48 protein-coding genes, 5 tRNA genes, 1 other RNA gene and 1 pseudogene (2 of these 55 running past the window's edge) are annotated in these 57216 nt (G+C 72.2%); 34 read left to right on the forward strand and 21 right to left on the reverse strand.

Annotated elements, in window-relative coordinates; translation table 11 throughout:
- The 7 genes and pseudogenes from ACFV6E_RS20720 to ACFV6E_RS20750 all read left to right on the forward strand — a co-directional run.
- A tRNA-Gly gene (locus ACFV6E_RS20720) sits at positions 1 to 8 on the forward strand; it begins 64 nt to the left of the window's first position.
- Between the two features lie 115 nt (positions 9 to 123).
- A tRNA-Gly gene (locus ACFV6E_RS20725) sits at positions 124 to 199 on the forward strand.
- A 202-nt stretch (positions 200 to 401) separates the two neighbouring features.
- Positions 402 to 1403, forward strand: a complete 1002-nt coding sequence (locus ACFV6E_RS20730) for an ABC transporter ATP-binding protein (RefSeq protein ID WP_385161248.1) — start codon at positions 402 to 404, stop codon at positions 1401 to 1403.
- Complete coding sequence (locus tag ACFV6E_RS20735; protein ID WP_385161250.1) at positions 1400 to 2212, forward strand: ABC transporter permease; 813 nt, start codon at positions 1400 to 1402, stop codon at positions 2210 to 2212. Before ACFV6E_RS20730 ends, ACFV6E_RS20735 begins: the two co-directional genes overlap by 4 nt.
- A 32-nt stretch (positions 2213 to 2244) precedes the next feature.
- Positions 2245 to 3537: pseudogene (locus ACFV6E_RS20740) on the forward strand (sensor histidine kinase); the annotation flags it as partial.
- Positions 3538 to 4028: 491 nt separating this feature from the next.
- Positions 4029 to 4631 (forward strand): response regulator, encoded by a 603-nt coding sequence (locus tag ACFV6E_RS20745; protein ID WP_385161252.1) that lies wholly within the window; start codon positions 4029 to 4031, stop codon positions 4629 to 4631.
- 23 nt (positions 4632 to 4654) lie between these two features.
- Positions 4655 to 4730, forward strand: a tRNA-Gly gene (locus ACFV6E_RS20750).
- Positions 4731 to 4848: 118 nt separating this feature from the next.
- On the opposite strand, the gene ACFV6E_RS20755 is transcribed toward ACFV6E_RS20750, so the two are convergent.
- The 6 genes from ACFV6E_RS20755 to ffs all read right to left on the reverse strand — a co-directional run bounded on the left by ACFV6E_RS20755 (position 4849) and on the right by ffs (position 14785).
- Positions 4849 to 5751 (reverse strand): phosphoribosylaminoimidazolesuccinocarboxamide synthase, encoded by a 903-nt coding sequence (locus ACFV6E_RS20755; protein WP_385463385.1) that lies wholly within the window; start codon positions 5749 to 5751, stop codon positions 4849 to 4851.
- A gap of 123 nt (positions 5752 to 5874) precedes the next feature.
- Positions 5875 to 7701, reverse strand: a complete 1827-nt coding sequence (locus tag ACFV6E_RS20760; RefSeq protein ID WP_385161256.1) for a N,N-dimethylformamidase beta subunit family domain-containing protein — start codon at positions 7699 to 7701, stop codon at positions 5875 to 5877.
- Positions 7702 to 7876: 175 nt separating this feature from the next.
- Positions 7877 to 10024 carry a hypothetical protein gene (locus ACFV6E_RS20765; protein ID WP_385463458.1) on the reverse strand — a complete coding sequence of 716 codons (2148 nt, stop codon included), beginning with the start codon at positions 10022 to 10024 and terminating at the stop codon, positions 7877 to 7879.
- A gap of 393 nt (positions 10025 to 10417) precedes the next feature.
- Positions 10418 to 11671, reverse strand: a complete 1254-nt coding sequence (purD, locus tag ACFV6E_RS20770) for a phosphoribosylamine--glycine ligase (protein WP_385161258.1) — start codon at positions 11669 to 11671, stop codon at positions 10418 to 10420.
- A gap of 155 nt (positions 11672 to 11826) precedes the next feature.
- On the reverse strand, positions 11827 to 14358 hold the full coding sequence (locus ACFV6E_RS20775; protein WP_385463388.1) for a DNA polymerase III subunit gamma and tau: 2532 nt from the start codon (positions 14356 to 14358) through the stop codon (positions 11827 to 11829).
- A 328-nt stretch (positions 14359 to 14686) separates the two neighbouring features.
- Positions 14687 to 14785, reverse strand: an RNA gene (gene ffs, locus ACFV6E_RS20780) — signal recognition particle sRNA small type.
- A 71-nt stretch (positions 14786 to 14856) separates the two neighbouring features.
- Between ffs and ACFV6E_RS20785 the strand changes: the two genes are divergently transcribed.
- The 5 genes from ACFV6E_RS20785 (at position 14857) to ACFV6E_RS20805 (ending at position 19374) form a co-directional block, all read left to right on the forward strand.
- A tRNA-Ser gene (locus ACFV6E_RS20785) sits at positions 14857 to 14941 on the forward strand.
- A 541-nt stretch (positions 14942 to 15482) separates the two neighbouring features.
- Complete coding sequence (locus ACFV6E_RS20790; RefSeq protein ID WP_385463391.1) at positions 15483 to 17444, forward strand: helicase-associated domain-containing protein; 1962 nt, start codon at positions 15483 to 15485, stop codon at positions 17442 to 17444.
- Positions 17445 to 17712: 268 nt separating this feature from the next.
- Positions 17713 to 18606: a phosphorothioated DNA-binding restriction endonuclease gene (locus ACFV6E_RS20795; RefSeq protein ID WP_385161264.1), complete on the forward strand. Its 894-nt coding sequence runs from the start codon at positions 17713 to 17715 to the stop codon at positions 18604 to 18606.
- 67 nt (positions 18607 to 18673) lie between these two features.
- Positions 18674 to 18952 carry a CopG family transcriptional regulator gene (locus ACFV6E_RS20800; RefSeq protein WP_385161266.1) on the forward strand — a complete coding sequence of 93 codons (279 nt, stop codon included), beginning with the start codon at positions 18674 to 18676 and terminating at the stop codon, positions 18950 to 18952.
- Positions 18949 to 19374 (forward strand): PIN domain-containing protein, encoded by a 426-nt coding sequence (locus ACFV6E_RS20805; RefSeq protein ID WP_385161268.1) that lies wholly within the window; start codon positions 18949 to 18951, stop codon positions 19372 to 19374. The genes ACFV6E_RS20800 and ACFV6E_RS20805 overlap by 4 nt, the downstream gene beginning before the upstream one ends.
- 231 nt (positions 19375 to 19605) lie before the next feature.
- Here the strand turns inward: ACFV6E_RS20805 and ACFV6E_RS20810 are convergent, their stop codons facing one another.
- Positions 19606 to 20085, reverse strand: a complete 480-nt coding sequence (locus tag ACFV6E_RS20810; RefSeq protein ID WP_385463394.1) for a hypothetical protein — start codon at positions 20083 to 20085, stop codon at positions 19606 to 19608.
- 291 nt (positions 20086 to 20376) lie between these two features.
- Here ACFV6E_RS20810 and ACFV6E_RS20815 point away from each other — a divergent pair, with 291 nt between their 5' ends.
- From ACFV6E_RS20815 to ACFV6E_RS20830, 4 genes are all read left to right on the forward strand, one after another.
- Positions 20377 to 21453, forward strand: a complete 1077-nt coding sequence (locus ACFV6E_RS20815) for a sensor histidine kinase (RefSeq protein WP_385463461.1) — start codon at positions 20377 to 20379, stop codon at positions 21451 to 21453.
- Complete coding sequence (locus ACFV6E_RS20820) at positions 21450 to 22178, forward strand: response regulator (RefSeq protein ID WP_385463397.1); 729 nt, start codon at positions 21450 to 21452, stop codon at positions 22176 to 22178. Before ACFV6E_RS20815 ends, ACFV6E_RS20820 begins: the two co-directional genes overlap by 4 nt.
- A 226-nt stretch (positions 22179 to 22404) precedes the next feature.
- Positions 22405 to 23598, forward strand: coding sequence for a serine hydrolase domain-containing protein (locus ACFV6E_RS20825; protein ID WP_385463464.1), 1194 nt, complete (start codon positions 22405 to 22407; stop codon positions 23596 to 23598).
- 117 nt (positions 23599 to 23715) lie between these two features.
- Positions 23716 to 24591: a DUF72 domain-containing protein gene (locus tag ACFV6E_RS20830; protein WP_385463400.1), complete on the forward strand. Its 876-nt coding sequence runs from the start codon at positions 23716 to 23718 to the stop codon at positions 24589 to 24591.
- Between the two features lie 444 nt (positions 24592 to 25035).
- Here the strand turns inward: ACFV6E_RS20830 and ACFV6E_RS20835 are convergent, their stop codons facing one another.
- From ACFV6E_RS20835 to ACFV6E_RS20845, 3 genes are all read right to left on the reverse strand, one after another.
- The gene (locus tag ACFV6E_RS20835; protein ID WP_385463467.1) at positions 25036 to 26904 is read right to left on the reverse strand and encodes a copper resistance CopC/CopD family protein; all 1869 of its coding nucleotides are present in this window, start codon (positions 26902 to 26904) and stop codon (positions 25036 to 25038) included.
- A gap of 461 nt (positions 26905 to 27365) precedes the next feature.
- Positions 27366 to 28262, reverse strand: coding sequence for an SDR family NAD(P)-dependent oxidoreductase (locus ACFV6E_RS20840; protein WP_385463403.1), 897 nt, complete (start codon positions 28260 to 28262; stop codon positions 27366 to 27368).
- Positions 28263 to 28327: 65 nt separating this feature from the next.
- Entirely contained in the window at positions 28328 to 28831 is a 504-nt protein-coding gene (locus ACFV6E_RS20845) for a cupin domain-containing protein (protein WP_385463406.1), read from the reverse strand.
- Between the two features lie 136 nt (positions 28832 to 28967).
- Here ACFV6E_RS20845 and ACFV6E_RS20850 point away from each other — a divergent pair, with 136 nt between their 5' ends.
- The 5 genes from ACFV6E_RS20850 (at position 28968) to ACFV6E_RS20870 (ending at position 32610) form a co-directional block, all read left to right on the forward strand.
- The gene (locus ACFV6E_RS20850; RefSeq protein WP_385463409.1) at positions 28968 to 29762 is read left to right on the forward strand and encodes a siderophore-interacting protein; all 795 of its coding nucleotides are present in this window, start codon (positions 28968 to 28970) and stop codon (positions 29760 to 29762) included.
- A 153-nt stretch (positions 29763 to 29915) separates the two neighbouring features.
- A complete protein-coding gene (locus ACFV6E_RS20855; RefSeq protein WP_385161282.1) occupies positions 29916 to 30611 on the forward strand; it encodes an HdeD family acid-resistance protein in 696 nt (231 codons plus the stop codon).
- A 658-nt stretch (positions 30612 to 31269) separates the two neighbouring features.
- On the forward strand, positions 31270 to 31413 hold the full coding sequence (locus tag ACFV6E_RS20860; protein WP_385463412.1) for a hypothetical protein: 144 nt from the start codon (positions 31270 to 31272) through the stop codon (positions 31411 to 31413).
- A gap of 149 nt (positions 31414 to 31562) precedes the next feature.
- Entirely contained in the window at positions 31563 to 31859 is a 297-nt protein-coding gene (locus ACFV6E_RS20865; protein WP_003999914.1) for a type II toxin-antitoxin system VapB family antitoxin, read from the forward strand.
- 100 nt (positions 31860 to 31959) lie between these two features.
- A complete protein-coding gene (locus tag ACFV6E_RS20870) occupies positions 31960 to 32610 on the forward strand; it encodes a LytR C-terminal domain-containing protein (protein ID WP_385463415.1) in 651 nt (216 codons plus the stop codon).
- Between the two features lie 6 nt (positions 32611 to 32616).
- On the opposite strand, the gene upp is transcribed toward ACFV6E_RS20870, so the two are convergent.
- Positions 32617 to 33252 carry a uracil phosphoribosyltransferase gene (gene upp / locus ACFV6E_RS20875; RefSeq protein ID WP_385161288.1) on the reverse strand — a complete coding sequence of 212 codons (636 nt, stop codon included), beginning with the start codon at positions 33250 to 33252 and terminating at the stop codon, positions 32617 to 32619.
- A gap of 432 nt (positions 33253 to 33684) precedes the next feature.
- On the opposite strand from upp, the gene ACFV6E_RS20880 reads away from it, so the two are divergent.
- The 8 genes from ACFV6E_RS20880 to ACFV6E_RS20915 all read left to right on the forward strand — a co-directional run bounded on the left by ACFV6E_RS20880 (position 33685) and on the right by ACFV6E_RS20915 (position 39308).
- Positions 33685 to 33858, forward strand: a complete 174-nt coding sequence (locus ACFV6E_RS20880; protein WP_385463418.1) for a hypothetical protein — start codon at positions 33685 to 33687, stop codon at positions 33856 to 33858.
- 250 nt (positions 33859 to 34108) lie between these two features.
- Positions 34109 to 34645 carry a hypothetical protein gene (locus ACFV6E_RS20885; protein WP_385174875.1) on the forward strand — a complete coding sequence of 179 codons (537 nt, stop codon included), beginning with the start codon at positions 34109 to 34111 and terminating at the stop codon, positions 34643 to 34645.
- Between the two features lie 84 nt (positions 34646 to 34729).
- Positions 34730 to 35257 (forward strand): nucleoside deaminase, encoded by a 528-nt coding sequence (locus ACFV6E_RS20890; protein ID WP_385463470.1) that lies wholly within the window; start codon positions 34730 to 34732, stop codon positions 35255 to 35257.
- Between the two features lie 128 nt (positions 35258 to 35385).
- Positions 35386 to 35470, forward strand: a tRNA-Ser gene (locus tag ACFV6E_RS20895).
- Positions 35471 to 35644: 174 nt separating this feature from the next.
- Positions 35645 to 35821: a hypothetical protein gene (locus tag ACFV6E_RS20900; RefSeq protein ID WP_385174837.1), complete on the forward strand. Its 177-nt coding sequence runs from the start codon at positions 35645 to 35647 to the stop codon at positions 35819 to 35821.
- Between the two features lie 223 nt (positions 35822 to 36044).
- Positions 36045 to 37094, forward strand: coding sequence for a SigB/SigF/SigG family RNA polymerase sigma factor (locus tag ACFV6E_RS20905; protein WP_385463421.1), 1050 nt, complete (start codon positions 36045 to 36047; stop codon positions 37092 to 37094).
- 244 nt (positions 37095 to 37338) lie between these two features.
- The gene (locus ACFV6E_RS20910; protein ID WP_385174843.1) at positions 37339 to 38253 is read left to right on the forward strand and encodes an RNA polymerase sigma factor SigF; all 915 of its coding nucleotides are present in this window, start codon (positions 37339 to 37341) and stop codon (positions 38251 to 38253) included.
- A 221-nt stretch (positions 38254 to 38474) separates the two neighbouring features.
- Positions 38475 to 39308 (forward strand): hypothetical protein, encoded by an 834-nt coding sequence (locus ACFV6E_RS20915; RefSeq protein WP_385463424.1) that lies wholly within the window; start codon positions 38475 to 38477, stop codon positions 39306 to 39308.
- Between the two features lie 99 nt (positions 39309 to 39407).
- On the opposite strand, the gene ACFV6E_RS20920 is transcribed toward ACFV6E_RS20915, so the two are convergent.
- Entirely contained in the window at positions 39408 to 39608 is a 201-nt protein-coding gene (locus ACFV6E_RS20920; RefSeq protein ID WP_385463427.1) for a hypothetical protein, read from the reverse strand.
- Positions 39609 to 40060: 452 nt separating this feature from the next.
- On the opposite strand from ACFV6E_RS20920, the gene ACFV6E_RS20925 reads away from it, so the two are divergent.
- The 3 genes from ACFV6E_RS20925 to ACFV6E_RS20935 all read left to right on the forward strand — a co-directional run bounded on the left by ACFV6E_RS20925 (position 40061) and on the right by ACFV6E_RS20935 (position 44158).
- Positions 40061 to 40540, forward strand: coding sequence for a MarR family winged helix-turn-helix transcriptional regulator (locus ACFV6E_RS20925; protein ID WP_385174851.1), 480 nt, complete (start codon positions 40061 to 40063; stop codon positions 40538 to 40540).
- A gap of 127 nt (positions 40541 to 40667) precedes the next feature.
- Complete coding sequence (locus ACFV6E_RS20930) at positions 40668 to 43211, forward strand: MFS transporter (RefSeq protein WP_385463429.1); 2544 nt, start codon at positions 40668 to 40670, stop codon at positions 43209 to 43211.
- 125 nt (positions 43212 to 43336) lie between these two features.
- Positions 43337 to 44158, forward strand: coding sequence for a YceI family protein (locus ACFV6E_RS20935; protein WP_385174857.1), 822 nt, complete (start codon positions 43337 to 43339; stop codon positions 44156 to 44158).
- Positions 44159 to 44229: 71 nt separating this feature from the next.
- Here ACFV6E_RS20935 and ACFV6E_RS20940 read toward each other — a convergent pair whose 3' ends face one another.
- On the reverse strand, positions 44230 to 44934 hold the full coding sequence (locus ACFV6E_RS20940; protein WP_385463432.1) for an ANTAR domain-containing protein: 705 nt from the start codon (positions 44932 to 44934) through the stop codon (positions 44230 to 44232).
- Between the two features lie 282 nt (positions 44935 to 45216).
- Here ACFV6E_RS20940 and ACFV6E_RS20945 point away from each other — a divergent pair, with 282 nt between their 5' ends.
- Both ACFV6E_RS20945 and ACFV6E_RS20950 read left to right on the forward strand, forming a co-directional pair.
- On the forward strand, positions 45217 to 45570 hold the full coding sequence (locus tag ACFV6E_RS20945) for an STAS domain-containing protein (protein WP_385463435.1): 354 nt from the start codon (positions 45217 to 45219) through the stop codon (positions 45568 to 45570).
- A gap of 54 nt (positions 45571 to 45624) precedes the next feature.
- The gene (locus tag ACFV6E_RS20950; RefSeq protein WP_385463438.1) at positions 45625 to 46095 is read left to right on the forward strand and encodes a PPOX class F420-dependent oxidoreductase; all 471 of its coding nucleotides are present in this window, start codon (positions 45625 to 45627) and stop codon (positions 46093 to 46095) included.
- 202 nt (positions 46096 to 46297) lie between these two features.
- Here ACFV6E_RS20950 and ACFV6E_RS20955 read toward each other — a convergent pair whose 3' ends face one another.
- From ACFV6E_RS20955 to ACFV6E_RS20990, 8 genes are all read right to left on the reverse strand, one after another.
- Complete coding sequence (locus ACFV6E_RS20955; RefSeq protein ID WP_385174869.1) at positions 46298 to 47071, reverse strand: TetR/AcrR family transcriptional regulator; 774 nt, start codon at positions 47069 to 47071, stop codon at positions 46298 to 46300.
- Between the two features lie 142 nt (positions 47072 to 47213).
- Positions 47214 to 48737 (reverse strand): MFS transporter, encoded by a 1524-nt coding sequence (locus ACFV6E_RS20960; RefSeq protein WP_385463441.1) that lies wholly within the window; start codon positions 48735 to 48737, stop codon positions 47214 to 47216.
- A 188-nt stretch (positions 48738 to 48925) separates the two neighbouring features.
- On the reverse strand, positions 48926 to 51166 hold the full coding sequence (locus ACFV6E_RS20965; protein WP_385463444.1) for an ArnT family glycosyltransferase: 2241 nt from the start codon (positions 51164 to 51166) through the stop codon (positions 48926 to 48928).
- A complete protein-coding gene (locus tag ACFV6E_RS20970) occupies positions 51163 to 52665 on the reverse strand; it encodes a glycosyltransferase (RefSeq protein ID WP_385175101.1) in 1503 nt (500 codons plus the stop codon). Before ACFV6E_RS20970 ends, ACFV6E_RS20965 begins: the two co-directional genes overlap by 4 nt.
- Positions 52666 to 52691: 26 nt before the next feature.
- Positions 52692 to 54287, reverse strand: coding sequence for an ATP-binding protein (locus tag ACFV6E_RS20975; protein WP_385463447.1), 1596 nt, complete (start codon positions 54285 to 54287; stop codon positions 52692 to 52694).
- Complete coding sequence (locus tag ACFV6E_RS20980) at positions 54284 to 55024, reverse strand: response regulator transcription factor (RefSeq protein WP_385175106.1); 741 nt, start codon at positions 55022 to 55024, stop codon at positions 54284 to 54286. The genes ACFV6E_RS20975 and ACFV6E_RS20980 overlap by 4 nt, the downstream gene beginning before the upstream one ends.
- 390 nt (positions 55025 to 55414) lie before the next feature.
- Entirely contained in the window at positions 55415 to 56467 is a 1053-nt protein-coding gene (locus ACFV6E_RS20985) for an amidohydrolase family protein (protein ID WP_385463450.1), read from the reverse strand.
- Between the two features lie 333 nt (positions 56468 to 56800).
- A protein-coding gene (locus ACFV6E_RS20990; protein WP_385175112.1) for a DUF2797 domain-containing protein crosses the window boundary here: on the reverse strand, positions 56801 to 57216 show its final stretch. The gene runs 520 nt beyond the window's last position; 416 of the gene's 936 nt are visible here — the last part of the coding sequence; the start codon falls outside the window, past its right edge; its stop codon occupies positions 56801 to 56803.

The raw sequence follows: 57216 nt of genomic DNA on the forward strand, positions 1-57216 counted from the left end.
CACCCGCTCTGCATCTCTTACCAGCCATTCACGGACCCTCCTTGCCGAGGCTCGTCGAAGGCCCACGGATGGATCAGGTAGGGTGGTGCTCGCGCCGATCGGTGAAAGCCGGTCGGAGGCAATGCGGACGTAGCTCAGTTGGTAGAGCGCAACCTTGCCAAGGTTGAGGTCGCGAGTTCGAGCCTCGTCGTCCGCTCCATAACAAAGGCCCCGGTCATCGACCGGGGCCTTTGCTTGTGTCTTGCTTCGCCTTGCGACGCCTTGATTGTGCCTCCTCTCCGATCCGATGGCGGTCCGGGCTTCCCGGGGATCGTCCGCTCTTCCCGCCGTCTGACATTTGTCATGTGGAGTGATGACACAGCGCACTGCTGGCGGGCACGGCCGGCGGGGACGCTGAATGCATGAACACGAATCAGCACCACGACGTGATCGAGGTCACCGAGCTGCGCCGGGTGTACGGGGGCGGTTTCGAGGCCGTGCGCGGCATCACGTTCTCCGCGGGCCGCGGCGAACTCTTCGCACTGCTGGGGACGAACGGCGCGGGCAAGACCTCCACGGTCGAGTTGCTCGAAGGCCTCGCCCGGCCCGCCGGCGGCCGCGTGCGGATCTTCGGACGCGATCCGTTCACCGAGCGGGCGGCGGTGCGCCCGCGCATCGGCGTCATGTTGCAGGAGGGAGGCTTCCCCTCCGAGCTCACCGTCGGGGAGACCGTCCGTATGTGGGCCGGCTGCACGAGCGGGGCCAGGCCGACGGGCGAGGCGCTGGAGCTGGTCGGTCTGGGGCGGCGGGCCGGAGTGCGCGTGAAGCAGCTCTCCGGCGGCGAGCGCCGACGGCTGGACCTGGCGCTCGCCCTCCTCGGCCGGCCCGAGGTCCTCTTCCTCGACGAGCCGACGACGGGCCTGGACGCCGAGGGCCGCAGGGCCACCTGGGAGCTGGTGCGCGAGCTGCGCGACGAGGGTGTGACGGTGCTGCTGACCACCCACTATCTGGAGGAGGCGGAAGCACTGGCCGACCGGCTCGCCATCATGCACGAGGGCCGCATAGCCGCCTCCGGTACGCCGGCCGAGGTGACCGCCGCCGAGCCGTCCCGGATGTCGTTCGAGCTGCCCACCGGATTCTTCCCGGGCGACCTGCCCCCGTTCACCGAGCTCGGCGTCGTGTCCCACGAGATGACGGACCGCACGGTCCACCTGCGCACCAACGAGCTACAGCGGACCGCCACCGCGGTGCTGACGTGGGCCGAGCGGGCGTGCGTGGAGCTGCGCGGGCTCGATGTGCGGTCGGCCTCCCTGGAGGAGGCGTTCCTGCGCATAGCCCGGGACGCGGCGGATCAGGACGCGGCCCGGGGCGTGACCCGACAGCGAGACATCCAGCGCGAGCAGCAGAAGGAGACGGCGGCATGAGCACGGCGACGGACACGAGCGGTGCGCCGGGCACAGGCGCCGGCACGACCACGGCCGCACGGCGGATGGGGGCGCTGGCCCGCGCCGAGCTGACCCTGCTCGGCCGTGCGAAGGCGACGCTGTTCGCCGCCCTGATCGTTCCGCTGGTCCTGCCGTTCAGCCTGCGCTCGACGGTCGACCAGATGGATCTGGACGGCACCGGCCTCTCGGCCGGACTGGTCCTGCTCCCCTCGGCCATCGCCTTCTCGCTCCTCTTCGCCGTCTACAGCGCGCTGGTGAGTGTGTACGCGGCCCGCCGCGAGGAGCTCGTCCTCAAGCGGCTGCGCACCGGGGAGCTGCGGGACGGGGAGATCCTGGCCGGTGCCGCCCTGCCCTCGGTGGCGATAGGGCTGGTGCAGTCGCTCGCCCTCGTCGCGGCCTTCATCGTGCTGCTGGACGTCGGGGCGCCGGATGCGCCCCATCTCGCCCTGCTCGGGCTGCTGCTGGGTCTGGTGTTGTGCCCGGCGCTCGCGGCGATCACGGCGAACGTCAGCAAGAGCGTCGAAGGTGCCCAGGTGGCCGCCATGCCCCTGATCCTGATCTCCCTGCTCGGCTCCGGCGCCATCGCCCCTCTCGAGGTCATGCCCGACCGGCTCGCCTCGGTGTGCGAGCTGCTGCCCCTCACCCCGGTGATCACGCTGGTACGCGGCGGCTGGACCGGTCAGCTCTCGGCGCACGAGATTCTGGGTGCCCTCGCGACGGCGGTGGCCTGGACCGTGGTCGCGGTGTTTGCTGTACGGCGGTGGTTCCGCTGGGAGCCCCGGCGGTAACGGGAGCGACGGCGAGGGAAGCGAGCGGGGGCATGCGGACGGTCAAGGGCTGGTGGCGGGGCAAGACCACTCCCGCCAAGGTCGAGACGTACACCCGGTGGTCCTTCCATTTCTTCGCGGTGATCGAGGCCGTCTCCATCGGCTTCATCCCGTTCGGGAGCGTGGGACTGCCCCTGGCCTCGGTGCTGTGCCTCCTGGTGTGCACCCACGCCGTGCTGTGCGCGGTGACGGCCTCGCGCGCGCTGGACTGGACGCGCGGCACCCGCGAGCAGCCGGGGCGGACGATGATCGCGCTCGCGCTCATGACCGCCGTGATCGCCGTGCTGGCGGTGTCACTGTCGGGGACGAGCTGGCGGCCGGCCGACGAGGCACACATCGAGACGGCGACCACGCTGTTCGTGGGCGTCATGGCGTTCGGGACGGGCACGCTCGCCCTCGGCACGCGGAACATACGCACCCTGCTGTACACGGTCGTGACCGCCTCCGCGGCAGCCGCGCTCATCGCGCTGCCGCTCGGCTTCCCCGGCTTCGCGGCGCTGATCCTCTGTGTGGCCGTGCTGCTCGCCGCCGGTTTCCTGGCCTTCACCGCCGCGTTCTCGGTCTGGCTGCTCAACGCGGTGTACGAGCTGGACGAGGCGCGGGAGACCCGCACCCGGCTGGCCGTGGCCGAGGAGCGGCTGCGCTTCGGCCGCGACCTGCACGACGTACTGGGCCGCAATCTGGCGGTGATCGCCCTCAAGAGCGAGCTCGCCGTGCAGTTGGCCCGGCGTGAGCGGCCGGAGGCCGTGGACCAGATGATCGAGGTGCAGCGCATAGCGCGGGAGTCGCAGCGCGAGGTGCGGGAAGTGGTGCGCGGCTACCGGGAGGCCGACCTGAGCGCCGAACTGGCCGGAGCGCGCGGGGTGTTGACCGCCGCCGGTATCGACTGCGAAGTAAGCGGTTCCGTCACGGCGCTGCCCGCCCGGGTCCAGTCCGCGCTCGGCTGGGTGGTCCGGGAGGCGACGACGAACGTACTGCGTCACGGCGACGCGGAGCGCTGCTCGGTCTCCCTGACCGTGACGGACGGCTGTGCCGTCCTCACCGTGGAGAACGACGGAGTGAACGACGGAGCGGCCGTCGCGGGACCGGCTCCTGGTTCCGGCAAGGACGCGCGGGAGGCCGGGAAGGGCTCGCGGGCCGGCCGGGGCTCCGGCCTGGCAGGCCTGCGGGAGCGGCTGGCCGAGGTCGACGGGGAGCTGCGGGCGGGGGCCGCCGGGGACGGCGTGTTCCGGGTCACGGCGGAGGTGCGGCTTCCGGACGCCACGGGGGCTGTTGCCGGTGCGGCGCGGTCCGTTCCCGGGGCGGGGCCCGTTCGCGGTGCCACGGGGGCTGTTCGCGGTGCCGCGAGGGCTGTTCCCGGTGTCGCGAGGGCTGTTACCGGTGTAGCGGGGGCTGTTCCCGGCGATGCGAGGGCCGTCCCTGGCGCCGAGCCGGTCGGGGCCGTCCAGCCGGACGAGGCTGCCGTCCGCCTTCAGGACGCCGAGCCGGTCGGGGCCGCCGAGCCGGTCGGGGCCGCCGGACCGGACGGGGCCGCCGGACCGGACGGGGCCGCCGGACCGGACGGGGCCGCCGGACCGGACGGGGCCGCCGAGCCGGACGGGGCCGCCGAGCCTGACACCTCTGTCTCTGCCGTTGCCGCTCCTGCTGCCGCTGCCGAGACTCCCCCAGCTTCCGTGCCGCAGACGACTGAGGAGGTCACCCCGTGACGCCCGCTCCCCCCGAGCACCCCGTGCCCCCCGTATCTCCTGGATCGCCCGTGTCCCCCACGCCTTCCGCCGTGCGGCTTCTGCTTGCCGATGACGAACACCTCATTCGAGGGGCGCTGGCGGCATTGCTGGCGTTGGAGGGGGATCTCGCGGTGGTGGCCGAGGCGGCGAGCGGGCCGGAGGCGCTGGCGATGGCGCGGGCCCACGAGCCCGATGTGGCGGTGCTGGATCTGCAGATGCCGGGGGCCGACGGTGTGAGAGTGGCCACAGCGCTGCGGGCCGAACTGCCCGGCTGCCAGGTGCTGATCGTGACCAGTCACGGGCGGCCCGGGCATCTGAAGCGGGCGCTCGCGGCGGGGGTGCGCGGCTTCGTGCCGAAAACCGTCAGTGCCGAGCGGCTGGCGGAGATCATCCGCACGGTGCACGCGGGGAACCGTTACGTGGACCCGGAGTTGGCCGCCGACGCGATCTCCGCGGGGGACTCGCCGCTGACCGAGCGCGAGGCGGAGGTGCTGGAGCTCGCCGCCGACGGTGCGCCGGTGGCGGAGATCGCTGAGCGGGCGGCGCTGTCCCAGGGCACGGTGCGGAACTATCTGTCGTCGGCCGCGACCAAGCTCGGTGCGGAGAACCGTCACACGGCGGTGCGTCTCGCACGGGAGCGAGGTTGGGTATAGTTGCTCTCGCGCCACGGCGCAGTGCGGACGTAGCTCAGTTGGTAGAGCGCAACCTTGCCAAGGTTGAGGTCGCGAGTTCGAGCCTCGTCGTCCGCTCCACAGAGAACAAGCCCCCGGCCCGAGGCCGGGGGCTTCTTCGTGCGCGCGCCACGTGGCGTGCGGCGCACGGCAGGCGGCATGCGGCCTGCCGCACGCCACACGCCGCACGCCGCAGGGCTCAGCTGGACCAGCTCGTGCCGGTCAGGTGCTCGTACGCCTCGATGTACTTGGCGCGGGTGGCGTCTACGACCTGCTGGGGCAGGACGGGCGGCGGCTGCTCGCTCTTGCGGTCCCAGCCGGACTCGGGGGAGGTCAGCCAGTCGCGGACGAACTGCTTGTCGTAGGACGGCTGGGCGTGGCCCGGTTCCCACTGGGCGGCCGGCCAGAAGCGGGAGGAGTCCGGGGTCAGCACCTCGTCGGCGAGGACGAGCGTGTCGTCGTCGAAGCCGAACTCGAACTTGGTGTCCGCGAGGATGATGCCGCGGTCGCGGGCGATGTCGCGGGCGCGGCTGTAGACGGCGAGGGTCGCCTGGCGCAGCTGGGCCGCGGTGTCGGCGCCGACCTGGCGGGCGACTTCCTCGTAGGAGACGTTCTCGTCGTGCTCGCCGACCTCGGCCTTGGTGGCGGGGGTGAAGATCGGGGCGGGGAGTTCCGAGCCGTCGACGAGGCCCTCGGGCAGGGCCAGGCCGCAGACGGTGCGGGAGTCGTTGTACTCGACCAGCCCGGAGCCGGTGAGGTAGCCGCGGGCGACGCACTCGACCGGGACCATCCGCAGGGACTTGCAGACGAGGGTGCGGCCCTCCCAGCCGGCGGGGGCGCCCGGCGGGAGTTCGGTGCCGAGGACGTGGTTGGGGGCCAGGTCGGCGAGCTGGTCGAACCACCAGAGCGACAGTTGGGTGAGCACCCGGCCCTTGTCCGGGATCTCGGTCGGGAGTACCCAGTCGTAGGCGGACATGCGGTCGCTGGCGACCATCACGAGGTCGCCCGCCTCGTTCTGGTACAGGTCGCGCACCTTGCCGGTGTGCAGATGCACCAGACCCGGGACCTCGACGGGCTCGGGCTTTTCGACGAATCCGGACACGGTTCCTCCCCGTGGTTCTGTCCAATTGGCTCGATTCTCCCGTATGCGGGGACCGGCTCGGGCCACGGGGTGGCGAGGTGGGGCGGGTGGGGCGTCCGCGGTGGACGGGTGCGGGGTGACCGTTCAGTCGCGTTTGCAGATGCGGTCGAGGAGGTTGGCCGTGGCACGCTGGATACGGGGGTCGACGTGGCCCGGGCGGTCCAGGGCCGGGGACCATGCGAACGTCCCGGATGCGAAGACCAGCGCACCGGAAGGCGCGCGGTACAGGGAGGTCTCCTGGTGCCGGGAGATGCCGTCGCTGTCGGTGTAGGGGGAGTGGGCCAGGAGGATGCGGTCCTGGTGGTCGGGCAGTGGGGTGCGCGGGAAGTAACGGTCCGCCTCGCCGGCGACGAGCCCGTCGATCCCGTCGCCCTCCAGGGCTCCGGTCGCCTCCCACAGCCAGTGCTCGGCGTTGCGGACGATCAGCGGATGGGGCTCCGGGACCCGTCCCGCGTACTGGATGCCGATGAGCTGCTGCTCCGGACGGTCGATCTCGCGCCACAGGGCCGGCTTCCCCGGGCCTTTGCGTTTGCGGCAGGTGAGCAGGCGGTCGGGGACGCCGGACGGTGCCGGGCCCAGCTCCACCTGCCAGTACATGGTGTTGGCGGAGAGGAAGACGAGGGAGGTGCCGTGGTCGCGGGCGCGTTCGGCGGCGCGGCGCATCGGCGTCGACCAGTACTCGTCGTGGCCGGGGAAGACGAGGCCCCGGTAGCGGGTGGGGTCGACGCGGCCGGCGTGCAGGTCGCGGGCGTCGGCGTAGGCGAGGTCGTAGCCGTAACGTTCGGCCCAGCGGATGAAGTCGTAGGCGTGACCGACGTGCAGGGGCAGGCCCGCGCCGGCGTACGGACGGTCGAAGGAGACCGTGGTCGCGGCGTCGGCCTCGCCGAGGAGCCGGCCCTCGTCGTCCCACGCGTGATAGAGGCTCGCGCCCGTGCGGCCGTCCTCCGGGTAGAGGTTGTACGCCTGCCAGGTGACGTCGGGCAGCAGGAGCAGCAGGTCGGCGGGGTGCTCGTCGCGGACCGTGAAGGGGACGTGGGAGCGGTAGCCGTCGGCGGTGGTGAGGACGGCGACGTACGCGCCGATGTTCCAGTAGCTGGGGATCTGGAGCCGCCACGACAGCCACCAGTGGTGGCAGGAGACCGTGCGGTCGGCGGTGAGCGGGGGCGGCTGGACGATGCCGGAGAGGCGGGGGCTGGTGCTGACCTTGCTGGCGCCGTCTCCGCCGTAGTGGCCGATCCGGTAGACGTCGATGCTGAACTCCTGCGGCGGATCGACGGTGATGTGGAAGTCGATCGCCTGGCCGGGGACGGCCGAGCCGGTGGAGGCGAAACCTTTGATCTGGCGGTGGACGTCGTCCGCGGAACGGGGGCCTCCGGCGCGCGGGCGCGGGACGGCGCGGAAGGTTTTTCCTGAAGGGGCGTCGGTGCCGGTCCCTCGTGAACGGGCGCCGCTGCCGGGCCCTCCTGAACCGGCGTCGCTGCCGGGCCCTCCTGAACCGGCGTCGCTGCCGGGCCCTCCTGAACCGGCGTCGCTGCCGGGCCTTCCTGAACCGGCGTCGCTGCCGGGTCGGGTGTCCGGTCCGGAGCGAGTGCCCGATGCGGGGCGAGCGCTGTCTCCGGGACGCGCGCTTCCTCCGGGACGCGCGCTTTCCCCGTTTCGGGTGCCCTCTCCGGAGCGGGATGCGGGGTCCCGCAAGGCCGGTGCGGTGCTGCCGCCGGGGCCGTACCGGCCGTGTGTGCCGTGGCGGTCGTAGTGATCGACACAGTCGATGTACCAGGGGACGACCTGGCCCGTGTCGTCGAAATACTGCTCGTCACCGCGGAGCCACGGGAGAGGGCCCTGTCCGAAAGGGTCCGTCACAGCGTGCGCCAGTGCTCCCGACTCCCAGCGGCGGATCTGCTCCGACGCCATGCGTACTCCCCTCCCAACGCCCCCGTCACCGCTTGCAAGCCCTTGCTGTGTACGCGATCGGTCTCAGCACATCACATGCAGCACGCAGTCCGTCACCGTTCGTCGCTATTTGACGAAGTCCGGAACAACGGAGCCGTCCGCTCGTTAACGGGCGATGCGTGTCCGCATATCGGAGTCACACCAGGCGGACCGGTTTCTCGGGGCGGGCGCCCGTCCGGAGGAGCCAGTCGCGCAGGGGACCCGGGTCGCCGTCCTCTATGAGGGAGAGGACGCGGGGGCCGAGGTCGGCGGCACGCTCGCCGTCCACGAGGAGGGACGGGCCGTCGAGCCAGTCGAGGCCGGGCAGCGCGCCCGCCGTGTCCATCGCGGCGCAGCACACCATCGCCGTCACATGATCGGCGAGCAACTCCCGTCCCGTACGCGGTGGTTGCAGTGGGAAGAGCGGCAGCGTTCCGTCCTCCCAGAGCGCGCTGTCGGGGCCCGACTGCTCCGTGCCCGCGGTCGGTACGGGGCCCGCGGCCGCCTCCTCGCGAGCCACTTCCGCGCTGAGCGCGGCGGCCAGCGCGGCGGTCCGCTCGTTCCCTACGGGGTCCTCGTCGTCGGCGTCATCGTCGGCGTCGGCGTCATTGGTGGCGGCGGCGTCATTGGTGGCGGCGGCATCGTTGGTGGCGGTGGCGGTGGCGGTGCCGGGGATGGGGCTGGGGCTGGTACCGGTGTCGCCCTCGATGGACGTCATGGGGGCGTAGGTGTTCGGCTGGTCGCCCGAGGCGGAAGCCGAGGCCGCGGGGGCGGGGGAAGCGGCGGCCGAGGTGCCGTCGTGGTCGGCGCCCGTCGCGTCCTCCGGCGGGTCGTCGCCGCTCGTGAGGGTCGTCAAGTGGTCCATCACCCGGGCGAGGGTCGGCTCCGAGCCGGGGGCGGTCCGGCCGGCGGACGGGCGGACGCCCTGGGCGTCGAGGACACGGTGGAGACGGGCCGCGTCGGTACGCCATTTGCGGTCGACGACCTCCTCCGGGTACTCCTGCCAGTTCACCGGGGCCCAGTCGGGGCCGCGCTCGGCGGGGCCGCCGTGGAAGAGGCGGGCGGCGAGCAGGGAAGCCGCCTCGTCTATCGTGCCGGGCTCTTCGAGCAGGTCACAGGCGGGGCGCTCGCCCAGCCGGGACGCGAACCCCTCGGCCAGCCGGTCCCGCCGGGAGAGCTCGGTGAGGGCGGCGACCACGCCCGCGTCGAGGCGGGACGGCCAGCGGCCCATCCGCCAGGCGGGCAGAGCGACCCGGGTCAGCAACCGGTCCCATCCCGCGTACGCCAGCCCGACCTGTTCCTGGGCGACGATGCGCAGGCCGTAGTCCACAGTCTGTGCACGCTCGGCGGCGGCCGCCGCCACACCGCGCTCCATCTCCACCGCGTGACCGCGGCAACTGCGCAGCAGCAGGCGGGCCACCCAGCCGATGCCTCCCAACGCCGTACGGACCAGGGGGCCGCGCGTCGGCGCGGTGGTCACGGCCACGGCCGCGTCCAGTCCCCGTACGAAACGGCGGGCCGCCGCTATGTCCGGGTGGGCCGAGGGGCCCGTGCCCGCGACTACCGGGGCGAGGACCGCACGCAGCTCGCCGACCCGCATCCACCACAGGAACGGCGATCCGATGACGAGGACGGGCGCGGCGGGACCGTGACCAGGACCGGGGCCGGGACCGGGGCCGGGGCGTGGCGTCTGCCGCTCCCCGCCTCTGGCCAGCAGACCTCGTAGCCCTCGTAGCCCTCGTAGCCCTCGCAGGCCGCGCAGGCCGCGCGGGCCGCGCGGACCTCGTAGCCTTCGCAGGGCGCTCAGGCCGGATGTCCCGCCGTCCCGCTGTCGGCCCTCCGGGTCGGGCGGGCCCTGTCCGTCGTCGGTGAGGGTGCCGTCGTCGGGCTGGGGCTGGTCGTGGGCCCGGTGCGTACGGTCCTCGAGCCAGCTGTCGCAGTCCGGGGTGAGGGCTATCGCGGAGGGGGCGGGCACGTCGAGGCGGTCGGCCAGGTCACGCACCATGCGGTACAGATCCGGTGCCGAGTCCTCGCTGACCGGGACCGTGGGGCTCATGGCCGGGCGGGCGCGGGCGACCACCAGCGCGATGGCAGCGGCCGCGAGGAGTACGACCCCGGCGAGGGCCGTCACGACCCAGCGGGTGATGCCCCAGCCGCCGCCGTCGACATGGCCGGTGGAACCGCCGACGAGCAGCACGACCGCCACGGCCGCGGGCAGCAGGGCGACGGCCAGCGCCCTGCTGCGGATGCGCAGCACGGCAAGAGCCCGGGAGCGCGCCGCTTGCGCGCCCACCTCCACACCCATACCGGTCACGACCGGACGTCACCCCCTACCGTGTCGCCCGGCGCACGCCCTGACAGTCACTGTCACAGCCGGCGCCGGGGATTTCCCTGGCGTTGCTCATCTCCCCACTGTGGCACCCGCCACCGACATCGCAATGCCGGTGGGCCAAGTGCCGGAACGCTTGCGCCGCACCCTAGTTGGGGCCCTCGCCCCCGTCATCAGGTTGGCGCATCGGTCACTCGATGGAATGGCTTTGGGGAAAGGTGCGGACACTGGGCAAGGATCAGGCCCCGGATTTCGTTCGAAATCCGGGGCCTGACGGGAGAACGCAACGGGCACGGAGGGTGATGATTGGCGACTTTCGATTACTTTCAGTGACGCGCGAAGTCTGCGTCCGTGCCGGTGATTTCGGGGCTACGCCTCCGCCGCCGCCTTGGCCGCGATGTCCGTGCGGTACTGGGAGCCGTCGAGGCCGATGCGGGAGACCGCACGGTAGGCGCGGTCGCGGGCCTGCGTCAGACCGTCGCCGACCGCGGTGACGGAGAGGACCCGGCCGCCAGCGCTGACCACGGTGTCGCCGTCCCGCTTCGTACCGGCGTGCAGGACGTACGCGTCGGGCGCGTCCTGGGCCGCCACCTCGTCGAGGCCGGTGATCGGGTCGCCGGTACGGGGGGTGCCGGGGTAGTTGTGCGAGGCCACGACCACCGTGACGGCGGCTTCGTCGCTCCAGCGCAGGGGCGGGAGGTGGGCGAGGTTGCCGGTGGACGCGGCCATCAGCAGCCCCGCGAGCGGGGTCTTGAGACGGGCCAGGACCACCTGGGTCTCCGGGTCGCCGAAACGGGCGTTGAACTCGATCACCCGCACGCCCCGGCTGGTGATCGCCAGACCTGCGTAGAGCAGACCGGCGAACGGGGTGCCGCGGCGGCGCATCTCGTCCACGGTCGGCTGGAGGACGGTCTCCATGACCTCGTCCACCAGCTTCGGTTCCGCCCACGGCAGGGGCGAGTACGCGCCCATGCCGCCGGTGTTCGGGCCCTGGTCGCCGTCGAGCGCGCGCTTGAAGTCCTGGGCGGGCTGCAACGGGACGACGGTCTCGCCGTCGGTGACCGCGAAGAGCGACACCTCGGGGCCGTCCAGGAACTCCTCCACGACCACCCGGTCGCAGGCGCTCGCGTGCGCCTTCGCGGCCTCGAGGTCGCTGGTCACGACGACACCCTTGCCCGCGGCCAGACCGTCGTCCTTCACGACGTACGGGGCTCCGAAGGCGTCGAGCGCCTGCTCGGCCTCGGCGGGCGTCGTACACACGTACGAGCGCGCGGTCGGGACGCTGGCCGCCGCCATCACGTCCTTCGCGAACGCCTTGGAGCCTTCGAGCTGTGCGGCCTCCTTGGAGGGACCGAAGCAGGGGATGCCGGCTTCGCGTACTGCGTCGGCGACTCCCGCGACGAGCGGGGCCTCGGGCCCCACGATCACCAGCTCGGCGCCGAGCTGCCTGGCCAGTACGGCCACGGCGGCGCCGTCGAGTGCGTCGACCGGGTGCAGCTCGGCGACCTCCGCGATACCGGCGTTGCCGGGGGCACAGTGGAGGGCGGTGACGTCGGGGTCGAGGGACAGGGAGTGGCACAGGGCGTGTTCGCGGGCGCCGCTACCGATGACGAGGACCTTCACGGGGCCAGCCTAGCCGCCGGTGGCGGGTGCCCTTGTAGGGGCTTCCGAGGCGTGGGACGCACGGGGTTGGTGGCTTCCTCCAAGGGGGTGGAGGCTCGTGTCCTGTCCGGGGCTGTCTCCGGGGCTGCGACCCTCACCTACTGGTTGCTGCTCATCTACTCGTTCGTGAACTCCTCGACCACCGTCGCTCCGAGTTCGCGCACGATCAGGTCGTGGCCCGAGAGGGCGGACTCGTCGAGGTCGGGGTCGTCGTCCTCCGGGATGTCGTCCTCGGGGGCGACCGGGTGCGGTTCCGGAGCCGTCGGCGGGGCGGGGGCCGGTGCGGGTGCGGCCTGGGCCGGTGCCGCGGCGGGCGGGGACGCCGCGGGCGACGGCTGTTGCGTCGGTGCGAGGCGGGGGGCGGCGGGCGCACCGCCGTAACCGGCACCGGCACCGCCGCCGTAGCCACCACCACCACCACCGCCGCCGCCGTAGCCACCACCACCACCGCCGCCGCCGTAACCGGCACCGCCGCCGAAGCCGGGGTTACCGCCCGGCGCGGGCGCCGAACCGCCCGAGGGGTCGACGATCGCCTCGATCTTCCACTGCACGTTGAACTGCTCGGCCAGCGCCTGCCGCAGTACGTCCTCGCTGCCGCTGCTCGCGAAGTTGTCCCGGGCGCCCGCGTTGACGAAGCCGATCTGGAGAGTCGTGCCGTCGAAACCGGCGACCTGCGCGTTCTGGCTGAGCAGGATCCAGGTGAAACGACGACGGTTCTTCACCGCCTCCAGGATGTTCGGCCACAGCATGCGGGGGTCCGGCCCGTCCGCCGGGGGAGCGAAGACCGGCGCCGGCGCGGAGGGCGCCGGGGCGGGGGCGGCCTGCTGAGGCGCGGCCGGGGGCGTCGGGCCGGCCGGGGTGGCCGGGCCGGTCGGGGCGGCCGGAGTGTGGCCGCCGCCCGCGGGTGCCGCCGTCGGCCAGCCGCCGGGCCTGCGACCGCTGCCCGCGGCCGTCGCGGTGGGCCAGGCGCCGGGGGCGGAGGCGGGAGCAGCCGGGGCGGGAGGTGCGGACGGCTGCGCGGGAGCCGGGGCGGCGGCGGGCGTACCGGGGGCAGCCCCGGCACCCGGACCGGACCCGCCCGCCCCGGCACCGGCGGGCGCCTGTGTCTGCGTCTGCGTCTGCGTCTGCGGCGTCACCGGAGCGGAAGCGCCGAAGGGCGCACCCTGACCGCCCGCACCACCCGCACCACTCATGCCACCTGGACCGCCAGGGCCACCAGGGCTACCAGGGCTACCAGGGCCACTCACGCTGCCCGTAGCACCCGTACCGACTCCACCACCCGTAGCACCCGTACCACCCGCGCCTCCCGTGGACCGTACGGCGGCCCGGGCTGCGGCGAGGCCGCCGCCCGGCGGGACGGGCTCCGCACCGGCGCCCGGCGTACCGGCGCCCGGCACGCCCCCGACGGGAGCGCCGCCGACGGCGCCTCCGTGCGCGTCGCCGGCGGGCATGTACCCCATGGCGGGGGCGCCGGCGCCGGCCGTGAAGCTCACGCCGCGCTCGATCCGGTCGAGCCGGGCCATCAGGGAACGCTCGTCCCCGTAGGCGGCGGGCAGCAGTACGCGCGCGCAAATGAGCTCGAGCTGGAGGCGCGGCGAAGTGGCGCCGCGCATCTCCGTCAGTCCCTCGTTGACGAGGTCGGCGGCGCGGCTCAGCTCGGCCGCGCCGAAGACCCCGGCCTGGGCCTGCATGCGCTCCACGACGTCGACGGGGGCGTCGATGAGCCCCTTCTCCGCCGCGTCGGGGACGGCCGCCAGGATCACGAGGTCGCGCAGCCGCTCGAGCAGGTCGGCGACGAAGCGCCGCGGGTCGTTGCCGCCCTCGATGACGCGGTCGACGACCTCGAAGGCCGCCGCGCCGTCCCCGGAGGCGAAGGCCTCGACGACGGAATCCAGCAGCGAGCCGTCGGTGTAACCGAGGAGCGAGGTCGCCATGGCGTACGTCACACCGGGGTCCCCCGCCCCGGCGAGCAACTGGTCCATGACGGACATGGAGTCACGCACGGAACCGGCGCCGGCCCGGACGACCAGCGGGAGCACGCCGTCCTCCACGGGGATGCCCTCGCGCCCGCAGACGTCGCCCAGGTACTCCCGCAGCGTCCCGGGCGGGACGAGCCGGAAGGGATAGTGATGTGTCCTCGACCGGATCGTCCCGATGACCTTCTCGGGCTCGGTCGTGGCGAAGATGAACTTGAGGTGCTCCGGCGGCTCCTCGACGACCTTCAGCAGGGCGTTGAAACCGGCCGACGTGACCATGTGGGCCTCGTCGATGATGTAGATCTTGTAGCGGCTGCTCGCGGGGCCGAAGAACGCCTTTTCGCGCAGGTCACGGGCGTCGTCCACGCCACCGTGCGAAGCGGCGTCGATCTCGATGACGTCGATCGAGCCCGGTCCGTTCCTGGCCAGGTCCTGGCAGGACTGGCACTCGCCGCACGGCGTCGGGGTGGGGCCCTGCTCGCAGTTCAGGCAGCGGGCCAGGATGCGGGCGCTGGTCGTCTTGCCGCATCCGCGCGGACCGCTGAACAGGTACGCGTGATTGACCCGGTTGTTCCGCAGCGCCTGCTGCAGCGGGTCGGTGACATGCTCCTGCCCGATGACCTCGGCGAACGACTCCGGGCGATAGCGGCGGTACAGCGCGAGAGACGACACGCATACGAGGTTATAGGCGCCCACTGACAACCAGGACCGCCCGGAAGCCGACCCCCCATGGGCCCCGCCCGCCCAACTCGGGCCCGCCCGGCCCCGACCACCCGGAACCCGGCACTGCGCACTCCTGGAACACCCCGGCCCTCTGTGAGACAGGTCTCCCGGGAGGCCCGCGACGAAGCCCCTGGGACCCGCCCGGCGACCGCCCCGCGCCGCCGCACCCGGAAGCGCAGCGACTCCCGCACTCGCGCGGGCTCCCGCACTCGCGCGGGCTCCCGCACACACGCGGGCTCCCACGCGCGCGGGTCCCGCACACACGGCGACTCCCGCACACGCAAGCGCCCCCCACGCACCCGCCAGAGCCGACCTACCCTTGCTGCCTTCCGGCCCTGGGGGAGTTCAGTCAGATAGCGCCACGTGAGGGGCTGCGCCAAGGGTACCTGATCGGAGCGGCAGGAACGAGTTCGCGAGCACTCCTCAACGTCTTGTATTGTTTGCCGCGGAGGATTCGCCTAGAGGCCTAGGGCGCACGCTTGGAAAGCGTGTTGGGGGCAACCCCTCACGAGTTCGAATCTCGTATCCTCCGCGCTCGCCTGAACAGGCGAAACGAGAACCCCGGACCGCTCAGCGGGCCGGGGTTCTCGGCATGCCCCTGGTCTCAGTTCTGGTCTCACTTATTTTCGACATAAGGCACTTTTCGCCGCCTCGCTCTGTCGCTGACGGGTCGGCCGACAAGGCAACGCCTTCGCTCACCAGCGGCTTCCTGCGCCGCAGGACGCGGGTGTCGCCGCCATGCGCCATTCTGGAGCGCGTGCAGGACCGGTTCCGGTTCGAAGAGCAACGGCGTCGTCTTGGTGAGGTGCCCCATCGGTAAGCCCAGTGGATCAACTCTGGCCTCGTGGCTGGGTGGTCTGGAAGTCGGTCGACTTGAGCGAGTCCTGGCGACTCGCCCGGACGCCGTGTCCCCACCGGAGCCACGATCGGTCGGCGAACTCGCCGACCGCCTTCAGCGCCCGGCGTCGGTGGCACCGGCGCTGGCGGAGCTCGCGCTGCCACAGCTGCAGGTGGCTGAGGCGCTGGCGGCATTGGGACCCGTTCCACGTGCCGCTTTGGCCGCCCTGCTGGACGTGACCGAAGCGGAGACCGATCGCGGGCTGGACGCGGCCCTGGAGACACTGGCCGATCACGCGCTCGTCTGGCCGGACGGCCAAGGGCTGCTCCACATGGCTGCGCCGTTGCGGCACGCGTGGCATTCGCCGCTGGGGCTGGACGCGCCGCTCGCCCGGCTACTGGCGGACACAACCTCCGAGGAACTGCGGCGCATGCTGGTGGCCTTGGACATCCCAGCTCCCGGCACCACCAAGAAAGATCGGCTGGCCACTCTGCTGGAACACCACAGTGATCCGGAGCGGGTGGCCGCGGTGGTCGCTTCGGCGCCTGTGGCCACTCGGAAACTGCTTGAGCGGCGAGCCCGTCACCAGGGTGAACAGGGGCAGGAACAGACGGATTTCCTCATGCTCGGGGCCCCACGGGCCGACTCCGAATCGGGTGCGCGGTGGGCGCTGGAGCGAGGACTGCTGGTCCAGGTCCGGTACTCCGGGTACGAGCCCGCGCGAATGCCGGCCGAGGTGACGCTCGCGCTGCGCGGGGCCGACTGGCACGCCCCGTTCAAGCCGTGCCCACCCATCGTGCAGACGGTGTCCGTCAGCGAGGCGGAGGTGGATCGGGAGGCGGCGGCAGCCGCCACGGCGTTCACCGCCCACGCCACCTCGGTTCTGGCGGCGTGCGCCGCTTCTCCACCGGCTCGTCTGAAGTCCGGCGGGGTCGGGACGCGTGAGCTGTCCCGGATCGGCAAGGCCACACAGTGCGACGACATCGTTGTACGCCTCGTCCTGGAGACGGCGTACGAAGGCGGGCTGCTGGCCCGGGACGGTGACCGGGTCGCGGCGACGGAAGGCTACGACGCCTGGGCGGAGCGGGAACCGGCGGAGCAGCTCACCGAGCTTCTCCAGGCGTGGCGGACGCTGCCGCTGACCGCGACCCAGGCCCGCGACGAGGCAGGGAAGGCGCTGTCCGCACTCGCCGGAACACCACCCTGTGGCGGCTGTGTGCAAGCCCGGGACGGACTGCTCACCGCCGCAGCAGGGCTCCCGACAGACCAGGGAGTGCAGAGCCCTGGAGAACTGGGGCCACTCGTCGCGTGGCACCGCCCGCTCGCCGATCAACTCCCCCAGGACGCCACGCCCTTCGCCTCCGTGGCCCGCGAAGCAGAACTACTCGGTGCAATTGCCCGCGGCTCCCTGTCCCGCATCGGTGCCGCCTTGCAGGCCGATGACGGCAAAGCACTGGCCGCGGCCAGTCGGCGGCTGCTGCCGACGGCCACCAGCACGGCCCGGTTCGGCGCGGACCTCACCGCCGTCGTCACGGGCACACCGTCAGCCCGCCTGGCCGCCCTGCTGGACGCCGTCGCAGAGCGGGAAACCGTCGGCACAGCGTCCGTGTGGCGGTTCAGCCCGAGCACCATCCGCTGCGCCCTGGACACCGGCCGTACACCTGACGCCATCACCGCCGACCTGACCGACGTCGCCATCGGCGCCCTCCCCCAGCCGCTGTCATATCTGATCCACGACACCGCGCGCGCTCACGGCCGTGTGCGCATCACCCCCGCGGCCTGCGTGATCCACAGCGAGGAACCTGCCTTCCTCGTCGAACTCGCCGCCCACCGCAAGCTCGCCGAACTCGGTCTGCGCCGACTGGCCCCGACCGTGTTGGTCTGCCGGACTCCGCTCGACAAGACCCTCGCCGCGCTCCGGGCCGCCGGCTACGCCCCCGTCGCCGAGAAGGCCGACGGAACCGTACGCGTCGAGAGGACCCGGCACCGACGTGCCTCCGCCCCGGCTCCGACCTTCCTCCCGGGCCAACGACGGCGGTCCGTGCCGACGAAGACCCCAGTGGACGTCGACCTGGGTGTCCTGGCCGCCAGGCTGCGGGACGCGCCTCCGACGCTTCCGGATCCCGACCGTTCGGCACCGGGGTCCCCTATGGCACGGACACCGAGGAGATCGTCGCCGGACACGCGAAGAATCTGACGTACAGCGCTGTCCGCCAGCTCGCCGACGCCGTCGACGCGGGCACGGCCATCACGGTCGAGTACGTCGCTGCCTCGGGCAACCGGACGGTACGTACCCTCAGCGAGCTCGATCTCGACCCACCCCGTCTGTATGCCTGGTGCCATCTGCGCGAGGACGAACGGGTCTTCACTCTCTCCCGCATCCTCGCCGTCATGCCCGCGTAGCCTCGGCATGGCCCACCGTGCACGGATCATTGTTCGACGAGCCGCCACTACGATCGCCGGTCATGGACTGGGTCGAGCGCACCGCGCAGCTGAGGCAGTGGACGAGGAGTGGGGCGCGTGCTCCGCACAAGCCGTTGCTGTTCTTGTACGCGCTCAGCCGATTTCAGCAGGACGCCGACGGCGAGATGCGGTTCAGCGCGGTGGAGCAGGACCTGCGGCGGCTGCTCGCCGAATACGGGCCCGGCAACCGGACGACGCCCGCTTATCCCTTCCATCACCTGGTGAGTGACGGGGTGTGGGAGGTGCGCACCGAGCGCGGGACGGGCAGCCCCGGGACCGGGGTCAGGGAGCTGCGGGCGACCGGGGCCACCGGGCGTCTGGCGCCGGAGCTGCGGGCGGCGCTGCGGCGGGAGCCGTCCCTCCTCGGCAGGGTGACTCGGGTGCTGCTCGATCTGAACTTCCCGTCCTCCCTCCACGGCGAGCTGTGCGAAGCTGTCGGCCTGGAGCTGGAGGAGGCCGAGACCGGACGGCTCTCGGCCTCGCGCAGGCAGCGGGACCGGCGGATGCGGGAGATGGTCCTGACGGCGTACGAGTACCAGTGCGCCTTCTGCGGGTACGACGGCAGGATCGGTGCGGTGCCGGTCGGGCTGGAGGCCGCCCATGTGCGCTGGTGGGCGTTCGACGGACCGGACGACATAGACAACGGGCTGTGCCTGTGCTCGCTGCACCACAAGCTCTTCGACAAGGGCGTTCTCGGGATCGGCGAGGGCCACCGCATTCTGGTCTCGCAGAGCTTCGTCGGCCGCAGTGCCGTCGCCCGCGAGCACGTCATCACGCTCGCCGGCCGTCCGGTCATAGGTCCCCAGCCGGGCATCCACCCCATCGCCGCCGCCCACCGCTCGTGGCACACCAGCCAGGTTTTCCACGGCAGCCCACGCCCCGCCGTGACCGTCTGATCGCCGGTCCGGGGGACCATATGAACGCACTGGTAAGCAGCGCGATACCTAGAGTATGGTCTCTTGTATGGCGACGAAGAAGGTGACGGTGACGATTCCCGAGGATCTCCTGGACGAGATCCGCGCCGAGGCGGCGGAGCGAGGGCTGTCGGCGTACGTCGCCGAGGCACTGCGCTTCAAGCGCGACCGGGACCGGCTGCGGGAACTGGCCGACTGGCTGCAGGAGGAACACGGCCCGCTCACCGAAGAAGAGCGCATCGCAGCGTTCGAGGAACTGGAGGAGCTCGACGCCGAGCACGAGCGCCGTCGCGCCGCCGGAACGCACGGCGCGGGAGAGGCCGCGTGAAGAAGCGGGCCGGTCAGCCGGGGCAGCGCCCGCTGCGCGTCTTCGTACTCGACTGCGAAGCCTTGTCCCTGGCCGTGCGCGGCGAACGGAAAATGATCGCATGGCTTGACCTCGCGGCCGAAGGTGAAGCCGAGGTGGTGACATCTCCGATGACGCTGATCGAGGCGTACGACGGCAGAACCACCGAGCAACGCTGGGACTGGGTGCTCTCGCGACTCAGAGTCGCCGACATCGGAAAGGACGAGGCCCGCCAGGCCCGCCGTTTGCTGGCAGATGCCAAGCTGCATGGCCACAAGTACGCGATCGACGCGGTGCTCGCCGTCATCGCGCGCCAGCAAAAGGGGCAGGTCACCATCTTCACCTCGGACGTGGACGACCTGGAGAAGCTGGTTCCGGAGTCGATCGTCGTCAAGAAGGTGTGACCCGGCACTCTGGTCTCAGTTCTGGTCTCGTTCACCCCGTCCAGAACCGTTCATCCGCCGTCCGACTCTCGGCTCCGCCCCAGGTCAGAACGCCCCGTCCCTCCTTGAACCCCCGGACGAACATTTGGAAAGCGTGTTGGGGGCAACCCCTCACGAGTTCGAATCTCGTATCCTCCGCCGGATCAGAGGGCCGGACCGCACCAGCGGTCCGGCCCTCTGGCGTTGCCGGTCCTAGCCGCCGAGGCCGAACGGCAGCTCTCGGTGGTCGTCGCCGAAAGAACGCCGTATGGCGTTGACCAGGCGGACCTGGGCCGCGGCGGGTGCCTGGCGGGCCGCTTCGAACTCCTCCGGGCTGAGCGGGTCGCGGAGCGGGGTGCGGTCTCCTCGTTCCACCTGGTCCAGGAAGGTGTCGATGGCCCGGCCGAAGTTCTCGATCTCCGTGGCGACCTCCGCCGGGGCGACCAGGCTCACCCGGAGCAGGGCCGCGCTCCACTCGCCCCAGTCGTAGTCCCAGCCCCGTCTGTCACCGTGCGCTCGCCTGAGTTCCATCGTGAACTTGGCGTAATGGGTGAACACTTCCTGGTAGGCGGCCAGTTGCTGGTCGCGGTTCCACTGCTGGTCCTGGGCGCGGCGGGTGACGGCGCCGCCGACCAGCACACCCACGGTGGCGAGCAGCGCACCGGCCGCCGTCGTCACCAGACTCTCCAGCACCGCGCCCCCTGTGCAGCGAGTTGTGTTCCGAGGCTCCTGGCCCCTGATGCTACTGATCGCCGGAGGGGCGTCGTCTGTGGTTTTCCTGCCTCTGGGTCAGCGGTTCTCGTGGTGTCGTGGTCGGTGGCCGTTACCGTGTGGGCGCGCGTTCGTCGGGTGGGTGGGGTGCCGATACGAGTGAGGGGCCGGGGCGTGACGGGTTTGCGGGGGTGGTGGGAGCGGGGGCGGGCCCTGGGGGTTGCCAGGCCGGTGGTGATCGATATCGGGATCGCGCTGCTCGTCGAGGCGGCGATGACGATGCCGTTCGTGGTGCCGCGCGGGCCCGAGCTCGAGCCGGCGACCTGGCCGGCGTACGGGCTGACGTCGCTCACCGTGGTCCCGCTGGTCTGGCGGCGGCGCGCGCCGGTCACCGTGCTGCTCGCGATCCTGGCGACCAGCGCGCTGTACAAGCTGGCCGTGGAGGGGCCCGGGCAGCCGCTGCCGTACACCGGGCTCGTCATCGTCTACACAATCGCCGCGCAGTCGCCGCCGCGCGCGCGGCTGGCCACCGTGCTGCTCATGACGGTCGCCGTGCCGGGATCGGTGTGGATCAACTCGCGGACGGCACGCGAGCTGACCTTCTCCCTGTTCGTGTTCGCGGCGGCCTACGTCTTCGGGCGGCTGACCGATGCCCGGCAGCGGGCGCACCGGATGGAGGCCGAGCGGGCCGCCGCCCGCGAACGGGCCCGTATCGCACGCGAGATGCACGACATCCTCTCGCACGCCGTGAGCCTGATGATCGTGCAGGCCGAGGCCGGTCCCGTAGCCGTGCGGACGGCTCCGGAGCGGGCCGAGGCCGCCTTCGACGTGATCTCCGAGACCGGCCGGGACGCCATGGCACAGCTCCGCCGGATGCTCGGAGTGCTGCGCGAGGACGGGGAAGGGCAGGAAGGTCCCTCGGCGCGTGCGCCGCAGCCCGGGCTCGCCGAGCTGCCCGAGCTTCTCGACCGGGTGCGGGCCGGCGGGCTCGATGTCGTGTACGGGACGGACGGAGCCGTGCGATCCCTGCCGGAGGCGACCGCGGCCACCGTCTTCCGGATCGTCCAGGAGTCGCTGACGAACACCGTCAGACACGCCGCCGCCCGGACGGCAGCGGTACAACTCACCTACGGTGACGACCACTTGGAGGTTCGAGTCACGGATGACGGGCGCGGGGTCCTCGTCGGGGCCGGTGGGCACGGGCTCGTCGGTGTGCGGGAGCGGGCCGCGGCGCACGGTGGTACCGCGGTCGCCGGTCCCGGCCCGGACGGCCGGGGCTTCGAGGTCAGGGCGCGGATCCCGCTGGCCGGCACGAGGTCCGTAACCGCCAGGACGCGGGTGGCACGATGACGATCCGTGTGGTGGTCGCCGACGACCAGGAGCTGGTGCGCAGCGGCTTCGCGATGATCCTCGACGCCCAGCCGGACATCGAGGTGGTCGCGGAGGCCGGAGACGGGGCCGAGGCGGTCGAGGCGGTGCGGCGGTACGCGCCCGATGTGGCGCTCCTCGACATCCGGATGCCCCGCCTGGACGGCATCGGGGCCTGCCGTGCGATCAGCGCGGAGACCTCCTGCCGCACGGTGATGCTGACCACCTTCGACTCCGACGAGTACGTGTACGAGGCACTGCACGCGGGCGCGAGCGGTTTCCTGCTGAAGGACGTCCGCCGGGACGATCTGGTGCACGCGGTCCGGGTCGTCACGCGGGGCGACTCGCTGCTCGCGCCGTCCGTCGCCCGGCGCCTGGTGGAGCAGTACACCCGGCCCGCCGCCGCCCGGCCCGCCGTCACCCGGCCCCGGCGGCCCGATCCGCGCCTGGACACGCTGACCGGACGGGAGCGGGAGACGCTGCTGCTGCTCGCACGGGGCCTGTCGAACGCCGAGATCGCCGCGGAGCTGGTCGTCAGCGACCACACGGTCAAGACCCACGTCGGCAACGTGCTCGCCAAGCTGGGGCTGCGGGACCGGATCCAGGCCGTCATCCGCGCCTACGAGACGGGACTGATCACGGCCGGGGATCCCCCGCCCGGGGGAGCGTACGGGCCCGGTCCCTCCCCCGCGCCGGTGAGGGACTGACCCGAACCGGCTGTCGTAACACCGCTCGCGCGGGCGATCCGCGAAGACCTGCCGGTCAGCAGGATGTGAGCCGAGCCGTCGGAACACGCAACACGGAACACGGAACACAGACGGCCGACACTCCCTCATCTCACCTCCCACATCCCACCTCTCACATCCCACATCTCAGGAGCTGCCCATGCCGGCCACACGCACGCTCATGACGGCGATGACGCCGACGGCGACCATGACCACGACCGTGAAAGGCACCGTCCGCGGGCTGCTCGTCGCGGCGGTCGTCATGGGCGTCGCCGCGGGGCCCGCGACCCTGCCGGCCGCCGCCTCCGCCCCTGCCGCATCCGCATCCGCGCCCGTGGGCTCCCTCGACCCCGACACCGCCGCCGCGCTGGCGGGCGCCGTCTCGGGGCTGCCCTCGGCGGAGGCGACGGCCGCGCTGGTGCGGGTCGGCGGGACCGGGGGCGGTTGGCGGGGCAGTGCGGGCGTGCACGATCTGGCGAGCGGCCGGGCGGCCGACCCGGACGGCCGGTTCCGCGCCGGTTCCGTGACCAAGGTCTTCACCGCGGCGGTCGCCCTGCAACTGGCCTCCGAGGGCGGACTCGACCTGGACCGGACCGCTCGCTCGTACCTGCCGGAGCTGATCCCGGCGGCGTACGGGGAGGTCACCGTCCGGCAGTTGCTCAACCACACGCACGGCATACCGGCGCCCGAGTTCCCCGGGACCACGGTCGAGGAGAAGTACGCGAACCGCTTCCATGTCCACGACCCCGAGGACATGGTCCGCTCGGCGGTGGCGCAGCCGCGCGAGTTCGCGCCGGGCACGCAGCAGCACTACCTGAACATCGGCTACACGATCGCCGGGCTGCTGATCGAGCGCGTCACCGGTGACTCGTACGAGCACCAGGTCGCCCGCCGGATCCTCGTACCGCTGGGGCTGCGCGACACCTATCTTCCGGGGGCGGACCCGCGCATCGCGGGACCGCACAATCACGGCTACCAGACGATGCTGCTGGACGACGGGACGACCGGGCTGCGCGACGTGACCGTGTGGGGCCCCACGGACGGCTGGGCGGCCGGTGACCTCATCTCCACCACGGCGGACCTCGAACGGTTCACGAAGGCCCTGTTCCGGGGCCGGGTGGTGCGCGGGCCGCTGCTCGAGGAGATGTTCACGCTGCCGAAGGTGAAGACCTTCCTGACCGACGAGGACGCCGCGTACTCCGTCGGGCTGTCGATAAAGAAGCTGGGCGGCCGCGAGGTGTGGGGCAAGTCGGGCAGCCGGTGGGGCTACAACACGGCCATCGCCGCCACCCGCGACGGCTCGCGGACCCTCGTCTACAGCGTCAACTCCACGGACGCCAAGGGCCAGGACATGAACAAGGTGGCGCTGAACGTGATGGTGGCGGCTTTCGGCGAGCCGTAAGCCCGACGGGCGACTTTCGGCGAGACGTGAGCCCGACAGGCGGCTTTCGGCGAGACGTGAGCCCGGCGGTGGGACCGGGGTGCTCGTCCGTGGGGCCGGCCGGGTAGACGCCGCCGCATGAGCCGGATATTGGTGGGCGCGTGTTCGTGGACGGACCGGGCGCTGGTGGGCAGCGGGTGGTACCCGCCGGGGCGGCGGGACGCCGAGGGGAGACTGCGGTACTACGCCGAGCGGTTCGGTGTGGTGGAGGTGGACTCCACGTACTACGGGCTGCCCAGCGAGCGGAACAGTGTGCTGTGGAGCGAGCGGACCCCTGACGGCTTCCTGTTCGACGTGAAGGCGTTCTCGCTGCTCACGGGGCACCCGACGCGCGAGAACGCGCTGCCCGCGGAGCTCCGGGGGCGGTACGGACGGGGGACTCCCGAGGGCGGGCTGCTGGACGAGGTGTGGGGGCGGTTCGCCGCCGCGCTCGGGCCGCTGCGGCAGGCCGGGCGGCTGGGGACGGTGCTGTTCCAGTTCCCGCCGTGGTTCGCGCCCGGGGCACGGGCCGAGCGGTTCATCGGGGAGTGCGCGGAGCGTACGGCGGGGTGGCCCGTAGCCGTGGAGTTCCGGCATCCCGGGTGGTGGCGGGAGGAGCGCCGGGACGGCACCGCCGGGCTGCTGGCGGAGTGGGGGATGTCGGCGGTCGCGGTCGACATGGCGCAGACGCTGGACACCTCCGTCCCGCCCGTCACCCCGGTGACCGGCGAACCGGCGGTGATCCGCTTCCACGGGCGGAACGAGGCGTGGGGGACCGGCACCAAGGAGGAGCGGTTCCGCCACCAGTACACCGAGGACGAGCTGGCCGAGTGGGCGCCCCGGATCCTGCGGATGGCCCGGCGGGCCGAACAGGTCCACGTCCTGTTCAACAACTGCTGCGGCGACGCGGCCGTCCGCGCGGCCGAGACCATGCGGCGGACGCTGGACCGGGAGCGGGACCGAGACCGGGAGTGAGGGCGGGAGCGAGGGCGAGGGCGAGGGCGGGAGCGGGAGCGAGGGCGGAAGCGAGGGCGAGGGCGGAAGCGGGAGCGAGGGCGGAAGCGGGAGCGAGGGCGGAAGCGAGGGCGAGGGCGGGAGCGGGAGCGAGGGCGGAAGCGGGAGCGGGAGCGAGGGCGGAAGCGAGGGCGAGGGCGGAAGCGGGAGCGAGGGCGGGAGCGGGAGCGAGGGCGGAAGCGGGAGCGAGGGCGGAAGCGGGAGCGAGGGCGGAAGCGGGAGCGAGGGCGGAAGCGGGAGCGAGGGCGGAAGCGGGAGCGAGCACGGTAACGGGACCGGCAGCCGGGCTGGCCGCCGGGCTGGCCGCCGGGCTGGCAGCCGGGCTGGCAGCCGGACCGGCCACCGGGCTGGCCGCCGGGCCGAGCACGGTAGCGGGAGGTCCCGTGCCGTCCGCCGCCCGTGCGGCTATCCGATCCGTACCGTCCGTTCCACCGTGACCTGGTCGATGTCGGTCGTGCGGACGGTGATCCTCATCGTCCAGCTGCCCGACAGCGGCAGGTTGACGGCGTCCGTGCCCCAGTAACCGCCCTTGTCGGTGAGGTTCGCGTCGATCGGGCCGATGTCCTGCGCGGCCAGCGTGAAGCTGAGGCGGAGCTCGGGCACGGTGGCCAGGCCCCCGTCGGCGCCGAAGACGACGGCCTGGACCGTGTTGTCGCCGACCCGCCCCGGCGCCAGGTCGATCTGCACCTTGCCACGTCCGCCCGACGTGCCCATGTCGAACGGGACGGTGCTGGTGGTGTCGGTCGGCCGGCCCGCCACCGCGGCCTCGGAGGCGGCCGCCGTCTCCGCCTCGGCCCGGCCCGGCTGGGTGCCGGTGAGCACGGTGGTGATCACCAGCACCACGACCCCGATCACGACCTCAGCCAGGACCGACCGCCGCAGGGCACGCCGGTACACCGGCCCGTCCCCCGCCGGTACCTCGGCAGGTACGGCGTCCGGGGCGTCCGTACGTACGGTGTCGGAGGCGGCGTCCTCGGGAGGGGCGGGCGCTCCCACCGGCTGGGGGACCTGGGGGACCCGGGCGGTGGCGGCGGCCGGCCGGTCCGCCGCGGTCAGCAGCCGCGCCGCCCAGCGCCGCGAGTACGCCGCCGCCGTCAGCACCAGCACGACCGCCATGAGCTTGCCGGTCAGGATCCTGCCGTACGAGGTGGTGGCGAGGGCGTCGAGGGAGCCTAGGCCGCGCCAGGACTGGTAGACGCCGGTGGCGACCAGGACGGTCACCGCGGCGAAGGCCAGCCGGGAGAACCGGCCCACCGTCCGCCGGAGCGGTGCCTGCCGGAGCAGGTCGTCGGGGATCCGGTGGAGCGCCGTGAGCAGCGCCGCGAGCCCGCCGAGCCAGACCGCCATCGCCAGCAGGTGCAGCACGGCCGACGTCATGGCCACCGGGACCTGGATCCCGGCCGAGGCGTGTTCGGCGGCGGCCCAGGTCCCGGCGAGCCCGACGGCGAGCAGCCCGCCTGAGACGACGACACCCTTGGGGGCCGCGGCGACGACCACTCCCCCGTGACCGGGCCCCGGGCCCGGGTCCTCGGGCTCCCGGGCGAGCAGGCCGCCGGGCCCGCGTACGGGGAGCAGGGCCGCGGCGGCGAGCAGGGCGAGGCGGGCGAGCAGGGCGGTCCCCGGCCGGCCGGTCAGCGTGGCGGCGAGGGCCGAGGGGTCGAAGACCGACGTCAGACCGCTGCCGCGTTCGTAGGGGGCGCGGAGCAGCAGCAGCGCGACGGTGGCCAGGACCAGGGCCCACCAGCCGGTCACGAGCAGCCGGCGCACCCCGCCGCAGCCGGTGACCACGCCGAACGTGGCCGCCCCGACGAGCAGGGCGACGGCGGTGTACGCGACGTAGCGGGCGGCGTCGTAGAGCGTGCCGGCGACCGTGCCCCCGGTGGCCTCGGCCGGCAGGACGGCGCTGGTGTCCGAGGGTCTGCCGACGGAGAAGGTGAAGGCGCCGGAGATGGGGTGGCTGTCCGCCGAGACGACCCGCCAGGCCACGGTGAACGTACCGGTGCCGAGGTCGCGGGGCAGGGTGACGCGGGCCGTGGCGGAACGGCCGCCGGCGTGACCGGCATCCCCGGTGCGCACGCGCCGGTTGCCGGGGTCGAGCACCCGGAAGGAGTCGTCGAGGAGCCCGACGGACTCGGTGAAGGTCAGGGTGATGTGGCGGGGGGCCGACTTGAGGACGGTTCCGTCGCGGGGGTCGCTTCCGGTGAGGACGGCGTGCGCGGACGCGGGGCCCGCGCCACCGAGGAGGAACAGGACCAGCACGGCACATAGCAGCACCACGCCGTGAAGGGTCCGCCGTCGCCGGTTACGGGGGACGACAGCGCCGGAGTCACCACCGGTGCGCCGCCCTCCGCCGACCTGCTGCCGGCCGATCCGCCACCCTCCGCCGACCCGCTCCCGGCCGATCCGCCACCCTCCGCCGACCCGCTCCCGGCCGATCCGCCGCCCCCTGCCGACCCGCTCCCGGCCGATCCGCCGCCCCCTGCCGACCCGCTCCCGGCCGATCCGCCACCCCCTGCCGACCCGCTCCCGGCCGATCCGCCACCCCCTGCCGACCCGCTGCTTTCGACCGATCCGCCGCCCTCGGCCGACCCGCTGGCCTCGGCCGCCCCACCGCCCTCGGCCGTCTCGCCCACCCTCGTATCGGTCATCGCGTACGTCGCCTGTCGTCTCTCGGTCCATGTGTCCGTCCGGGCTCCTCGCGTCCCGGCTACATACGGACGGACGCGGCCGTGCGCTCACCACGTCGGACGGGCCGAGACTCCCCCGTCGACCACGAGGTCGTGGCCCGTGACCCAGGAGGCCAGCGGCGAGGCGAGGAAGACGCAGGCGTCACCGACGTCCTCGGGGCGGCCGAGCCGGCCGGTGGGGACGGCCTCCCGCCAGCGCCGTACGCCGTCCGGCCAGGCGTCGGCGAGTCCGTCGCGGTCGATCAGACCGGGGGAGACCGTGTTGACGCGGATGCCGTGGGGGCCGTACTCCAGGGCGGCCGAGCGGGCGTGCATGACGACGGCCGCCTTGGCGGCGGAGTAGTGGGCGTGCAGGGGAGCAGGGCGGGCCGCCTCGATGGAGGCGATGTGCGTGATGGTGCCGCCACGGACACGTGCGTCGATGTCGCTCCCGGCATCGCTCCCGGCATCGCTCCCGGTGTCACTTCCGGTGTCACTTCCGGTGTCACTTCCGGTCCCGCGCATCATGACCTCCGCGGCGGCCTGGGTGCACGAGAAGACGCTCGACAGGTTGGTGTCGACGACGGCCTTCCAGTCGGCGAGGGACATACCGGGGAGGGCCTGAGTGGGCTGTACGCCCGCGTTGTTGACGAGTGCGGTCAGCCGGCGGGACTTGGTCGGATCCTGCGGATCACGCAGGCTCGCGGCCCAGTCGGCCGCGTCGAGGACGAGCCGTCGGCAGGCGTCGTCGTCCGTCAGGTCGGCCCGCAGCGCGACCGCCTCGGCGCCCGTCTCCCGTACCGCGGCGAGGACTTCACCGGCGGCGGACGTCCGGTGGTGCACCGCGACCGCGGCGCCCGCGCGCGCGAGGCTCAGGGCGATCCCGCGGCCGATCCCGCCGGCGGCGCCGGTGACGAGGGCGACCTGCCCGGCGAGCAGCCCCGCCGCACCCCCCGTACGCTTCACGACACTCCGCTCCGCGGCATCCCGCTCCCCGGCACTCCACTCCCCCGCATCCCGCTTCCCGGCGCTCACGGGCGGCTCAACTCGGTGATGTGCGCGGCCGCGTCGGGATACCGGGCGATCAACTCGGCGGCGACACCGTGCTCGTACCCCTCAGGGATGAAGCCGGGAGCCATGGTGCACCCGAAGAACGACCAGGCGCCCGCGCCACCCTCACCGCTCGCGCCGCTCTGGGCGACCCGCGCGCCCATCCAGGTGCCCGCGGGCACGGTGTACTGGATGTGCTGGCCCGCGAATACGTCCGGTCCCAGGACGACCGTGCGCGTGGCGCCGTCCGGGAGCAGGAGCAGCATGTCCAGCGGTGCGCCGAGGTAGAAGTGCCAGGTCTCGTCGGCGGGCAGCCGGTGCAGGGCCGAGAAGTCGTCCGGTGCGGAGGTGAGCAGGGCGACGATCGCGGTGCCCTCGGGCCGGCCGTCGCGCCGCTCGGGACCGGCCCAGGTCTGCCGGAAGCGGCCGCCTTCCCGGGGGATGGGCTCGAGACCGTAGTGCGCGACGAGATCTTCGGGCGTCATCCCACCAAGCTACTGAGCGGGGACGGAACCGTTGGCTGTTTTCCCCGCGACCCCCGGCAAGATGAATAAGGTTAGGCTAACCTAACTCGATATTCACCTCGGAACCGTACGCGGAGACGGAGAGCGGAGAAACGCCATGGGCCTTGGTCAGGGGCACGGCTGGGAAGGTGCGGTGCTCAGACTGCTGGGCGGCCGGGACTTCGTGTGCACGGTGACCGGGGCCGAGGACGTGGGCCCGCGCTACCGCCGGGTGCACCTGACCGACGGCGGCATGCTCACCACAGCGGGCGTCCACCCGACGATGTGGATACGGCTGTGGTTCGAGAGGGCGGGCAGACCGCACCAGCGGGCGTACACGCTGGTCGCCCCGGACCCGGTCGCGGGCACGTTCAGCCTGGAGTTCGCGCTGCACGACGGTCCCGCGAGCGACTGGGCGCGGTCCGCGGCGCCCGGGGACACGATCGGGGCGACGGTGCACGGCACGAGCTTCGTACCGCCCCGCCCCGTGGCCTCCCGGGTCGTGGCCATCGGCGACCCGGCGTCGCTGCCCGCGATCAACTCCCTGCTGACCGCGGTGGGCACGGCTCCCGCGACGATCTGGCTGGAGACGGACAGCCCGGTCCCGATCACCTCGATCACCCCGATCACCTCAGCCGGCGCCCCCGCCGCCCGCACAGACCGGGACGGCATAGCCCTACGGGCGACCCCGTCGCGTCACGAACTGCGGACGGTGCCCCGTCGCGACGGCGGCGCCCACCTGGTCGACGAGGTGCGGTCGGCCCTGCCCGCGCTCCTGCGGGACGAACCGGAACCGTACGTGTGGATCGCCTGCGACACGGCCACGACCCGCACCCTCTCGTCCTACGTACGCAAGGAGTTGGCCCTGCCCAAACACCGCGTGCACGCGCTGGGTTACTGGCGCGCGGCCTGACCCACGAGAGCGGTGGCACCCGTCGGCCGATAACCCGTGCCCGATGCCCGATGCCCGCGCCTTCGGCCGATAACCGGTGCCGGGCGCCCGCGCCTTTCGGCCGACCCCGCGCTCCGAGTGGCGAACCACCCGCATCCGGTCGGAACATGAAATATGACCGAGGTACCGAACGGCTCCCCGCGGAGCCCTGACTTCGACGACCGCCGGGTGCACGAGGCCCGGCGCACAGAAGGCGAGCGAGTCGGCCCTCCGGAAGCCACCGCTGCGCCCCCCGCGCCTCCCGGGCACCACCCCATGGACCTCCTCTCCCGCTCGGCCTGGCAGGCGGTGCTGGCGACGGGGATCGCCGCGCTGGTCCTGGGGATCATGATCCTGGCGTGGCCCAAGGCGACGCTGTTCGCGGCCGGCATCATCTTCGGGCTCTATCTGGTCTTCAGCGGGGTGCTCCAGCTCACCGCCGCGTTCGGCACGCACGTGGCGACCTCGCTGCGGGTGATGGCGTTCATCAGCGGCGTGCTGTCCATCCTGCTGGGCCTGTTCTGCTTCAAGGGCGCGATGCAGTCGATCCTGCTGCTGGCGCTGTGGATCGGCATCGGCTGGCTGTTCAGGGGCATCACCCAGACCCTGGCCGCGGTCTCCGACCCGCAGACGCCGGCCCGCGGCTGGCAGATCTTCCTGGGGATCATCAGTTTCCTGGCCGGTGTGGTGCTCATCGTCTCGCCGTTCAAGTCGGTCGCCGTGCTGGCCGTCGTCACCGGCATCTGGCTCCTGGCGGTCGGCGTGGTGGAGATCGGCACCGCGATCCGCATCCACAAGGACGGCACCCGGCTGGCCCCCCGCTTCCTCTGACCGGAACGGTCGACCACTGCGGGACGTCAACACCGCGCCCGCTCCGTACGCCAAGAGGGCGTTTCTGGCGGCCGCCCCGATGGGACCCACGTTCCCGGCGGGGACAAGTCCTCTCATGAGCTCCTGCCCGTGCCCGCCGCACTCGCCGCACACCGGCGGGCGGGCACGAGGCGGCCCCGGCAGCCGGGTATCCACCCGCCCCTCCGCCTCCACCTGCCCTGCTCCCTCCGCTTCCCCTCCCCCTTGCACCCCCTTTACCCCCTCTGCCCCCTCTGCCTCCTCCGCCTTCTCTGCTTCCTGGCTGCGCCTGCTGATCCTCGTGGTGGCGGCGGTACTGGCGGTGGCGGTGGGCCCGCACCCCGAGGCACTGGCGTGCACGGCGCCGCCGACCGCCGTGAGCTCCGAACCGGGCGGCCCGGCCGAACAAGACATTCTCGACACGGCCCTGCGCCCTCCGGCCCGCCAGACGCAAGGCACCCCCACCCCCGCAAGGCCCCTCCCACCCCCGGCGAAACCGCACGCTCCCGCCCCTCCCCCTCCCTGCCGCACCGCCCCCCACCCCTCCCTCGCCGCACTGCGCTGTGTGGTCCTTCGCTGCTGAGAGGCACGGCTTCGGCCACCCTCCCGATCCCTCTCACAGCGAACCAAGGACACAGCCATGCCCACAGACCCGTACGCGATCCTGAACGCCCTGCTGCGCGCGGAGGCCGTGCGCAACGCTCCGAAACGGAAGCCGGAGTCCCAGCAGGGAGCGGAGAAGCAGCGCGAGGACGCACCCTCGCGGAAGCACGGAGACGGCTGACCGCCGACGCGGCCGTCCCCAGCGGGGGACGGCCGCCGGCCGCGAGAAAGCGACAGTTACCGATTCGCCCGCATTCGGGGCGGTTTTTGCAACGTCGCACTACGTCGCCATGGCTGCGCCCGGAAGGTCTTGACCGGTAGGCTTTCCGTGTGATCTTCAAGCGCATCGGAAACGGCCGGCCGTACCCCGACCACGGCCGGGAAAGCACCCGCCAGTGGGCGGACGTCGCGCCGCGCCCGGTCCGCCTCGATCAGCTCGTGACGACCAAGGGCCAGCTCGACCTGGAGACGCTCCTCGCGGAGGACTCCACGTTCTACGGCGACCTCTTCGCGCACGTGGTGAAGTGGCAGGGCGACCTGTATCTCGAGGACGGACTGCACCGGGCCGTCCGCGCGGCACTCCAGCAGCGTCAGGTGCTGCACGCACGCGTGCTCGAGCTGGACTGATTCACTCTTCCGTCCACCCGTTGGCCCTTTTGGGTTGGACTGGCCCCCGGTGGATGATCATTTAGTAGTTATCGTCGCCAAGTCGCACTAGTCTGCGCTCATGAGCATGCTGACTCCCCCGGGCATGGGCGGCCAGTACCGAATCACGGGGGACAAGTACCCGCGCATGCGGCGACCCAAGGGACGCCGCCGGCTGGTGCTGCTCGTGATCGCGTCCGTGGCCGCCCTCGGACTGATCGGCTGGGGCACCCTCCAGCTCGTCCACGTCTTCACCGGCGGCAAGTCCGCGTCGGCGGGCGCCAAGGCCGACTGTGTCACCAAGGCGAGCCCGACCCCCACGACGGCCACGGTGGCGAAGACCCTGCCGAAGCCGGGCGGCATCACCGTCAACGTCCTGAACGCCACGCCGCGCAGCGGACTCGCCAAGGAAACGGCGGACGAACTGAAGAAGCGCGGCTTCCGCATCGGCGACGTGGGCAACGCGACGGCCGCGTACGACAAGAAGGTCGACGGGCCCGGGATACTGCTCGGCGCGAAGGACGCCGCCACGACGGCGCTGCCGGTGCTCAACACCCAGCTCTCCGGAGCGCAGACGAAGACCGACGGCCGCAAGAAGGCCACCGAGGTCGACCTGATCATCGGCACCGGCTTCAAGTCGCTGACGCAGAAGAAGGACGCCGACAAGGCCCTGGCCGTACTGGCCGAGCCCGCGCCGACGCCCTCCCCCACCACGAAGAAGCAGAGCTGCTGAGCAGGGCTACTCGGCGGCGCCGTACATCCGGTCGCCCGCGTCGCCCAGACCCGGCACGATGTAACCGTTCTCGTTCAGCCGCTCGTCCACGGAGGCGGTGACGACGGTGACCGGCGTGCCCTCCAGGTCGCGCTCCATGACCTCGACGCCCTCCGGCGAGGCGAGCAGCACCACGGCCGTCACATCGTCCGCGCCCCGCGAGATGAGCTCCCGGATCGCCGCGACGAGCGTGCCGCCGGTGGCCAGCATCGGGTCGAGCACGTAGACCTGCCGGCCCGAGAGATCGTCCGGCATCCGGGTGGCGTACGTGGACGCCTGGAGCGTCTCCTCGTCGCGCACCATGCCCAGGAAGCCCACCTCGGCGGTCGGCAGCAGCCGCACCATGCCGTCGAGCATGCCGAGCCCGGCCCGCAGGATCGGCACGACCAGGGGCCGCGGGTGGGACAGCTTGACGCCGGTGGTGTCGGCGACGGGGGTGGAGATGTCGACCTGCTCCGTCCGCACGTCCCGCGTGGCCTCGTAGGCGAGCAGGGTGACCAGTTCGTCGGCGAGCCGGCGGAAGGTCGGGGAATCGGTGCGGCGGTCGCGCAGCGTGGTGAGCTTGTGAGCGACCAGGGGGTGGTCGACGACATGGAGACGCATGCCCCAACAGTAACCGGGCCCCCACGACGGGGCCCGCGCCCACTGCCACCGGCCACCGGCCACCGAGCACCGAGCACCGAGGACCCGCAGCCGCGTACGCACGGGAGGGGCCGTGCCGGTACATCAGATGCCCGTCGCTTGCGTGGTCGTCATGAGAGGGCACCCTCCTGACAGGGTCGGGCGACCACGCAAGCGACGGGCGGATGTACCGGCACGGCCCCGCCCCACCCGACCACCGGACGCGCCCCGCAGCCGCACCCGCCCATCAGGCGCGCCCACCCCCGGACCGTCAGGCGCGAACCACCCCCGGACCGTCAGGCGCGAACCGCACCCGGACCGTCAGGCGCGAACCGCACCCGCCTCCTCGGTCGGCTGGCATCAAACCCGCCGACCGAGGGAAAGTGGGAGGGACGGACCTGGGGTGGTGTGCCAATGCCGGAGCGGAGCGAGCCGGAGCGGGAGACCGAGGCCGAGCGCAGGCGGCGCAGGGCCAGGTTCCTCCGCGAACTGACCGAGGCGCGCGAACTGCGCGACCGCGTCCAGCCCCGCCGCGCCAAGGTCGCCCGCCTCCGTCACGCCATGCGCATGCGCACCTTCCGCTGGTAGCCGCACCCCACCTCCGGCCCCGCCCCGGCGTCCTCCCCGGCACCGCCGCACGCGTACGCAGAGCCTCCGGCCGCGTACGATCCCGCTGGTAGCGATCAAAAGAGGCAGACACAGCAGGCCGAAGACATCCCCTGAACGCCTTGTTTCTGCCACGATTCCGAGTGGGTGGGGCTCATCGCAGCGCTCCCGCCCACAGCCTCCGCCGGGGGGATTCCCAACCGGCACGCCTATGACCAGTGGGAGAGTCACGGTGTACTTCGCCGCACTGCTCGCGCGCACCGAAGACGGGTGGGAAGCGAGCGACACAGAGCTCGACGATGTGGAGACCCTGTCGGACCTGACCGACCTCGCACGTGAGGCCTCGGTCGACGAGGACACGGTGCTCGTGCTCATCGAGCAGGAGGACGCGTGGTTCGGCGTCGTCCGCGTGGACGGCGAGGAGGACCCTCGTATCTACGTCTCGGACGCCGCCGCAGCAGCCCGCAGTTCGTACGGCGAGATCCTGCTCACGGACGAACTGCTCGGAAGGGAGCCCGGCGACGACGACGTCGCCGACCTGGACTCCCTCGACCTCGACGGCACGGAAGACGGGGAGGCCGAGGACTCCGACGACGAAGACGACGGCGCGTCCGGCGAGGCCGTGCCGCACAGCCCGGTCGGGGACCGCGAGGTCCTGTCCGACCTAGGAGTCGGCGAGAAGGAACTGCTCGCCCTCGACGAGGGCGAAGCGCTCAGCACGATCGCCGACGCCCTGGGAGCAGCGGAGGTGCTGGAGACCGTCCGCTAGTCCCCCCGGTAGGTTCCCCGGGTGAGCAGCACAAGGAAGAAGACACCGGGGCCCGATCCGGTACGCGATCCCTGGCGGGCCGCGATGCGGCTCGCACTGGAGGAGGCCGGCCGGGCCGCCCGGGGCGGTGACGTACCCGTAGGCGCCGTCGTACTGTCCGCGGACGGTACGACGGTGCTCGCCACCGGCCACAACGAACGCGAGGCCACCGGCGACCCGACGGCGCACGCCGAGATCCTGGCGATCCGCCGCGCCGCGGAAACCCTGCGGACCACAGAGCCCCTACGGACCGCACCGCTCCCCGCTGCCGCCCCCGCCTCCGCCTCCGCACCAGCACCACCCCCCGACCAGGCCCGCCGACCAGGCGACTGGCGTCTGACCGGCTGCACGCTGGTCGTCACCCTGGAGCCGTGCACCATGTGCGCGGGCGCGCTCGTACAGTCCCGGATCGACCGGGTCGTCTACGGCGCGCGTGACGAGAAGGCGGGTGCGGCCGGCTCCCTCTGGGACGTCGTACGCGACCGCAGGCTCAATCACCGCCCCGAGGTGATCGGCGACGTCCTGGCGGAGGACAGCGCGAGCCTCCTGACAGCGTTCTTCCGCAGCCGCTGACCAGACCGCTGCCCAGACCCCCGAGGAGACCGCTGCCCAGACCGCTGACGAGACCGCTGACAGGGCCACCGGCAGCTCACGGGAAACGGATTTCTGACCAGGCCGCACCTTGGGGTAGGGTCTCCCTCGGTAGCGTGTCCGAGCGGCCGAAGGAGCTCGCCTCGAAAGCGAGTGTGGCGCAAGTCACCGAGGGTTCAAATCCCTCCGCTACCGCTTGAGAAGGGCCCCGTCGAAAGGCGGGGCCCTTCGTGCGTTCGCGGGAGGTGAGGAGGTGGTGGAAACGCGATCTTCATCCGGCCCACGAACACATGGCCGGGATACACTCACCGCCGGCAACAGGGGGCCCACCGGGGCACAACAGGCACAGCAGGCACAGGGGAGGCCGCGGTGGCGGTGAACGTGAAGAAGATCGCCGTCTACGTGCTCGTGGTCTTCGCGCTCTACGTGATCATCACGGACCCGGCCAAGGCCGCCGACTACGTGCAGATAGCGTTCGAGGGCATCTCGAACGCCGCCCAGGCGGTCGGCGACTTCATGACGTGGATCGCCGACGGAGCCCACTAAACCACTGGACCGCCGGACCCTCCCGACGACGCCCCGACCGCACGGCCCCTCGCCACCACCGGCGGGGGGCACTTTTGTGTGCGCGGACCCAACACGTCGTTACGGGGTGCTTGCACACAGTGCACATGTCTTGTGATGCTATGACCGCTTTTGACGGATGAGTTGACGGCAGACGACAGAGTGCGGTCAACGGAGCTCTACGGACGAAGAGGTGGCGTTGACCGTGTCGGCCAGTACTGCGCCACCCGAGGAAGTCACCGTCCAGGAAGTCACCGTCCAGGAAGTCACCGTCCAGGGAGCCACCGTCCAGGGAGCCACCGTCCAGGGAGCCACCGCTCAGGGAGCCACCGCCCAGGGAGCCACTGTCCAGGCCCAGCCGTCCGACAGCGGCAGACCCCCCGCCCCGGCCCAGCCCTCCGACGACAACGCGCCCTCCGGCGCCAGCGCACTCTCCACCCCCTCCGGCGACAGCGCGCCCGACACCCCGGACAGCGCCCCTCCGGAGAAGCGCCGCGGCGCCGACACCCGGGCCCTCACCCAGGTGCTCTTCGCCCGGCTCAAGGAGGAGGAGCCGGGCAGCGCCGAGCACGGCCGGGTGCGGGCAGCGCTCATCGAGGCGAACCTCCCCCTCGTCCGCTACGCCGCGGCCCGCTTCCGCAGCCGCAACGAGCCGATGGAGGACGTGGTCCAGGTCGGCACGATCGGCCTGATCAACGCGATCGACCGCTTCGACCCCGACCGGGGCGTGCAGTTCCCGACCTTCGCCATGCCGACGGTCGTGGGGGAGATCAAGCGGTACTTCCGGGACAACGTCCGCACCGTGCACGTACCGCGTCGGCTGCACGAGTTGTGGGTGCAGGTGAACAGCGCGACCGAGGACCTCACGACCGCCTTCGGACGCTCCCCGACGACCGCCGAGATTGCCGAGCGGCTGCGGATCACCGAGGAAGAGGTCCTGTCCTGCATCGAGGCCGGGCGCTCGTACCACGCGACGTCCCTGGAGGCCGCACAGGAGGGCGACGGACTGCCCGGACTCCTCGACCGCCTCGGTTACGAGGACCCGGCGCTCGACGGCGTCGAACACCGGGACCTGGTCCGCCACCTTCTCGTACAACTGCCCGAACGCGAACAGCGGATTCTGCTGCTGCGCTACTACAGCAATCTCACGCAGTCTCAGATCAGCGCTGAACTGGGCGTGTCCCAGATGCATGTGTCAAGGCTTCTGGCCCGTAGCTTCGCGCGTCTTCGATCCGCAAATCGGATCGACGCGTAACCACTGAGAGCGAATCGCCCAGCGGCCCCGTTCCCGGCAGTTCTGCGCCAAAAAACCGTCAGACCCCTTCTTTCCAGGGCCGATTCGGCACTTCGATGTCGACATGTCACTACAGCGTGTTGCCGACATGTGACATTCTGCGTGAAGCGCGTTTGCCGCAGCCTCGCCTCCGGTATTCAGGTGGAGGCTGCGTTCCTCAGACGGGAGCGTCAGTCGCGACCGTCCGCGACCCAAAGGGGGTGGCATGTCCGCAGACCAGGGCAGCTCGAAGGTGCTCACGCTCACGAAGAGCGAGTCCGCGCCCGACGTGCTTCACGACGTCCCGGCCCTTCCGGACTCGGAAACCGTCCCGGCTCTTCCCGACTCGGAAACCGTTCCGGCCCTTCCGGAGTCGGGAGCCATCGACACCCGCACCCTGTCCCGCTCCCTGTTCCTGCGGCTCGCCGCGCTGGACGAGAACAGCCCCGAGCGCGCCTATGTACGCGACACCCTCATCGAGCTCAATCTCCCGCTGGTCCGGTACGCCGCCGCGCGCTTCCGTTCCCGCAACGAGCCGATGGAGGACATCGTCCAGGTCGGCACCATCGGCCTGATCAAGGCGATCGACCGCTTCGACTGCGAACGCGGGGTGGAGTTCCCGACTTTCGCGATGCCGACCGTCGTCGGTGAGATCAAGCGGTTCTTCCGCGACACCTCATGGTCGGTGCGGGTGCCGCGCCGCCTCCAGGAGTTGCGCCTGGCGCTGACCAAGGCCAGCGACGAGCTCGCGCAGAAGCTGGACCGTTCGCCGACGGTCGCCGAACTCGCTGCGGTACTCGGGGTGTCCGAGGAGGACGTGGTCGACGGCCTCGCGGTCGGCAACGCGTACACGGCCTCGTCCCTGGACTCCCCCGCTCCGGAGGACGACGGCGGCGAGGGCTCGCTCGCCGACCGCCTGGGTTACGAGGACACGGCCCTGGAGGGCGTCGAGTACCGCGAGTCGCTGAAGCCGCTGCTGGCCAAGCTGCCGCCCCGCGAGCGCCGCATCATCATGCTGCGCTTCTTCGCGAACATGACGCAGTCGCAGATCGGCGAGGAGGTCGGCATCTCGCAGATGCACGTCTCCCGGCTGCTGACCCGGACCCTCGCCCAGCTTCGTGAGGGACTCATCTCGGACTGAGCCGGCACCACGGGTCGCGTCCGCGCCCCCTCGGTCCCGACCTCGGTCCCGACCTCGGTCCCGCCCTCGGTCCCGGTCCCGGTCTGGTCCTGGTCCCGGTCTGGTCCTGGTCCCGGTCTGGTCCTGGTCCCGGTCCTGGTCCCCGGTCTGGTCCTGGTCCCGGATCCCCCATTGGGCCCCTGCGGGTTCCTTCTTGACGGGTCGTCAGACACACTGACGCGATGCGCCGAGCTTCGAACGCCTCGACTCACGGCCGCCGCGGCCCCTTGCTGGGTGCCGCGGCGGCCGTCGCGTGTGTGACCGCCGTACTGCTGACCGCGGGCGGAGACGGCGGGGACCGCGAGGGCTACGTGGCGGTCGGCCCGGCGGGCGGCCCGCCCGGGGCGTCCGGGCCGGCGGCGGCCCCCACGGGGGACGTGACGCTGGTACCGCTGGACGGGTCCGCCACGACGGACCCGGCGGCCCCGGACACGGCCCCGGACCCCTCGCCCGGCATGACAGCCCCGGGGACGGACGGCCCGATCGGCCCGGACGACGGCGTACGGGACGAGGAGGCCGGTACGGCGACCGGCGCGGCGTCGGCGGCGGACGGAGCCGGGAGCGGCGGTACGGACAGCGGTGCGGGCGGTTCGAGCGGTGCGGGCGGTTCGGCCACCACAGGCGGTACGGGCGGTACAGCCACCGCAGGCGGTACGGGCGGTGCGAGCGGTGCGGGTGGCGCGACCGGCACCGCGTCGCCCTCGGCCGGCCCGGCCGCGCTCGTCGTAGGGGAGCCGCTGCGGGAGGCGGCCGACGAGCGGTGGTGCGAGAAGGTCACGGTGTCGTTCCGCAACAGCGGCGGTACCGCGGTGCGTTCGGGCACGGTGACCTTCGGGACGCACATCATCGGGGTGCTGGGGATCGACTGGGCGACGGTCGAGTCCACCGAGGACCTGCCCGCGCCGATCGCCGCCGGAGCGACGGAGGAGAAGACCTGGACGGTCTGCGTGGACGCGTGGCGGGTACCGCTGGGCATGCACATCGAAACACGGGACGTCTCCGCCCACTGGAACTGACCGCGCCGGCCCAAGCCGCCCCGACCCGCCCGGCCCAAGCCGCCCCGAGCCGACTCGCCCCGACCCGCCCGGCCCGGGCCGCTCCGACCCGTTCCGGACCTACGCCAGCGCCAGCCAAGCCACCGCCGCGACGACCACCACGGCCACCACGACGCCGATGATCAGGCCGATGCGGGGACCGGCCGGTGCGGGGGCCGACTGCTGCTGACGGCCCTGCGGGCCGTCGTCGACGAAAGCGCGGAACATCTGGGTGCTCCCCGCGGGGTCGTAGTTGCCCTCGGGGCCCTGGGTGTTTGCCATGGCCCTGGACCCTAGCGAATGCGCGGGAACTGCCCAAGCGCCGGGTCCTCTTGGGGGCATGCCCCGAAGGCCTGACCGAGTCCACCGGCCCCACGATCACCGGCCCGGCCGGCCCACGATCACCGGCCCGGCCCGTCCCGCCGACCGGAGGAGCGCGGCGACCGAGCCTCCACCAGCGCCCGCCTCAAACCCCTCGGGACCGGCTCTCAAACCCCTCGGGACCGGCTCTCAGACCCCTCGGGACCGGCCCCCAAGCCCCTCGGGACCGGCCCCCGCGCCCCTCAGGACCGGCTCTTAAGCCCCTGCGAAGCCCCTTCACCCGCCTGACCTGCGAATTTACGCCCGCCAATGCTTGCCTTTGCCAACTTTTTATCCCGGCACCCCCGATTTCGTTTGCCTGTGGCAACCAACTGATTTTATGGTTGCCCTAAGCAACGAATACGGGAGGTGCGATGGCGGAGCAGGCCCAGTACGAGGAGCTCGCCCGTCAGCTCAGCGCCATAGGTGCCGTGAAGCGCGACATGGGGCGGATCCTGCCGCAGGACTGCCCGGCGGGCTCCGCGGCCGTACTGACGCTGCTCGGCCGCCACGGCGACATGCGGATGAGCCGGCTCGCCGAGCTGCTCTCCGTGGACATGTCGGTGACCAGCCGCCATGTGGCCCATGTCGCGGACCGGGGATGGATAGAACGCTTCCCCGACCCGGCCGACAAACGCTCCCGCATCCTGACCCTCACCGACGCGGGGCAGGAGCGGCTGGACGAGCTCTCCCGGCGCACCTCGGAGCTGCTGGCCGACCGCCTGAGCGACTGGTCCGACGACGAAGTCGGCAGGCTCATCCAGTTGATGGGCCGGCTGCGCGAGAGCTTCGGCGACTGCCGGAGCGCGCCGCAGCGCCCCACGCCCGCGTCCTCCGCACTCGTACGCGATTGACTTCGCGCCCGTTCGCGGTCGGTTCACGCTCGTACGTGAACGGTCCGCGTTCGTACGCGATTGAAAAGAACACCGCACATAGACCACCCGTACACCACCGCATAGCGAACGTAAGAAAAGGAAGCCCATGGCAACGACCACACCAGCCGGTGTGCGGGCTCACGCCAAGCATGGAGGTGGGTCCTCCGGCGGCGGCGCTCAGATGACGCACCGGCAGATCATGGAGGCGCTCTCCGGGCTGCTGCTCGGCATGTTCGTCGCGATCCTGTCGTCGACGATCGTCTCCAACGCGCTGCCCAAGATCATTGGCGACCTCGGCGGCGGCCAGTCCGCCTACACCTGGGTCGTCACGGCCGCGCTGCTGTCCATGACCGCGACCACGCCCCTGTGGGGCAAGCTGTCCGACCTGTTCAGCAAGAAGGCCCTCGTCCAGATAGCCCTGATCATCTACGTGCTGGGCTCCGTGGTCGCCGGTCTCTCCCAGAACCCGGGCATGCTGATCGCCTGCCGCGTGGTCCAGGGAATCGGTGTCGGCGGTCTGTCCGCCCTGGCCCAGATCGTCATGGCGGCGATGATCTCGCCGCGTGAGCGCGGGCGCTACTCCGGTTACCTCGGTGCGACCTTCGCCGTCGCCACCGTCGGCGGCCCGCTGCTCGGCGGTGTGATCACCGACACCTCGTGGCTCGGCTGGCGCTGGTGCTTCTACGTCGGTGTGCCGTTCGCGGTCATCGCGCTGATCGTGCTCCAGAAGACGCTGCACCTGCCCGTGGTGAAGCGCCAGGTCAAGGTCGACTGGGGCGGCGCGTTCTTCATCTCCGCGGCGGTCTCGCTGCTGCTGCTCTGGGTCACCTTCGCCGGTGACAAGTACGACTGGATCTCGTGGCAGACCTACGCCATGGTCGGCGGCTCGGTCGTGCTCGGCCTGCTGTTCGTGCTGGTGGAGTCGAAGGCCAGCGAGCCGATCATCCCGCTGCGGCTGTTCCGCAACCGGACGATCACGCTGTCGTCGATCGCCTCGCTCTTCGTGGGCATCGCGATGTTCACCGGCACCGTCTTCTTCAGCCAGTACTTCCAGCTCGCCCGTGACAAGTCGCCGACGATGTCCGGTGTGATGACGATCCCGATGATCGGCGGTCTGTTCATCTCCTCGACCGTCTCCGGCCAGGTCATCACCAAGACGGGCAAGTGGAAGGCGTGGCTGGTCAGCGGCGGTGTGCTGGTGACCGCGGGCCTCGGCCTGCTCGGCACGATCCGCTACGACACGGCGTACTGGCACATCGCGATCTTCATGGCGCTGATGGGTCTCGGCATCGGCATGATGATGCAGAACCTGGTGCTGTGCACGCAGAACCAGGTGGCGCCGTCCGACCTCGGCTCGGCCTCCTCCACGGTCACGTTCTTCCGTTCGCTCGGTGGCGCCATCGGCGTCTCCGCGCTCGGCGCGATCATGGCCAACCGGATCACCGACTACATCAAGGACGGTCTGACCGGCCTCGACCCGAAGTACGCGGCCGCCGCCTCGGGCTCCAGCTCCAGCTCCATCCCGGACGTGGACGCGCTGCCCGCGCCGCTGCGCACCGTGGTGGAGAGCGCGTACGGCCACGGCATCGCGGACGTCTTCCTGATCGCCGCGGCCATGGCGCTGCTGGCCTTCCTCGTCACCCTCTTCATCAAGGAGGTGCCGCTGCGCACCTCCGGCGGTCTGGCGCAGGCCGCGGAGAGCACCTCCGAGACCGCCGCGCCGGCCGCCGTGGCCGGGGCCCCCGAGGCCGCGGAGGCGTCCGCGCCGGCCGCCGAGCAGGTCCCGAGCTGGGCCGCCGCGACCACCGAGGCGGGTCCTGAGGGCACGCAGCGTCTCGCGGCCGTCGCCACGGTGGCGGCCGGCACGGACGGCCCGGGCCCGGTGCCCGGCGGTGTCCCGGTCCGCGGTCACGTCCGCGGTGCCGAGAGCGCGCCCGTGCCGCGGGCCGCGGTGACGCTGATCTCGCTCGCGGGACGGCAGCTCGGCCGGTCGGTCGCGCAGGCCGACGGCGCCTACGCGCTGGACGCGCCGGGTGCGGGCTCGTACGTGCTGATCGCCTCCGCCGACGGCTTCCAGCCGCAGGCTTCGACGATCGTCGTGAACGGCGAGCCGCTCGCGTTTGACATCCTGCTCAGCGGCACCAGTGGGCTGAGCGGTGTGGTGCGGGCGGCCGAGACCGGGGTTCCGGTCGGCGGTGCCATGGTCATCGTGACCGATGTGCGCGGTGATGTGCTGGCCACCGGGGCCACCGGTGAGCAGGGCGAGTTCACCTTCGCCGAGCTGGTGCCGGGTGCCGTGACCGTCGCGGTGAACGCCGCGGGCCACCGCCCGATGGCGCTGCCCGTCGAGGTCGGCGGCACCGGGGTGACCCGGATCGAGGTCGAGCTCAGCTCGGGCGCGCAGGTCCAGGGTGTCGTACGGGCTCCGGGCGGTCCGCTCGGCGACGCCCGGGTGACGCTGGTCGACGCGGCCGGGAACGTGGTCGGCACGGCCAGGACCGGTGCGGACGGCGCGTACGCCTTCGCCGACCTGGACAGCGGCGAGTACACCGTCATCGCGACGGGCTACCCGCCGGTGGCGACCTCGCTGACGGTCAACGGCCGCGGCGTGGACAGCCACGACATTGAACTCTCCCACCCGGGCGAGTAGTTCGGACCCCGGCCCGTGGGCGCGCGCCTGAGCGGAGGCGCGCCCCGCGGGCCGGTCTTTTCCACCGGCGCATTCGGTTCGACCGGTTGTGATCGGGTTTGGCTTTGCTTGCAAGGAGAAACGGGATGGGACTGACCGCACGGATTCGTACGCGGGACGGATGGGCCGTGTCGCACGCGGTCGTCACGGTGACCGACATGACGGGCACCCAGGTGGTGCGGGCCGAGGCCGACGCAGACGGGGCGGTCCGGGACGGCACCGCGCTGGCGCCCGGCGCCTACACCGTGATCGTCACCGCGGTCGGCTACGCGCCCGCCGCGTCCAGCGCGATCGTCACGGCGAGCGGGCGCGCCGAGGTCGGCAACGTGGTGCTCGCCCGGCAGGGCGGCACCGAGCTGCCACCGCCCGGGATCTGGACCATCGACCCGGTGCATTCCTCGGTGGCGGCGGTCGCGCAGCACCTGGGCATCTCCAGCGTGCACGGCAGGTTCACGGAGTTCGTGGGCCGGATCGAGATCGCCCCGGACGAGGTGGCCAAGTCCCGGGTGGAGGCGGTGATCGCCGCGGCCTCCATCGACACCGGCAACGGGATGCGCGACGGGCACCTGAAGTCGCCGGACTTCCTGGACGTGGAGACGTACCCGGAGATCACCTTCAGCTCGGCGGGGCTGACCCCGGCCGGCTCCGACCGGTGGACGGTGCACGGCCAGCTGACCATGCACGGCGTGGTGCGGCCCGTCGACCTCGACCTCGCCTACCTCGGCACCGGCGCCGACCCCTGGGGCGGTACCCGCGCCGCCTTCCGCGCGACGGCGGAGCTGCGCCGCGAGGACTTCGCGATGAACTACAACCAGGTGCTCCAGGCGGGCATCTCGGCCATCGGCACCACGCTGCGGGTGGAGCTGGACATCCAGGCCGTCCAGGGCGACGCCCTGCCGGCGGCCTGACGCCACCCTTCACCGACGACGGCCTCCGTCCCCGTGCCCGTGAGGGCCCCGGGGACGGAGGCCGTCTCGCGTCAGGGGCGGTCCATCGCGCCCACGATGCGGCGGGCCAGGTCGCGCAGTTTGACGTTCTCGCGCTGCGAGGTGCGGACGAGACTGTCGAACGCGTCCTCCGCGTCGATGTTCAGACGCTCCATCAGGATGCCGGTGGCCTGTCCGATCAGGTCTCTGGTGCGCATCGCCTCGGTGAGCTGCTCGCGCATGGTGACGGTCTCCAGCGCGATGCTGACGTGCGCCGTGAAGAGCCGGCCGGTGCGGACGGCCCAGTCGTCGAAGGCGCGCGGCTTGCGGGAGTAGAGCGTGAGGGCGGTGAGCCGGCGGCGGTCGGCGCGCAGCCGGAGCGCGAGCGCCGAGCGCAGGCCCAGGCCGGAGAGGGAGAGTTCGCCGTCCTCGCAGGAGGCGCTGTCGTCGATCCGGACGACCGGCGCGTTCCACAGCCGGTCCCAGTACGGAGGCTGCACGCCGTCCGCGTCCGGGGCGTCCGGGTCCAGGGCGTCGGCGTCGCGCACGAGCTCGTCGCTCCAGGCGAGGCACTCCCGCGCGGCGGCGCGTTCGACAGCGGAGATGCCCGCGTACTCGGCGCCGGGCAGCAGGTCCACAGCGAGCCGGACGGCGGTCCGGAGCACGCCGTCGGTCGTCGACGTCTCGTGGAGCTGCTGAGCGGCCAGTGTCAGGGCATCGGCCAGCTCGAGACCCGTCAGGGGACGGGAATGGGACAATTCAGGAAAGTCGGACGCAGCCACCACGAACCTCTTCGGCGTGCACGGTCTGAACCCGGTCGTTCGTTCGACGACAAGTCCAGCGCCATGCGCAGGAGAGCTCCGCAGCACATTCCCGACTGCGAGCACAGGACGAACAGCACTTTAGCTGCTCCGATGGGGTGAGGTGGCGGCCCGGTCACCAGGGTTCCGCCGAGCCCCGTGCAAGTGGTGGAATGGTCCTCGCAGGTCAGGAAGCGGCCTCCCCGGACCCCGGACCGACGTCCCCCAGGTGAGCCCCCCATGCCCTTCGCCCCGACCCCCCGTGACCTGCCGAACTGCACGCTCCTCGCACTGCCGCCCGAGATAGACATCTCCAACGCCGCCACGGTGCGCGCCCACACCCTCGGTGTCCTCGACTTACGCCGGGACCGGCTGCGTCTGCTCGTCCTCGACCTGACCGGCACCCGGTTCATGGACTCCCAGGGCGTGCGCCTCATCAACGAGGTGCGCGCGCACCTCCACCCGCCGCCGCGCACGCACCTGCGCGTCGCGGCGGAACCCGACGGCCTGGTCAGCCGGCTCCTCGAACTGACCGGACTGCGCCGGGACATCCCCGTCTACGACGACCTGGCCGAGGCCATCGAGGCGGCGTAGCCGGGCCCGCGAACCTGACGACCTTTTCGGTGCGCCGCCGCCTAGGCTGGCCGCATGGCACCGAACATCGCGACGAACACGTCCGTCTCCCTCGACGAACTGCTGGACTTCGTACGGCCCCGGCACCGTGCCCTCCTGCTCACCCGGCGGAGCGACGGCGGTCCCCAGGGCTCGCCGCTGACCTGCGGGGTCGACGACTCCGGCCGCATCGTCGTCTCCACCTACCCGGAGCGCGCCAAGACGCGGAACGCCAGGCGGGACGAGCGGGTCAGCCTGATCGTGCTGAGCGACGAATGGAACGGGCCCTGGGTCCAGATCGACGGCACCGCCGAGGTCATCGACTCCCCCGACTCCGTCGAGCCGCTGGTCGAGTACTACCGCAACATCGCGGGCGAGCACCCGGACTGGGACGAGTACCGGGAGGCGATGCTGAAGCAGGGGAAGTCGATCATCCGGATCACCCCGGAGCGCTGGGGCCCGGTGGCCACGGGAGGCTTCCCGGCCCGGCTGGCCTCGGAGGGCTGACCGGCCGCACCTGGATCGGGTGGCTGACCGGCCCGCACCTGGATCGGGTGGCTCTTGAGACCGGCCCGCACGCCAAGACCGGCCCGCACGCCGAGACCAGGCGGCACCCGAGACCGGGCGGCACGCCGAGACCGGCCCGCAGCCTGAGACTGGGGCCGCCCTCCGAGACCGGGCGGCACCCGCCGCCCGGGGCCCGGCGGTCTCACGCCCCCCGCGCCACCATCGTCTCGATCCCCGCGATCAGCGTCTCCAGGGCGAAGTCGAAGTCCCGTTCGCGCATCTCCTCGACCGTGTCGCCGCCGCGGGCCGCCATCAGGTCCGCGGCGCTCTCGAAGCGCTCGGCGAACCGCTCCTCCTCCCGGATCGAGCTCATGGCCTGGTGGAAGTACTCGTCCTGGGTCATCCCGGCCGAGGCGCAGCGCTGTTTGAAGTGGCCCTCGATCGTGCCGAAGCCGTACACGAACTGGAAGACCGCGGCGAGCGCGCCCGCCTGGCCGTGCAGGGGCAGCCCGGTGTCGCGGATCACCTGCCGCACCCGCTCGGAGAAGGCCATCGAGTGCGGGCCGATGTTCAGGAAGCTGCCGATGAGCGGGGAGACCCACGGGTGGCGGACCAGCAGGGCCCGGTAGCCGGAGGCCAGCGAGCGGAGCCGGTCGTGCCAGTCCTTCGCCGACTCGTCGGCGGGCGGCGCCAGTTCGCCGAAGACCGCGTCGAGGGCGAGTTCGAGCAGGTCGTCCTTGGTGTCCACGTACCAGTAGACGGACATCGCGGTCACGTTCAGCTCGGCGGCGAGCCGGCGCATGGAGAACCTGGCCAGTCCCTCCGCGTCGAGCAGCCGCACGGTGGCCCCGGTGATGCGGTCCCGGTCGAGACCGGACGGCTGCCCGCCGCGCCCCGTACCGCCCCGGGGCGCCTTGCCCTCCAGCCAGACGCTGGTCCGTGCCGGACGCTCGTCCCGGTCGGCTGCCCTCACCATGGCGCACCTCTTTCGCACTCAGTACCGCTTCGTCGCACTCAGTACCGCTTTCGAACTCAGTACCGCGGAACCCGAAGTGGCCGGGCTCCCCGAGCGGGTGGCCGGAATCCTCCGCTCCGCCCAGCTCGATGCTAAGCGCGCGTCACACGGACGCGGCCATCGCGGAGTCTGCCCTCTCCGCCCGCCTCAGCAACGCGGCCGCGAGCAGTCCGCCGAGCAGCACGGCCACCGCGCCGACGAGCTGGCTGGTCTCCAGGCCCGAGGAGAACGCGTCGGTGACGGCCGCCCGCTCGCGCGCGGAGTCCGCCGAGGCGAGCGCCGCCGGGAGGGAGGCCGCGGCCACCGGGATCAGCGCGGCGAACCGGGAGTTGAGGACCGCGCCGAGCACCGCCACGCCCAGGCCGTTGCCGAACTCGGCGAGCGTGCCGTTGATGCCCGCGCCCACGCCCGCCTTGGCCGGCGGGATCGCGCTCATGATGGCGTGCGCCATGGCCGGGTTGGCGACGGCGCAGCCCGCGCCGATCAGCAGCAGCCCGAGCAGGGTGCCCGTGTAACCGTGCGCGGCGAGCGTCGCGATCGACACCAGGCCGCCCGACATCAGCACCATGCCGAGCGCGATCGAGACCGGTGTGCCGAGCTTCGCGGTCCACTTCGCCGACAGACCGGTGAAGTTGAGCGCCACCACGGTCAGGGCGAGCGGCGCGGTGCGCAGCCCGGCCTCCAGCGGCCCGTATCCCAGGACGAACTGGAGGTGCTGGGTGAGCAGGAACAGCGCGCCGCCCATCCCGAAGGTGATCAGCACGGCTCCCGCGACAGCCCCGCTGAAGCGCCGGTCGCGGAAGAAGTGCAGATCGAGCATGGGGTACGGGATCCGGCTCTCCCAGTACGCGAAGAGGGCGAGGACGAGGGCCGCGAGGGCCGCCGTGGCGAGCACCCGGCCGGAGGTCCAGCCGTGCTCGGGGCCGGAGATGATCGCGAAGACGAGTGCGGTCATGCCGACGGTGGACAGCAGCGCGCCGAGCAGGTCGGGGCGGTCGCCCTGGGGGTTCTTCGACTCCGGTACGAGGGCCACGACCGCGAGCAGTCCGAGCGCCGCCACCGGCAGGTTGACCAGGAAGATCGCGCCCCACCAGAAGTGGCCGAGCATGAAGCCGCCGAGCAGCGGGCCCACCGCGAAGCCGAGCGCGTTGACGGCGCTCCAGATGCCGATGGCCTTCGGGTGCTCACCGGGCGTGAAGATCTGCATCGCGACGGCGAGCGTGGTGGTCAGCAGCAGCGCGCCGCCGACGCCCATGCCGGCTCTCGCCGCGATCAGCTGCCCGGTGGAGTCGGCCAGTCCGGCCACCAGGGAGCCGATGCCGAACAGCGCCAGCCCGGCGATCAGCATCTTCTTGCGGCCGTAGCGGTCCGCCGCGCTCCCCGCGGTGAGCAGCAGTCCGGACTGCACCAGCGAGTACGCGTTGATCATCCACTGGATGTCGGCGGTGCCCGCGCCGAGCTCCCGGGTGAGCGAGGGGATGGCGACGTTCAGGACGGTGTTGTCGAGCAGCACGGTGAGCTGCGCGAGACAGATGACGCCGAGGATCAGCCAGCGCTGCGGATGCCCCTGGGGGGCCGCGGTGCCGCCGGCGTCCGCCGGTGAATGTGACTGTGCCTGTGCCGTCATGGGGCCCCTTTCTCGGTCTTCTACGGCGTACGTGAGCGTGCGCCATACACCGTAGAACGCTCCCCGTACGCCGTACAGCCGATTATCGGCGGTGCCGGTGACATGCGGAAGGGCGGTGGCCCGGGGCACTGATGCGCCCCGGGCCACCGCCCTGGTCCATGAGACCGCTTCCGTACGGGATCGGTCCGTCAGCTCTTCGCCTGGGTCAGGTCGTAGAACGTGGCCGAACCGACCGTCACCTCCTTGAAGTTCTTCTCGACCCACGAGGTGATCTGGGAGGAGCTGCCGCTGTCGCTGCTGCCGCCGCCCATGCTGCCGCCCCCGATGAAGTAGTGGATCTTGCCTTCCTTCACGTACTTCTTGAACTGGGCCAGCGTCGGGGACGGGTCCGTGCCGTTGAAGCCGCCGATCGCCATCACGGGCTTGCCGGTGGCGAGCTGGTAGCTCGCGGCGTTCTGGGAGCCGATGGACGCGGCGACCCAGGTGTAGTCGTCGGAGTCGGCCGTCAGGAGCTTCTTGGCCTTGGAGCTGACGGTCGCGCCGTTGAGCAGACCGCCCATGCCGCCGCCGCCCATGCCGCCCTCGCCCATGGGACCGCCCATACCGCCCTGCTGGTTCTGGCCGTTGCCCTGGCCCTGGCCGTTGCCCTGGCTCTGACCATTACCCTGCTGGGAGCTGCCGCCGCCCTGCTGGTTCTGGCCGCCACCGGGGAAGCCGCCGCCGTTGCCACCGGTCGGGGGCTGGCCCATGCCGCCGCCCTGCTGGGAGTTGCCGCCGCCCTGCTGGTTCTGGCCGCCGCCACCGGGGAAGCCACCGCCACCGCCACCGGGACCGCCGCCCCGGCCGCCGCCGCCCATCATGCTCGCGCCCGACGGACCGGCCGTCACGATCGACCCGGTGTGCCCGGTGTTCAGCGTGGACAGCGTGTACGCGGTCGGACCCGCGACCGAGGCGGCGAGGCTCAGCCCGACCACCGCGAGGGCCAGCTGCCGGCTCAGCCGGGTCACGAAGATCAGGCCGAGCGCGCCGGTCAGGCCGCCGATCAGCACCAGCCACTTCAGCCAGGGCAGGTAGTCGGGGGTGCGGTTGAGGAGCACGTAGCCCCAGGCCGCGGTCGCGGTGACCGCGGCGGCCAGGGTGAGCGAGACCCACAGCCGGGAGCGCTCCCGCCACAGCGCCACCGCGCCCATGCCGACCACTGCGGCGATGTACGGGGCCAGGGCCACCGTGTAGTACTGGTGGAAGATGCCCGCCATGTAGCTGAAGACCAGCGTGGTCATCAGCAGCGAGCCGCCCCAGGCGAGGAACGAGCCGCGGACCAGGTCCGTGCGCGCGGCCTTCCGGGTGAGCACGAGCCCCGCGACCAGCAGGATCAGCGCGGCGGGGAGCAGCCAGGAGATCTGGCTGCCGATCTCGGAGTTGAACATCCGGTCCCAGCCGGTCTCGCCCCACTGCCCGGTGCCGCCTCCGCCACCGCCGCCGACGCTGCCGGTCTCCTCGCCGTTGATCCGGCCGAGCCCGTTGTAGCCGAAGGTCAGCTCCAGGAACGAGTTGTTCTGCGAGCCGCCGATGTACGGCCGGGACGACGCGGGCCACAGCTCGACGATCGCGACCCACCAGCCACCGGCCACCACCATGGCCAGGGCGGAGAGCCCGAGCTGCGCGAACCGCTTCTTCACCTTGACCGGCGCGCACACCGCGTACAGGACCGCCAGCGGCGGCAGGATCAGGAATGCCTGGAGGGTCTTGGCCAGGAAGGCGAAGCCGACCGCGACACCCGCCCACACCAGCCACTTGGTGCGGCCGTCCTCCAGGGCGCGGACCACGCAGTAGACGGTGACCGTCATCAGCAGCGCGAGCAGCGCGTCCGGGTTGTTGAAGCGGAACATCAGCGCGGCGACGGGCGTGAGCGCGAACACCGCGCCCGCGATCAGACCGGCCGCCGGGCCGAAGCGGCGGCGCAGGGCCGCGTACAGGACGCCGGCCGTGGCGACGGCCATGAGGACCTCGGGAACGAGGATCGCCCAGGAGCTCAGACCGAAGATCCGGACCGACAGGGCCATCGGCCACAGGGCGGCCGGGGGCTTGTCGACGGTGATCGAGTTGGCCGCGTCGGACGAGCCGAAGAAGAAGGCCTTCCAGCTCTCGCTGCCGGCCTGGACGGCCGCCGAGTAGAAGGAGTTGGCGTACCCGGAGGCGCTCAGGTCGTACAGGTAGAGCACTCCGGTGACGAGCAGCAGGGCGAGGAGCGCGGGTCGGGCCCAGCGCGGGTCCTCGGGCCGGCCGCGCCACACGCGGCGCAGGAAGGGCTGCCGGGGCTCACCGGAGTCGGCGGCGGCTGTCCCCTGGACTCCGGGTTCCGCCGTGCCGGGCGGCCCCCAGGAGGGACTGAGCGCCTCCTGGTGGGTCGGTTCGGACTGGGTCGTCATCGTGTGGTCCTCGGATCGTGTCCGTGCGGGGGCACCTTCTGCATGTGCAGCGTCGCGTCCCCCCACGTGCGGCCCGCGGCGTCACCGGCGCGGAACTGGGCGGTCGTGTCGTACGGCGCGGGCGGGCCCTGCCGGTCGCCGGGGTACGGCGCCGCGGGGCGCTGCGGCAGCGGGCCGTGCTGGTGGGCCGGGGCGCCGGCCGTGGAGTAGGTGGGCGAGGCCGGGTTGTGCGTCATCACGACCGTGGAGGCCGGGGCGTCACCGCGGTCGGGGAAGACCCAGGCCCGGAAGAGCAGGAACCGCAGCACCGTCGCCGCGAGGTTGGCGGCGATCAGCACCGCCAGTTCCGTGGAGTGCGCGGGCTCGTCGGTCGCGGCGTTCAGGGCGAAGAGCGAGCCGCTGGTGAGGACGAGTCCGATGCCGAACACCACGAGACCCTGGACCTGGTGGCGCACGGCGCGGTCCCGGCCGCGTACGCCGAAGGTCAGCCGCCGGTTGGCCGCGGTGTTGGCGACCGCCGAGACGAGCAGGGCGAGCGCGTTGGCGATCTGCGGCCCCGAGAAGCTCCGGAAGACGGAGTAGAGCAGCAGGTAGAAGAGGGTGGACAGGGCGCCCACCACGCAGAAGCCGACCAGCTGGCGGGCGAGCCCGCGCGGTACGTCGGTCAGGTCGCGGTCGCGCGGGTCGTCGCCGAAGGGCCGGGCGAGCCGGTCGAGCGGCAGCGAGCCGGTGGCCAGGGCGCGGCCGACGCGCCAGACGCCCTTGAGGTCGTCGGTGGCCGTCTTGACGATGTGCACCGTCGAGTCCGGGTCGTCGACCCAGTCGACCGGCACCTCGTGGATGCGCAGCCCGGCCCGCTCGGCGAGCACCAGCATCTCGGTGTCGAAGAACCAGCCGGAGTCCTCGACGAGCGGCAGCAGCACCTGGGCGACGTCACGGCGGATCGCCTTGAAGCCGCACTGGGCGTCGGAGAAGCGGGCCTGGAGCGAGCCGCGCAGGATCAGGTTGTAGGTGCGGGAGATGAACTCGCGCTTGGCGCCGCGCACCACCCGCGAGGAGCGGGCGAGCCGGGAGCCGATCGCCAGGTCCGAGTGGCCGGAGATCAGCGGCGCCACCAGCGGCAGCAGGGCGTTGAGGTCGGTGGACAGATCCACGTCCATGTAGGCGAGGACCGGGGCGTCCGAGGCCGACCAGACGGTGCGCAGGGCCCGTCCGCGGCCCTTCTGCTCCAGACGGAAGGACCTGACCTCGGCGATCTCCGACTCCAGCCGGGCGGCCACCAGCGGTGTGGTGTCCGTGGACGCGTTGTCCGCGATCGTGATGCGGAAGGCGTACGGGAAGGTGCGCGCGAGGTGCTCGTGCAGCCGCCGCACACATGGCTGGAGGTCCTTCTCCTCGTTGTAGACGGGGATCACTACGTCCAGGACAGGCGTACCGGCATTTCCGGCCGGGAGGTGCTCCCGCGCCGGCAGGTTGCCGGGAGAAGAGTCGGTTCGCATGACACCGACATTCGTCAACTGCCCTGTTACACCCATGTGGTGGCACTGTGGTGTGCCTGTGAGTACGTTTGCGAATTCGTTTCGACGACAAGCGCAGGCAAATGGACGGTGAACACCGTGCGTCCGGGGACGCTGTCGACGGTCACGGCGCCGCCGTGTGCGTCCGCGACGGCCTGCACGATGGCGAGCCCGAGCCCGGTCGAGCCGGAGGCCCGGGACCGCGAGGAGTCACCGCGGGCGAACCGCTCGAAAACGCGCGGCAGCAGGTCCGCGGGGATGCCGGGCCCGTCGTCCTGGACGTCCACGCACAACCACGGCCCGTACCGGTGCACACGGGCCGTCACGGTCGTTCCCGGCGGTGTGTGCGTACGCGCATTGGCAAACAGATTGACCAGTACCTGCTGAAGCCGGGCCGCGTCCGCCGACACCAGGGCCGGCTCCTCGGGCAGCTCGAGCCGCCAGTTGTGGTCGCGCCCGGCCGCCCGCGCGTCGCTCACCGCGTCGATGACGAGCGGTACGAGGTCGGTCTGGTCGTACTGGAGGGGGCGGCCCGCGTCGAGCCGGGCGAGCAGCAGCAGATCCTCGACGAGCAGGGTCATGCGCCCGGCCTCGGACTCGATCCGGCCGAGGGCGTGCCGGGTGTCGGGCCCGGTCTGTTCCCGGCCGCGCCGGGTCAGCTCGGCGTAGCCGCGGATGGAGGCCAGCGGCGTGCGCAGCTCATGACTCGCGTCCGCGACGAACTGCCGGACGCGCATCTCGCTCTGCTGGCGCGCGTGCAGGGCGCCGTGCACGTGGTCGAGCATCCGGTTCAGGGCGGCGCCGACCCGGCCGACCTCGGTGTGCGGGTCGGCCTCGGACTCGGGCACCCGGTCGTAGAGGGTCACCTCGCCGCTGTGCAGCGGCAGTTCGGAGACGCGGGTGGCGGTCGCGGCGACCTTGCGCAGCGGGCGCAGGGCGATGCCGACGAGGACCGTGCCGGCGATACCGGCGGCGACGAGCCCGGCGGCGGTGACGCTCACCTCGACGAGGATGAGGGTGTTGACGGTGTTGGCGACGTCCGCGGTCGGCAGCCCCACGAGGTACGCCCCGTGCACACCGCTCGTGTACTGGACCCGGTACTCGCCGAGCCCGGGCAGGTCGACCGTGTGCACCTTGCTGTCGCGCGAGACCGAGCCCAGCGCGGCGAGCTGCGCGTCGGTGAGGTCCTTGCCCTGGATCTGCGGCCGGTCGTCCGTGCTCTGCTTCTCGGTGCTGACCTCGGCCTCGGTGATGCCGCCGTCGCTGCCCACCACGGCGCCCACCGTGCCGACCTGCTGCGGACCCTTGGTCACGAAGTCCAGGACGGCCTTGTCGGCGGAGCCGTCGTCGCCCTGCGGCAGCCGGTTGTCAGGACCGGCATCCTTGTCGGGCACCTGGGGCGGCCCCGACGCGCGCATGGCGACCTCGGCCACCGACTTGTCGAGCTGCTCGTACAGGTGGGAGCCGAGCGCGATGGTCGTCACGGTACCGATGGCGGTGCACACCACGGCGATCAGCGCGACCGCCCCGACGACGAGCCGCGTCCGCAGCGTGCGCGGCTGTCGGACCCGCCGCTGCCCCCGCGGCCGTCGTCGTCCCGTCATGAGACCGCGGGCTTGATCAGGTAACCGGCGCCGCGCCGGGTGTGGATCATCGGCTCCCGGCCCGCGTCGATCTTCCGCCGCAGGTAGGAGATGTAGAGCTCGACGACGTTGGCCTGGCCGCCGAAGTCGTACGACCACACGCGGTCGAGTATCTGCGCCTTGCTGAGCACCCGGCGCGGATTGCGCATCAGGAAGCGCAGCAGCTCGAACTCGGTGGCCGTCAGGTGGATGTTCACCCCGGCCCGCGACACCTCGTGGCTGTCCTCGTCGAGGGTGAGGTCCCCGACGACCAGCACGGAGTCGCTGCGGCGGTCCGCGGCGCCGGAACGGCGGATCAGCCCGCGCAGCCGGGCCACGACCTCTTCCAGGCTGAAGGGCTTGGTGACGTAGTCGTCGCCGCCCGCGGTCAGCCCGGCGATCCGGTCCTCGACGGCGTCCTTGGCCGTCAGGAAGAGGACCGGCACGTCGGGGAGCTCGCGGCGAAGGCGGCCGAGCACCGTCAGCCCGTCCATGTCGGGCAGCATCATGTCCAGCACCACGGCGTCGGGCCGGAACTCGCGGGCGGTCTGTACCGCCCCCTGTCCGTCACCCGCGCTGCGGATCTGCCAGCCTTCGTAGCGAAGGGCCATGGAAAGCAGCTCGGTGATGGACAGCTCGTCGTCCACCACCAGCACGCGGACGGGGCTCCCGTCCGGCCTCAGCAGTTCGGTGCGCCCCTGGGGCGAGGTCGTGGTCATAGCCCACACATTGGTGCGCGCCGCTGAGAGCACCCTTTCGGGAACCTGTGATTTTTCTGAGAAATTCACAGGCGCCTCTCAGGGAACACCCGGCAGATACCCACAGCCCGGGCGCCGCAAGGGGTGCGGGCGCTTTTCGGGCGGCGGTGGAGGGGGTGCGCGCGAGGCGGTCGGCTTGGAGTGGGCTGTGAGCTTCCTTAGCGGGTGGAGCGGGGTGTGGGGTGTGGGTGGGGCCGCGGTCCGGGCGGGGCTGGGGGCGGCGGGTCAGGGCTGCGGGGACAGGCCTGCGGGTCAGGGCCGCGGGGCAGGGCTTCGGGGCCGTCGGCGGTGGGGCCGCGGTCCGGGCGGGGCTGGGGCGGCGGGTCAGGGCCGCGGGGACAGGCCTGCGGGTCAGGGCCGCGGGGCCGTCGGCGGTGGGGCCGTCCGCGGTGAGGTCGGGAGGCCGAACAGTCGGGCGCCGTTGTCGTGGCAGACCGCCCGCAGCCAGTCGTCGCCGAGGTTGAGGCGCTCCAGAACATTGAGCTGATGGACGTACCCGTAGGGGATGTTGGGGAAGTCCGTGCCGAGCAGCACCCGGTCGCCGAGGTCCGCGAGCCGCCCCAGCGCCCGGCGCGGGAACGGCGCGAACCGCTCGCTGAAGTCGGTGAACGCCATCGTCGTGTCGAGCCGCACCTCCGCGTACCGCTCCGCAAGCCCGAGGAAGTCCTCGTACTCGGGCATCCCGAGGTGCGCCACGACGAGCCGCAGCCGCGGGTGCCGGGCCAGCACCCGGGCGACCGGCTCGGGCCCGGTGTGCTTGCCCGGAGCGGGCCCTGACCCGCAGTGCATCACGACCGGGACGCCCGCCCCGGCGAGGAACCCCCACACCGGATCCAGCAGCTCGTCCGCCGGGTCGTACGCCCCCACCTGGACGTGCGCCTTGAAGACCCGGGCACCCGCGTCGACCGCCTCGCGCACGTACGCCTCGACGCCCGGCTCCGGGAAGAGGGTCGCGGTGTGCAGGCAGTCGGGCGTGCGGCGCGCGAAGTCGGCGGCCCAGCCGTTCAGCCACCGGGCCATGCCGGCCTTGTGCGGGTAGAGCATCGCGGTGAAGGCACTTACCCCGAACCCCCGTAGCAGCGCGAGGCGTTCCGCCTCTTCGGCGCGGTACGTGATCGGCCACTCGACGCCGCCGGTCAGCGGGCCGAGCGCGTCGAAGTAGCCCCAGACCTTACGGAGCACCCGCTCGGGCATGAAGTGCGTGTGCACGTCGACGAGCCCGGGCAGCCCGAGCCCCGCCCAGAACCGCCGCACGGCATCCGCCTCCGGGACGTCCGGGTCACGTACGGGGGATGCCCGTACGGGGGATGGGGCGGGGGATGGCTGGACGGCGTCGGGGGCGGCGAGGCCGGGCACGGCACCGTCGGGCACGGCACCGTCGGGGGCTTCGAGGTGATCGCTCATGCGGCCACTTTCCGGGGCTGACGGGACTGCCGTCCAGAGCCGCCGCCTGGAACGGTCGGCCGGCGGCCCCGCGTACGGCTTCGAACGGCCCACCCCGCGTGACGCGTAGCGCTCGAAACAGCCCACCCCGCGTGACGCATAGCGCTCGAAACAGCACACCCCGCGCGATGCGTAGCGCTCGAAACAGCCCACCCGGCACGATGCGTAGCGCTCGAAACAGCCCACCCGGCACGATGCGTAGCGCTCGAAACAACCTGTCCTGCACGCCCGCGCTTCCCGCCGTCCTCAGCCCCCTCCCTCAGGGCGCGCCCCTCCTCCACCCGCACGCCTCCCTCAGAACAGCCCGTCCTGCACGCTCGGTCTCCCCGCCGCCTTCAACTCCCGCAGCGGGAAGCCCGACGCCCCGCCGTCCCCACCACCCCCGCTCCCGGCGCCCGAGGCGTCCGTCGCAGTCAGCTCCCAGCCCGGCATCAGCCGGGTGTCCAGTACGACGACACCGCGGCCGGTCGCGAGATGCAGGTCGGGCCCGGCGGCGGCGAGCAGCTCCCCGCCGAGGGCGCCCCCGGCGACCAGCTCGCCCACGACGCCCGCGGCGGGCGGCAGCCCCGCCAGCCCGAACACCCCCGTGTGGTCCACCGGCCGGAACGGCAACCGCTCCAACGACTCGGGCCACGCGTCGAGCCGCCCGGCGAGCTCGTGCAACCCGGCGAGCTCGGCCACCCCTTCCGTCTCCGCATCCGCGTCCGTCT

The organism is Streptomyces sp. NPDC059785 (genome assembly GCF_042732375.1).
GTDB lineage: Bacteria > Actinomycetota > Actinomycetes > Streptomycetales > Streptomycetaceae > Streptomyces.

Bases quoted from the DNA above. Each gene is read 5' to 3' on its own strand.
- ACFV6E_RS20950 (WP_385463438.1), top strand. From the start codon at position 45,625: ATGGCACCGAACATCGCGACGAACACGTCCGTCTCCCTCGACGAACTG.
- ACFV6E_RS20765 (WP_385463458.1), bottom strand. From the start codon at position 10,024: ATGGGTGTGGAGGTGGGCGCGCAAGCGGCGCGCTCCCGGGCTCTTGCC.
- upp (WP_385161288.1), bottom strand. From the start codon at position 33,252: ATGCGTCTCCATGTCGTCGACCACCCCCTGGTCGCTCACAAGCTCACC.
- ACFV6E_RS20910 (WP_385174843.1), top strand. From the start codon at position 37,339: ATGTCCGCAGACCAGGGCAGCTCGAAGGTGCTCACGCTCACGAAGAGC.
- ACFV6E_RS20825 (WP_385463464.1), top strand. From the start codon at position 22,405: ATGACCACGACCGTGAAAGGCACCGTCCGCGGGCTGCTCGTCGCGGCG.
- ACFV6E_RS20970 (WP_385175101.1), bottom strand. From the start codon at position 52,665: ATGCGAACCGACTCTTCTCCCGGCAACCTGCCGGCGCGGGAGCACCTC.
- ACFV6E_RS20855 (WP_385161282.1), top strand. From the start codon at position 29,916: ATGACCGAGGTACCGAACGGCTCCCCGCGGAGCCCTGACTTCGACGAC.
- ACFV6E_RS20730 (WP_385161248.1), top strand. From the start codon at position 402: ATGAACACGAATCAGCACCACGACGTGATCGAGGTCACCGAGCTGCGC.
- ACFV6E_RS20980 (WP_385175106.1), bottom strand. From the start codon at position 55,024: ATGACCACGACCTCGCCCCAGGGGCGCACCGAACTGCTGAGGCCGGAC.
- ACFV6E_RS20955 (WP_385174869.1), bottom strand. From the start codon at position 47,071: ATGGTGAGGGCAGCCGACCGGGACGAGCGTCCGGCACGGACCAGCGTC.
- ACFV6E_RS20870 (WP_385463415.1), top strand. From the start codon at position 31,960: ATGAGCATGCTGACTCCCCCGGGCATGGGCGGCCAGTACCGAATCACG.
- ACFV6E_RS20975 (WP_385463447.1), bottom strand. From the start codon at position 54,287: ATGACGGGACGACGACGGCCGCGGGGGCAGCGGCGGGTCCGACAGCCG.
- ACFV6E_RS20760 (WP_385161256.1), bottom strand. From the start codon at position 7,701: ATGGCGTCGGAGCAGATCCGCCGCTGGGAGTCGGGAGCACTGGCGCAC.
- ACFV6E_RS20935 (WP_385174857.1), top strand. From the start codon at position 43,337: ATGGGACTGACCGCACGGATTCGTACGCGGGACGGATGGGCCGTGTCG.
- ACFV6E_RS20735 (WP_385161250.1), top strand. From the start codon at position 1,400: ATGAGCACGGCGACGGACACGAGCGGTGCGCCGGGCACAGGCGCCGGC.
- ACFV6E_RS20800 (WP_385161266.1), top strand. From the start codon at position 18,674: ATGGCGACGAAGAAGGTGACGGTGACGATTCCCGAGGATCTCCTGGAC.
- ACFV6E_RS20880 (WP_385463418.1), top strand. From the start codon at position 33,685: ATGCCGGAGCGGAGCGAGCCGGAGCGGGAGACCGAGGCCGAGCGCAGG.
- ACFV6E_RS20985 (WP_385463450.1), bottom strand. From the start codon at position 56,467: ATGAGCGATCACCTCGAAGCCCCCGACGGTGCCGTGCCCGACGGTGCC.
- ACFV6E_RS20925 (WP_385174851.1), top strand. From the start codon at position 40,061: ATGGCGGAGCAGGCCCAGTACGAGGAGCTCGCCCGTCAGCTCAGCGCC.
- ACFV6E_RS20795 (WP_385161264.1), top strand. From the start codon at position 17,713: ATGGACTGGGTCGAGCGCACCGCGCAGCTGAGGCAGTGGACGAGGAGT.
- ACFV6E_RS20960 (WP_385463441.1), bottom strand. From the start codon at position 48,737: ATGACGGCACAGGCACAGTCACATTCACCGGCGGACGCCGGCGGCACC.
- ACFV6E_RS20850 (WP_385463409.1), top strand. From the start codon at position 28,968: ATGGGCCTTGGTCAGGGGCACGGCTGGGAAGGTGCGGTGCTCAGACTG.
- ACFV6E_RS20815 (WP_385463461.1), top strand. From the start codon at position 20,377: ATGACGATGCCGTTCGTGGTGCCGCGCGGGCCCGAGCTCGAGCCGGCG.
- ACFV6E_RS20930 (WP_385463429.1), top strand. From the start codon at position 40,668: ATGGCAACGACCACACCAGCCGGTGTGCGGGCTCACGCCAAGCATGGA.
- ACFV6E_RS20820 (WP_385463397.1), top strand. From the start codon at position 21,450: ATGACGATCCGTGTGGTGGTCGCCGACGACCAGGAGCTGGTGCGCAGC.
- ACFV6E_RS20965 (WP_385463444.1), bottom strand. From the start codon at position 51,166: ATGACGACCCAGTCCGAACCGACCCACCAGGAGGCGCTCAGTCCCTCC.
- ACFV6E_RS20860 (WP_385463412.1), top strand. From the start codon at position 31,270: ATGCCCACAGACCCGTACGCGATCCTGAACGCCCTGCTGCGCGCGGAG.
- ACFV6E_RS20945 (WP_385463435.1), top strand. From the start codon at position 45,217: ATGCCCTTCGCCCCGACCCCCCGTGACCTGCCGAACTGCACGCTCCTC.
- ACFV6E_RS20890 (WP_385463470.1), top strand. From the start codon at position 34,730: ATGCGGCTCGCACTGGAGGAGGCCGGCCGGGCCGCCCGGGGCGGTGAC.
- ACFV6E_RS20915 (WP_385463424.1), top strand. From the start codon at position 38,475: ATGCGCCGAGCTTCGAACGCCTCGACTCACGGCCGCCGCGGCCCCTTG.
- ACFV6E_RS20845 (WP_385463406.1), bottom strand. From the start codon at position 28,831: ATGACGCCCGAAGATCTCGTCGCGCACTACGGTCTCGAGCCCATCCCC.
- ACFV6E_RS20830 (WP_385463400.1), top strand. From the start codon at position 23,716: ATGAGCCGGATATTGGTGGGCGCGTGTTCGTGGACGGACCGGGCGCTG.
- ACFV6E_RS20920 (WP_385463427.1), bottom strand. From the start codon at position 39,608: ATGGCAAACACCCAGGGCCCCGAGGGCAACTACGACCCCGCGGGGAGC.